This is a genomic window from Actinoplanes sp. NPDC051851 (assembly GCF_040681165.1).
Taxonomy (GTDB): Bacteria; Actinomycetota; Actinomycetes; order Mycobacteriales; family Micromonosporaceae; genus Actinoplanes.
Map to the genome: position 1 here is coordinate 1 of NZ_JBFAYF010000020.1, position 57671 is coordinate 57671.

53 protein-coding genes, 2 tRNA genes and 1 pseudogene (1 of these 56 running past the window's edge) are annotated in these 57671 nt (G+C 70.6%); 41 read left to right on the forward strand and 15 right to left on the reverse strand.

What is annotated here, in order from left to right; all coding sequences use genetic code 11:
• The first annotated feature begins 91 nt into the window (after window positions 1-91).
• Entirely contained in the window at window positions 92-298 is a 207-nt protein-coding gene (locus tag AB0M08_RS20250; protein ID WP_364495559.1) for a hypothetical protein, read from the forward strand.
• A 14-nt stretch (window positions 299-312) separates the two neighbouring features.
• Here the strand turns inward: AB0M08_RS20250 and AB0M08_RS20255 are convergent.
• Together AB0M08_RS20255 and AB0M08_RS20260 are read right to left on the reverse strand one after the other, a co-directional pair.
• Window positions 313-483, reverse strand: a pseudogene (locus tag AB0M08_RS20255) (FmdB family zinc ribbon protein); the annotation flags it as partial.
• A 37-nt stretch (window positions 484-520) separates the two neighbouring features.
• Window positions 521-1177, reverse strand: a complete 657-nt coding sequence (locus AB0M08_RS20260) for a 5-formyltetrahydrofolate cyclo-ligase (protein ID WP_364495196.1) — start codon at window positions 1175-1177, stop codon at window positions 521-523.
• 81 nt (window positions 1178-1258) lie between these two features.
• Between AB0M08_RS20260 and AB0M08_RS20265 the strand changes: the two genes are divergently transcribed.
• The 6 genes from AB0M08_RS20265 to AB0M08_RS20290 all read left to right on the forward strand — a co-directional run bounded on the left by AB0M08_RS20265 (window position 1259) and on the right by AB0M08_RS20290 (window position 7230).
• Window positions 1259-3226, forward strand: a complete 1968-nt coding sequence (locus AB0M08_RS20265) for a diguanylate cyclase (RefSeq protein ID WP_364495198.1) — start codon at window positions 1259-1261, stop codon at window positions 3224-3226.
• A 60-nt stretch (window positions 3227-3286) separates the two neighbouring features.
• Window positions 3287-4195 (forward strand): UTP--glucose-1-phosphate uridylyltransferase, encoded by a 909-nt coding sequence (locus AB0M08_RS20270; RefSeq protein ID WP_364495201.1) that lies wholly within the window; start codon window positions 3287-3289, stop codon window positions 4193-4195.
• Window positions 4192-5502 (forward strand): gephyrin-like molybdotransferase Glp, encoded by a 1311-nt coding sequence (gene glp, locus AB0M08_RS20275; RefSeq protein ID WP_364495204.1) that lies wholly within the window; start codon window positions 4192-4194, stop codon window positions 5500-5502. The genes AB0M08_RS20270 and glp overlap by 4 nt, the downstream gene beginning before the upstream one ends.
• Complete coding sequence (locus AB0M08_RS20280; RefSeq protein WP_364495207.1) at window positions 5503-6135, forward strand: GNAT family protein; 633 nt, start codon at window positions 5503-5505, stop codon at window positions 6133-6135. It abuts the gene before it with no gap.
• Window positions 6136-6241: 106 nt separating this feature from the next.
• Window positions 6242-6988, forward strand: coding sequence for a hypothetical protein (locus tag AB0M08_RS20285; protein ID WP_364495210.1), 747 nt, complete (start codon window positions 6242-6244; stop codon window positions 6986-6988).
• A gap of 165 nt (window positions 6989-7153) precedes the next feature.
• Window positions 7154-7230, forward strand: a tRNA-Ala gene (locus AB0M08_RS20290).
• Window positions 7231-7233: 3 nt separating this feature from the next.
• Here the strand turns inward: AB0M08_RS20290 and AB0M08_RS20295 are convergent.
• Window positions 7234-7731: a GNAT family N-acetyltransferase gene (locus AB0M08_RS20295; RefSeq protein WP_364495213.1), complete on the reverse strand. Its 498-nt coding sequence runs from the start codon at window positions 7729-7731 to the stop codon at window positions 7234-7236.
• A gap of 2 nt (window positions 7732-7733) precedes the next feature.
• The gene (locus tag AB0M08_RS20300) at window positions 7734-8249 is read right to left on the reverse strand and encodes a DUF2199 domain-containing protein (RefSeq protein WP_364495216.1); all 516 of its coding nucleotides are present in this window, start codon (window positions 8247-8249) and stop codon (window positions 7734-7736) included.
• 135 nt (window positions 8250-8384) lie between these two features.
• Here AB0M08_RS20300 and AB0M08_RS20305 point away from each other — a divergent pair, with 135 nt between their 5' ends.
• Window positions 8385-9629, forward strand: coding sequence for a GAF domain-containing sensor histidine kinase (locus AB0M08_RS20305; RefSeq protein WP_364495218.1), 1245 nt, complete (start codon window positions 8385-8387; stop codon window positions 9627-9629).
• Here the strand turns inward: AB0M08_RS20305 and AB0M08_RS20310 are convergent.
• From AB0M08_RS20310 to AB0M08_RS20320, 3 genes are all read right to left on the reverse strand, one after another.
• Window positions 9615-11930 (reverse strand): bifunctional polysaccharide deacetylase/glycosyltransferase family 2 protein, encoded by a 2316-nt coding sequence (locus AB0M08_RS20310; RefSeq protein WP_364495540.1) that lies wholly within the window; start codon window positions 11928-11930, stop codon window positions 9615-9617. The genes AB0M08_RS20305 and AB0M08_RS20310 overlap by 15 nt on opposite strands.
• A gap of 53 nt (window positions 11931-11983) precedes the next feature.
• The gene (locus tag AB0M08_RS20315) at window positions 11984-12730 is read right to left on the reverse strand and encodes a hypothetical protein (protein ID WP_364495221.1); all 747 of its coding nucleotides are present in this window, start codon (window positions 12728-12730) and stop codon (window positions 11984-11986) included.
• Between the two features lie 509 nt (window positions 12731-13239).
• The gene (locus AB0M08_RS20320; protein ID WP_364495223.1) at window positions 13240-14823 is read right to left on the reverse strand and encodes a phospholipid carrier-dependent glycosyltransferase; all 1584 of its coding nucleotides are present in this window, start codon (window positions 14821-14823) and stop codon (window positions 13240-13242) included.
• Between the two features lie 75 nt (window positions 14824-14898).
• Here AB0M08_RS20320 and rsmI point away from each other — a divergent pair, with 75 nt between their 5' ends.
• On the forward strand, window positions 14899-15753 hold the full coding sequence (rsmI, locus tag AB0M08_RS20325; RefSeq protein ID WP_364495225.1) for a 16S rRNA (cytidine(1402)-2'-O)-methyltransferase: 855 nt from the start codon (window positions 14899-14901) through the stop codon (window positions 15751-15753).
• 118 nt (window positions 15754-15871) lie between these two features.
• On the opposite strand, the gene AB0M08_RS20330 is transcribed toward rsmI, so the two are convergent.
• Complete coding sequence (locus AB0M08_RS20330; RefSeq protein WP_364495228.1) at window positions 15872-16894, reverse strand: hypothetical protein; 1023 nt, start codon at window positions 16892-16894, stop codon at window positions 15872-15874.
• Window positions 16895-17025: 131 nt separating this feature from the next.
• Here AB0M08_RS20330 and metG point away from each other — a divergent pair, with 131 nt between their 5' ends.
• Window positions 17026-18828, forward strand: a complete 1803-nt coding sequence (metG, locus tag AB0M08_RS20335; RefSeq protein WP_364495230.1) for a methionine--tRNA ligase — start codon at window positions 17026-17028, stop codon at window positions 18826-18828.
• A 292-nt stretch (window positions 18829-19120) separates the two neighbouring features.
• Window positions 19121-20419, forward strand: a complete 1299-nt coding sequence (locus tag AB0M08_RS20340; RefSeq protein ID WP_364495233.1) for a PKD domain-containing protein — start codon at window positions 19121-19123, stop codon at window positions 20417-20419.
• A gap of 74 nt (window positions 20420-20493) precedes the next feature.
• Here AB0M08_RS20340 and AB0M08_RS20345 read toward each other — a convergent pair whose 3' ends face one another.
• Window positions 20494-21426 carry a hypothetical protein gene (locus AB0M08_RS20345; protein ID WP_364495236.1) on the reverse strand — a complete coding sequence of 311 codons (933 nt, stop codon included), beginning with the start codon at window positions 21424-21426 and terminating at the stop codon, window positions 20494-20496.
• 172 nt (window positions 21427-21598) lie between these two features.
• On the opposite strand from AB0M08_RS20345, the gene AB0M08_RS20350 reads away from it, so the two are divergent.
• The 7 genes from AB0M08_RS20350 to AB0M08_RS20380 all read left to right on the forward strand — a co-directional run bounded on the left by AB0M08_RS20350 (window position 21599) and on the right by AB0M08_RS20380 (window position 27334).
• Window positions 21599-22498 (forward strand): TatD family hydrolase, encoded by a 900-nt coding sequence (locus AB0M08_RS20350; RefSeq protein ID WP_364495239.1) that lies wholly within the window; start codon window positions 21599-21601, stop codon window positions 22496-22498.
• Window positions 22499-22558: 60 nt separating this feature from the next.
• Complete coding sequence (gene rsmA, locus AB0M08_RS20355) at window positions 22559-23446, forward strand: 16S rRNA (adenine(1518)-N(6)/adenine(1519)-N(6))-dimethyltransferase RsmA (RefSeq protein WP_364495242.1); 888 nt, start codon at window positions 22559-22561, stop codon at window positions 23444-23446.
• Complete coding sequence (locus AB0M08_RS20360) at window positions 23443-23595, forward strand: hypothetical protein (protein WP_364495245.1); 153 nt, start codon at window positions 23443-23445, stop codon at window positions 23593-23595. Before rsmA ends, AB0M08_RS20360 begins: the two co-directional genes overlap by 4 nt.
• Window positions 23596-23597: 2 nt before the next feature.
• Window positions 23598-24035 carry a Uma2 family endonuclease gene (locus AB0M08_RS20365; protein WP_364495248.1) on the forward strand — a complete coding sequence of 146 codons (438 nt, stop codon included), beginning with the start codon at window positions 23598-23600 and terminating at the stop codon, window positions 24033-24035.
• Window positions 24032-24979, forward strand: coding sequence for a 4-(cytidine 5'-diphospho)-2-C-methyl-D-erythritol kinase (locus AB0M08_RS20370; RefSeq protein WP_364495251.1), 948 nt, complete (start codon window positions 24032-24034; stop codon window positions 24977-24979). The genes AB0M08_RS20365 and AB0M08_RS20370 overlap by 4 nt, the downstream gene beginning before the upstream one ends.
• Before the next feature lie 8 nt (window positions 24980-24987).
• The gene (locus AB0M08_RS20375; protein ID WP_364495254.1) at window positions 24988-26793 is read left to right on the forward strand and encodes an ABC-F family ATP-binding cassette domain-containing protein; all 1806 of its coding nucleotides are present in this window, start codon (window positions 24988-24990) and stop codon (window positions 26791-26793) included.
• Window positions 26794-26872: 79 nt separating this feature from the next.
• A complete protein-coding gene (locus tag AB0M08_RS20380) occupies window positions 26873-27334 on the forward strand; it encodes a DUF4383 domain-containing protein (RefSeq protein ID WP_364495257.1) in 462 nt (153 codons plus the stop codon).
• Between the two features lie 30 nt (window positions 27335-27364).
• Here AB0M08_RS20380 and AB0M08_RS20385 read toward each other — a convergent pair whose 3' ends face one another.
• Window positions 27365-27967, reverse strand: coding sequence for a TetR/AcrR family transcriptional regulator (locus AB0M08_RS20385; RefSeq protein ID WP_364495542.1), 603 nt, complete (start codon window positions 27965-27967; stop codon window positions 27365-27367).
• Between the two features lie 125 nt (window positions 27968-28092).
• Between AB0M08_RS20385 and AB0M08_RS20390 the strand changes: the two genes are divergently transcribed.
• The 9 genes from AB0M08_RS20390 (at window position 28093) to AB0M08_RS20430 (ending at window position 37485) form a co-directional block, all read left to right on the forward strand.
• A tRNA-Gln gene (locus AB0M08_RS20390) sits at window positions 28093-28164 on the forward strand.
• Window positions 28165-28253: 89 nt separating this feature from the next.
• The gene (gene glmU / locus AB0M08_RS20395) at window positions 28254-29696 is read left to right on the forward strand and encodes a bifunctional UDP-N-acetylglucosamine diphosphorylase/glucosamine-1-phosphate N-acetyltransferase GlmU (protein ID WP_364495259.1); all 1443 of its coding nucleotides are present in this window, start codon (window positions 28254-28256) and stop codon (window positions 29694-29696) included.
• A 111-nt stretch (window positions 29697-29807) separates the two neighbouring features.
• The gene (locus tag AB0M08_RS20400; RefSeq protein WP_364495262.1) at window positions 29808-30788 is read left to right on the forward strand and encodes a ribose-phosphate diphosphokinase; all 981 of its coding nucleotides are present in this window, start codon (window positions 29808-29810) and stop codon (window positions 30786-30788) included.
• A 352-nt stretch (window positions 30789-31140) separates the two neighbouring features.
• A complete protein-coding gene (locus AB0M08_RS20405; RefSeq protein ID WP_364495264.1) occupies window positions 31141-31743 on the forward strand; it encodes a 50S ribosomal protein L25/general stress protein Ctc in 603 nt (200 codons plus the stop codon).
• A gap of 90 nt (window positions 31744-31833) precedes the next feature.
• A complete protein-coding gene (pth, locus tag AB0M08_RS20410; protein WP_364495267.1) occupies window positions 31834-32424 on the forward strand; it encodes an aminoacyl-tRNA hydrolase in 591 nt (196 codons plus the stop codon).
• A 97-nt stretch (window positions 32425-32521) separates the two neighbouring features.
• Window positions 32522-34264: a sugar transferase gene (locus AB0M08_RS20415; protein WP_364495270.1), complete on the forward strand. Its 1743-nt coding sequence runs from the start codon at window positions 32522-32524 to the stop codon at window positions 34262-34264.
• A 27-nt stretch (window positions 34265-34291) separates the two neighbouring features.
• Entirely contained in the window at window positions 34292-35182 is an 891-nt protein-coding gene (locus AB0M08_RS20420; RefSeq protein ID WP_364495544.1) for a 3'(2'),5'-bisphosphate nucleotidase CysQ, read from the forward strand.
• A 93-nt stretch (window positions 35183-35275) separates the two neighbouring features.
• Window positions 35276-36187: a sulfate adenylyltransferase subunit CysD gene (gene cysD / locus AB0M08_RS20425; protein WP_364495272.1), complete on the forward strand. Its 912-nt coding sequence runs from the start codon at window positions 35276-35278 to the stop codon at window positions 36185-36187.
• Window positions 36187-37485: a GTP-binding protein gene (locus AB0M08_RS20430; RefSeq protein WP_364495274.1), complete on the forward strand. Its 1299-nt coding sequence runs from the start codon at window positions 36187-36189 to the stop codon at window positions 37483-37485. Before cysD ends, AB0M08_RS20430 begins: the two co-directional genes overlap by 1 nt.
• A gap of 11 nt (window positions 37486-37496) precedes the next feature.
• Here AB0M08_RS20430 and AB0M08_RS20435 read toward each other — a convergent pair whose 3' ends face one another.
• The 4 genes from AB0M08_RS20435 to AB0M08_RS20450 form a co-directional block, all read right to left on the reverse strand.
• On the reverse strand, window positions 37497-38312 hold the full coding sequence (locus AB0M08_RS20435) for an ATP-binding protein (RefSeq protein WP_364495277.1): 816 nt from the start codon (window positions 38310-38312) through the stop codon (window positions 37497-37499).
• Between the two features lie 105 nt (window positions 38313-38417).
• Window positions 38418-39560, reverse strand: a complete 1143-nt coding sequence (gene galK / locus AB0M08_RS20440; RefSeq protein ID WP_364495280.1) for a galactokinase — start codon at window positions 39558-39560, stop codon at window positions 38418-38420.
• Entirely contained in the window at window positions 39557-40531 is a 975-nt protein-coding gene (galE, locus tag AB0M08_RS20445; RefSeq protein ID WP_364495282.1) for a UDP-glucose 4-epimerase GalE, read from the reverse strand. The genes galK and galE overlap by 4 nt, the downstream gene beginning before the upstream one ends.
• Window positions 40532-40710: 179 nt before the next feature.
• Window positions 40711-41304, reverse strand: coding sequence for a hypothetical protein (locus tag AB0M08_RS20450; protein ID WP_364495285.1), 594 nt, complete (start codon window positions 41302-41304; stop codon window positions 40711-40713).
• Window positions 41305-41480: 176 nt separating this feature from the next.
• On the opposite strand from AB0M08_RS20450, the gene AB0M08_RS20455 reads away from it, so the two are divergent.
• From AB0M08_RS20455 to AB0M08_RS20515, 13 genes are all read left to right on the forward strand, one after another.
• Window positions 41481-41969, forward strand: coding sequence for a hypothetical protein (locus AB0M08_RS20455; RefSeq protein WP_364495288.1), 489 nt, complete (start codon window positions 41481-41483; stop codon window positions 41967-41969).
• Window positions 41970-42013: 44 nt separating this feature from the next.
• A complete protein-coding gene (locus tag AB0M08_RS20460; protein WP_364495290.1) occupies window positions 42014-44959 on the forward strand; it encodes a hypothetical protein in 2946 nt (981 codons plus the stop codon).
• Window positions 44960-45053: 94 nt separating this feature from the next.
• Window positions 45054-46079 carry a tryptophan--tRNA ligase gene (trpS, locus tag AB0M08_RS20465; RefSeq protein ID WP_364495293.1) on the forward strand — a complete coding sequence of 342 codons (1026 nt, stop codon included), beginning with the start codon at window positions 45054-45056 and terminating at the stop codon, window positions 46077-46079.
• Window positions 46080-46084: 5 nt separating this feature from the next.
• Complete coding sequence (locus AB0M08_RS20470; RefSeq protein WP_364495296.1) at window positions 46085-46615, forward strand: 2'-5' RNA ligase family protein; 531 nt, start codon at window positions 46085-46087, stop codon at window positions 46613-46615.
• A gap of 208 nt (window positions 46616-46823) precedes the next feature.
• A complete protein-coding gene (locus AB0M08_RS20475) occupies window positions 46824-47744 on the forward strand; it encodes a YhjD/YihY/BrkB family envelope integrity protein (RefSeq protein WP_364495299.1) in 921 nt (306 codons plus the stop codon).
• Window positions 47745-47777: 33 nt separating this feature from the next.
• The gene (locus AB0M08_RS20480) at window positions 47778-48008 is read left to right on the forward strand and encodes a hypothetical protein (RefSeq protein WP_364495302.1); all 231 of its coding nucleotides are present in this window, start codon (window positions 47778-47780) and stop codon (window positions 48006-48008) included.
• A 193-nt stretch (window positions 48009-48201) separates the two neighbouring features.
• Window positions 48202-49293 (forward strand): BMP family ABC transporter substrate-binding protein, encoded by a 1092-nt coding sequence (locus AB0M08_RS20485; protein WP_364495305.1) that lies wholly within the window; start codon window positions 48202-48204, stop codon window positions 49291-49293.
• Window positions 49294-49459: 166 nt separating this feature from the next.
• Window positions 49460-50941, forward strand: a complete 1482-nt coding sequence (locus AB0M08_RS20490) for an ABC transporter ATP-binding protein (protein ID WP_364495308.1) — start codon at window positions 49460-49462, stop codon at window positions 50939-50941.
• Window positions 50938-52200, forward strand: coding sequence for an ABC transporter permease (locus tag AB0M08_RS20495; RefSeq protein WP_364495311.1), 1263 nt, complete (start codon window positions 50938-50940; stop codon window positions 52198-52200). The genes AB0M08_RS20490 and AB0M08_RS20495 overlap by 4 nt, the downstream gene beginning before the upstream one ends.
• 4 nt (window positions 52201-52204) lie before the next feature.
• Window positions 52205-53476 carry an ABC transporter permease gene (locus AB0M08_RS20500; protein WP_364495314.1) on the forward strand — a complete coding sequence of 424 codons (1272 nt, stop codon included), beginning with the start codon at window positions 52205-52207 and terminating at the stop codon, window positions 53474-53476.
• A gap of 19 nt (window positions 53477-53495) precedes the next feature.
• Entirely contained in the window at window positions 53496-54209 is a 714-nt protein-coding gene (locus AB0M08_RS20505) for a cytidine deaminase (RefSeq protein ID WP_364495317.1), read from the forward strand.
• Window positions 54191-55483 carry a thymidine phosphorylase gene (locus tag AB0M08_RS20510; protein WP_364495320.1) on the forward strand — a complete coding sequence of 431 codons (1293 nt, stop codon included), beginning with the start codon at window positions 54191-54193 and terminating at the stop codon, window positions 55481-55483. Before AB0M08_RS20505 ends, AB0M08_RS20510 begins: the two co-directional genes overlap by 19 nt.
• Window positions 55484-55489: 6 nt before the next feature.
• Window positions 55490-56170: a DUF4272 domain-containing protein gene (locus tag AB0M08_RS20515; RefSeq protein WP_364495323.1), complete on the forward strand. Its 681-nt coding sequence runs from the start codon at window positions 55490-55492 to the stop codon at window positions 56168-56170.
• A 3-nt stretch (window positions 56171-56173) separates the two neighbouring features.
• Here AB0M08_RS20515 and AB0M08_RS20520 read toward each other — a convergent pair whose 3' ends face one another.
• The gene (locus tag AB0M08_RS20520; RefSeq protein ID WP_364495326.1) at window positions 56174-56980 is read right to left on the reverse strand and encodes a putative RNA methyltransferase; all 807 of its coding nucleotides are present in this window, start codon (window positions 56978-56980) and stop codon (window positions 56174-56176) included.
• Window positions 56981-57003: 23 nt separating this feature from the next.
• On the opposite strand from AB0M08_RS20520, the gene AB0M08_RS20525 reads away from it, so the two are divergent.
• Window positions 57004-57671 carry the 5' portion of an adenosine deaminase gene (locus AB0M08_RS20525; protein WP_364495329.1) on the forward strand. Its footprint extends 457 nt past the window's final position, so 668 of the gene's 1125 nt are visible here — the first part of the coding sequence; the start codon lies at window positions 57004-57006; the stop codon falls past the right edge of the window.

Below are 57671 nucleotides of genomic sequence, written 5' to 3' on the forward strand. Positions count from 1 at the left end.
GGGGGCGGGTTCTGGGGGGGGGGGGGTGCGGGTGGGGGGGTAGGCGGGGCGGGCGGGGCCGCATGGGGCCCGGCGCGCGGGGTCGGTGCTGGTGGCGGCTCAGGACGTCGAGGCGGCCTTCGCGGTCGACGACGAGGTCGAGGAGGACGTCGTCGAGGACGAGCTCGAGGTCGACGAGGAGCTGTCGCTGGACGAGGAGGACGACGAACCGGTCGTGCTCTCGCTCTTCTTGGCCGTGGACGCGTCGCTCGCCGACTTCTCGGCGCTCACCGCGCCGGAGCGGGAGTCGTTGCGGTAGAACCCGGAGCCCTTGAAGACGATGCCGACCGAGTTGAACACCTTGCGGAGTTTGCCCTGGCAGTTCGGGCACTCGGTGAGGGCCGGGTCGGAGAAGGACTGCACGGCTTCGAGCTGTTCACCGCACTCGGTGCAGGCGTACTGGTAGGTGGGCACGGTCCCTCCGGATCCTTCGGCTGCTGGCACTCGCCAACTCCGAGTGCCAATGTTGCGGCATCGGAGGTCAGTTCGTCCACTCCGGGCCGGGCCTGAGGGATCGTGCCGCGCCTCCCAGCGGGCGTGGGCTGAATCCGCCAGTGGGCGTGATCACACCGCCGACCGGGCGATCGTGCGGCTCGGCCGGGACCGTCTCGACGGCCTCCCCGTCATGCAGGAGCGCCACCACGAGGGGGTGGTGCGGTGTGGGGCCGGGCGGCACGGGGACGCGGGCGAGGGCGCGGTCGTAGGAGCCGCCGCCGCGGCCCAGGCGGATGCCGGCGCGGTCGACGGCGAGGGCGGGCACCAGGATCAGGCCCGCCTCCCGGAGGCCGTCGACGCCGAGGCGGGGGCCGGTCGGCTCCCGGAGGCCGCGGGCCCCGACGGTCAGCTCGCCGGTGTAGACGCCCCAGTCGAGGTCGTTCTCCGGGAGCAGGATCGGGAGCAGTACGCGGGCGCCGAGGGCGGCGAGCCGGTCCGGCAGCTCGGCGCCACCGGGCTCGGACCCCAGCGGCGCGTAGGCGGCCACGGTGGGTGCCGCGATCGCGCGTACGTGGGAAAGGGTTTGATCTGCCGCGGTCGCCCGGGTGGACGCCGAGAGTGAGCGACGCTCAGTGAGAATGTGAATGCGCAGCGTGATCTTGTTTTGCGGTGATTTTTCCGCAGGATCGGCTAAATCCGACATGCAACACCCCCTTTTGAAAACCGGCAAACGGTGCACACTATGTCAGCATCGCTCCAAAGAGGGCCACTCCCGGGAGGATGTGTGACACTACGTGGCCGGCTGACCAGTGCCTTCCTGGTGGTCGTGCTCGGTCCGGTCCTGCTCGGGTCCGTCTTCGTCGCCCTGACCGTCGCCGTGGTCAGCCGGGACCGTGCGGAGGAGCGCCTCGACCACGCCGCCAGCACCGTCCGGGCCGCCGTCGGCGCCCTCTGCCGTCAACTGCAGGCCGCGGCGGACGCGGTGGCCGTGGTGCCGGGCGAGGAGCGCGAGGCGGTCGCCCACCAACTGGTCACCCGCGACCTGGCCGACGAGATTCGACTGGCCCCGCCCGCCGGAGCGCCGGCCGCGAAGCAGCCGGAGGCGATCCGGGCGCCCGCCGCGGACGCCGGCTGGCAGGACTGCGCCGCGCCGGCCGGGACCCGGGTGACCGCGCTCGCCGCCACCGCGCGCGCCTCCGACGTCACCGTTCTCGCCGCCCAGCAGGTCGACCCCGCGCTGCTGCGGCGCCTCGGCCGGGCCGGCGGCGTCACGATCACCCTGGGCGCCGTCACACCGGCCGAGGAGGGCCTGCCGGTCCGCCGGCTGGACGCCGAGCCCGGCCAGCCCCTGCCGCTCACCCTCACCGCCCCCTCCGGGGAACCCACCGTCCGGTACGCGGTCCTCCCGCTGATCGTCCTGGTCACCGCGGTGGTCGCGGTGCTCGCCGCGCGCTGGCTGGCCCGCTCCACCACGCGCCCGCTCGGCGACCTGGCCTGGGCCGCGGACCGGGTGGCGAACGGGGACCTGGACACCCGGGTGCCGATCCCGCGCCCCGACGAGCTGGGCCGGCTGGCCGGGACGTTCAACCGGATGACCAGGGAGCTGCAGTCCTACGTGCAGGCGCTGACCGCCAGCCGGGACCAGCTCCGCCGGCACCTGGCCATCCTCGGCGACACCCTCTCCAGTACGCATGACCTGGACCGGATCCTGCCGGTGATCCTGCGGACCGCGATGACCGCGACCGGCGCCCGGGCCGGCCTGGTGCTGCTCGCCGATCCGGCCGACGGGACGCTCACCGCGCGCTGCGCCAGCGGGCTGACCGGGGAGTGGGACATGCCGGTCGCCGAGCTGATCCAGCGGCGGGTGCCGGTCGGCCAGGGGGTGCTCGGCGCGGTCGCGGCCACCGGGGTACCCGCGCGGGGCGGCCCGGACGCGGATCCGGCGTGTGAGTCGTATCTCGCTCTGCCGGTCTGCGCCCCACCCGCCGAGAACGACGAGGAGCCACCCGGCATCCTCGGCGTGCTGGCGCTCTACGACCGGCTCGGCGGGCCCGAGTTCGACGACACGGACCTGCGGACGGTACGCACGTTCGCGAGCCAGGCCGGGGTGGCCGTGCACAACGTCCGGGTGCACGAGGAGGCCCAGCGACTGTCGCTGACCGATCCGCTGACCGGGCTCTGGAACTACCGGTACCTCCGCGAGGTGATGCGCCGCGAGGTGGAGCGGGCCAGCCGGTTCGGCCGGATGCTCACCGTGCTGGTGCTCGACATCGATCACTTCAAGGACGTCAACGACACGTACGGCCATCCCGCCGGTGACCTGGTGCTGGGCGAGTTCGCGCGGCGTATCCGGGTCGGCCTGCGCGAGGTGGACGTGGCGTTCCGGCAGGGCGGCGAGGAGTTCGTGGTGCTGCTGCCGGAGACGGACGCGTACGGCGGGGCGATCGTGGCCGAGCGGCTCGGCGCCGCCGTACGGGAATGGCCGGTGGTGGTCGAGTCGCCCCGGCCGGGACTGTCCGACCGGATCCCGATCAGCGTCTCGATCGGTGTCGCGGTCTTCCCGGAGAACGGCGGCACCGCCCAGGACGTGCTGGACGCCGCGGACGAGGCGCTCTACGCGGCGAAGCATGCCGGACGGGACACCTACCGTCTGGCGGAACGGGTTTCGGCGGGTGGAACGGACGGGCAATTCGATCCGGCGGGGGCCGGATCCGGCGGGCCGCGGCAGCCGGGACCTGGCCGCGGCCGATAGTCTCGCGGCATGCTTGCGAGCATTCAGCCGGGCACGAACCAGACAGGGGTGCGGTGACTGATGACAACCAACGCTCAGGGGACCGGCAAGCGTGCGGTGAAAGCAGTGATCCCGGCGGCCGGTCTGGCCACGCGTTTCCTGCCGGCCACCAAGGCCGTGCCCAAGGAGTTGCTGCCGGTGGTCGACCGGCCGGTGCTGCAGTACATCGTCGAGGAGGCGGCCGCCGCCGGGATCACCGACGTGCTGCTGGTGACCGGTCGCGGCAAGACCTCGATGGTGGACCACTTCGACCGGCGCCCGGACGTGGAGCAGCGCCTGGAGGAGAAGGGCGACCTCAAGCGTCTCGAGGCCGTCCGCCGCACGAGTGAACTGGCTGACATCTACACCTGCCGCCAGGGCGAGCCGCTGGGCCTGGGGCACGCCGTCGGGTGCGCCGCGTCGCACGTGGGTGACAACCCGTTCGCCGTGCTCCTGGGCGACGAGTTCGTCGACGTCGAGCAGCCCCTCCTGCCGTCGATGCTCGATCTGCAGGCCTCCACCGGCGGCATCGTGCTGGCGCTGCTGGAGGTCCCCACCGAGGAGACCTCGCGGTACGGCATAGCCTCGGTGGAGAAGACCGCCGAGTCCGACATCGTGAAGGTCACCGGCCTGGTGGAGAAGCCGTCGCCGGCCGAGGCGCCGAGCAACCTCGCCGTCCTCGGGCGCTACGTCCTACCGGGCACGATCTTCGACGCCATCGCCGACACCAAGCCGGGCGCCGGCGGCGAGATCCAGCTGACCGACGCGATGGCCGCGCTGCTGTCCGCGGGCGTCCCGGTGCACGGCATCATCTACCGCGGTCACCGGTACGACACCGGCATGCCCCTCGGCTATCTGCAGGCGGTCGTCCAGCTGGCCGTCAAACGTCCCGACCTGGGCGAGGAGTTCCTGGCCTGGCTGACCGAGTTCGTCGGCGGTCGGCAGGGATGACCGCCACGGCCGATGCCGAGGCGGCCGCCAACGAGCTGATGCCTCTCGCCGAGTACCTGGGCAGTGTGCTGCGCAGGTTGCGGGCGCTGCCTCCGCTCGACCTCGACCTCACCCAGGCGCACGGGAACGTGCTCGCGGCCGAGGTGTTCGCCCCGCACCCGTTCCCGGCGTTCGATCAGGCCGCGATCGACGGGTACGCGGCCCGCTGGGAGGATCTGGCCGGCGCCGGGCGTCTCGGTACGCATCCGGCGTTCGGCCGGGCCGAGGGGAACACCCGCACCGTACGGCTGAACGTGGTCGGCGACCTGGGTGCGGCGAGCTGGCGCCCGGTCCGGCTGACCGCCGGCACCTGCTTCTCGGTGGCGGCCGGTGCGCCGCTGCCGCTCGGCGCCGACGTGGTCGTCCCGGTGCACTGGACCGACCAGGGCATGGCCGCCGTCGAGATCATGCATGCGCCGAAGCGGGGCTCGGGCGTACGCCGGGCCGGCGAGGAACTGGCCGTCGGGCAGGTGCTGGCCCGCGCCGGGTCGTACGTGACCCCGCCGATGGTGGCGACGTTCGCGGCGGCCGGCATCGGGCACGTGCTGGTCCGGCCGAGCCCCCGGGTGGTGGTCGTGGCCACCGGCGACGAACTGGTCGACGTGGGCCGCCCCAGCCAGCCCGGGCAGGTGGTCGACGCCAACTCGCACGCGCTGACCGCCGCGGCGGTGGAGGCGGGGGCGACGGCGTACCGGATCGGCATATGCGACGACGACCCGGAGGGGCTGCGCGGCCTGCTGGAGGACCAGACGCTGCGCGCCGACCTGATCATCACCACCGGAGGCACCGGCACCGGACCCGGCGACATGCTGCGCCGGGTCCTCTCACGTCCGGGCTCCGGCCGGGGCACGGTGACCTTCACCGACGTCGCGCTCTGCCCCGGCACCGCCCTCGGCTTCGGTACGGCCGGCGGCGAGGAGGTCCCGGTGGTCTGCCTGCCCGGCGAGCCCGGCGCCGCGCTGATCGGGTTCGAGGTGCTGGCCCGCCCGGTGATCCAGCTGCTCGCCGGAGCCGAGCCGGTCTTCCGCCCGAGCGTCAAGGCGCACCTGCTGGAGACGGTCTCCTCGCCGGGCGGCCTCCGCGAGTTCCGCCCGGCGCACGTCGCAGAACGACGTGGTGGTGGTTACACTGTGCAGCCGCTCGCCGGTGGGCCGTACACTCTCTCCGGCCTTGCCGACGCCAACGGACTCCTCGTCCTGGGGGAGCGGGTGACCACCGCGGCGGCCGGCTCGACCGTGGACGTGTTGCTGCTCGACCGGAGGCGATGAATGCTCGGGGCCACACCGGGATGGCCAGCCGTGCTGCGGGACGGGCCGGTGCTGTTGCGGCCGTACAAGCGCGGTGACGCCCGGGAGTGGTCCGAGGTGCGGATCGCCAACCAGGCCTGGCTCTCGCCCTGGGAGTCGGCGCCGCCCGGCCCGTGGGCGGAGATGAACTCGACCCGGGCGTACGGGTTCGTCTACCGCGACATGAAGCGTGCCGCCCGCCGCGGCGACAGCATGCCGTTCGCGGTCTGCCTGTTCGAGAACGGGCGGGAGCGCCTGGTCGGGCACGTCAACCTGGGCAACATCGTGCGGCGGGCCTTCGCCTCGGCGTACGCGGGCTACTGGGTGGACTACCGGGTGGCCGGCCGCGGGGTGATCCCGACCGCACTGGCGCTCGCCGTCGACCACGCGTTCGGCCCCGGCGGCCTGCACCGGATCGAGGTCAACATCCGGCCGGAGAACGGGCCGAGCCGTCGTGTGGTGGAGAAGCTGGGGTTCCGCGAGGAGGCGTACCACCAGCGCTACATGCACATCGACGGAGCCTGGCGCGACCACCTGGGCTACGCCATGACCAGCGAGGAGATCCTCGCCGAGGGCGGCCTGCTGACCCGCTGGAAACGGGTCCGCACCCACTGAATGATCTTGGCCGTACGAGGCCCTGTCGGCGCGGCGCGCGAAATATCTCCGCTACCGCCCGTAACCTCGCATTCGTCGTGTCATCTGTCGTGGCTGATTAGGAGGGGTGAGGGTGCCGACCTCGGTGCTCCTCGCCGTCCTCGCCGCGGCCGGGCTGCTCGCCCTCGCCCCGGCGCTGGTTCGCCGGTACGACGCCACCGAGCGCCTCGCCGCGGAGCGGGCGTCGTCGACGGCGCGGGTGCTGCAGCGCCACCGCCGTCGCCGCACCGTGCCCGGACGCCGACCGATCAACCCCGGACGGCAGGTTACGGTTACGCTGCCCACCCCATCGGGTGAATCATCCCCCCGGCGTCGTCTGCGCCTGGTCACCGGCCGTCCCGCCCGCCGGCTGCCACGGCGCCGCGGCACCCCCGCCGTGGTCCGCCGCCGCCGGGTCTTCGCCGCCCTGGTCCTGCTCAACGTGATCGAGTTGGTCGGCGTGCTGGCCGTCGGCCCCGGCTTCTGGATCAGCTTCGCGGTCACCGGCGCGCTCCTCGGCCTCTACCTGGTCCACCTGCGCAACCGGGCCATCGTCGACCGCCGCCGCCGTCGCGTCCAGGCCCGCGAGGCCGCCTGGCTCGCCGCCCGCCAGGCCGAGGTCCGCCGCGAACAGGCCCGCCGCGCCGCCGCCCGCCGCGAGGCCCAGCGCCGCCTGGCCGCCCAGCGCGAGGCCGTCCGCCGCGCCGCCATGGGCCTCGACCGCGAGCCCTCCGACCTCCCGGTCGCCGCCAACGGCGGCTCGGTCTCCTACCGCCGCAAGGGCGGCCTGCGCGGTCGCGCCTACGAGGCCGGCAACCGCCACCACACCGCCTGACCTTCCTTTTGCGGTGCGCCAGGAGCGGGCGCACCGTCCCCGATCCGCTGTCACGGCCTCTTCCCGTGCTTCCCTTGCGTGAGGGGGAGGGGTGGTTCGCGGGGCGGCGGGTGGACCTGTTAGCCTTTCGGAGGTTCCGCGGTGAGCGATCACCAGGGAACCGGAGGGGCTGTGGCGCAGTCTGGTAGCGCACCTCGTTCGCATCGAGGGGGTCTGGGGTTCAAATCCCCACAGCTCCACCAAAGTCAGGGCCGTGTGTCTGCGGAAAGCGCAGACCGCGGCCTTTGGTCATTCTGCTCCGGGGGCCGAGCCCCCGGACGCCCCGCGGTGTCGTGGTCCTGCGGTGTCGTGGTCCTGCGGTGTCGTGGTCCTGCGGGGACTTCCTCTTGCGGCCTCCTGCGCTTAAGGAAATCGGCGGGCAGTGCCGCGGTGGCCAGCTCGGTGCAGACGGCCTCGATGGCGAAACGGCCGTAACCCCGGGACTGGTGGGTGGCGTCGATGTTCAGGCGCCAGATGCCGGAACGTGGGGAAGGTGGGGATGACCAGGGCATGTCGAGGAAGGCCATCACGAAACCGACCGGGGTGTCGCCGTCGAGGATGAGGCGGGGCCAGGCGTTGGCGGGGTACACGTAGGCCTCGGCGAGGGACTTGATGACCGGGGAGACCAGGTCGGACTGGTCCGGGCGTACCGAAAGGGAAAGGGTCTGGTCGAGGTTTTCCGGGGTGATCGGCGCCAAGTGCACGGTCAGACGCCCTCGAGGCGGTGGAGGTGGAAGCTGGCGATCTCCTCGACGCGGGCGCGGGAGATGCCGGCCTGCTGTTCCAGGGAGAGGGGGTGGCTGGTCGGCTCCAGTTCGATGTACGGCAGCCGGCCCACCGCGCGGGTGTGGACGTTGGTCTTGAGGTTCAGGGTCGACGGGAGGTACCCGGCGATCTCGTTGGAGAGCCAGCCGAAGTACGGGGGCTCGGACTCGCGGCCCGGCTGCTCCCAGATGTCGACGGCGCGGGTGAAGTTCGGGCGGCTGAGGGACACCCACATGCTGTACGTGAAGACGTCGTTCATGTCCCAGACCGGCAGCTCGATCAGGCCGCGGATGAAGAACTGCTCGCCGGAGATCACGCAGAGGTCCGAGTCGAGCAGGCAGCCCGCCTCGTCGGCGTAGGAGGGCAGCCAGAAGTCCGGGGCCGGCGCGGCGAAGCTCAGCGGTGGGCCGCTGTGTGTCGAGCCGCAGGTGCCGCACGCGAACTCGTCGGTGTTCATGGGCGGGAAGCATACGACCGTGGGCTGAAGCATGGGTTAGCGCGCCCGGGTCGTTCCACGAGTGAGTTCTGGGTGAAACGCGAGGATAGCTACTTTTGGGTGATATCTCTGAGATCGAGTCTCGGAGGTGACGTCATGAAAGCACCCCTGCCCGACAACGAGATCGAGCGTCTCGCGGCGCTCTACTCGCTCGACATCCTCGACAGCCCGCCGGAGAAGGACTTCGACGACATCGTCGCTCTCGCCGCCGGCGTGTGCGAGGCGCCCGTCTCGATGGTCAGTCTGGTCGACGCCGACCGGCAGTGGGCCAAGGCACGTACCGGCGCCGATCTGGTGGAGACCTCGCGGGATCAGTCGTTCTGCGCGCACGCGATCCTCGGCCGCGAGCTGCTGATCGTCCCGGACGCCCGGGAGGACGTACGGTTCCGCGACAACCCGTCGGTGGCGGCGGCGGACGGCATCCGGTTCTACGCCGGGGCGCCGCTGATGACCACGGACGGGTTCGCGCTCGGCACCCTCTGCGTGATGGACACCGAGCCACGGCGGCTGGACCAGGAACAGCAGCAGGCGCTGCGAGCCCTGGCACGCCAGGTGACGGCCCAGCTGGAGCTCCGGCGGTACGCGTACGCCCTGGCCAACACCACGGCCCGGCTGCAGGAGCTGGAGCGCCGCAAGGACGACCTGGCGAGCCTGGTCGGCGGCGAGCTCCGGTCGTCGCTGCGGCTGATCTCGGCGTACCTGGAGAGGCTCGGTGACACCGGGTTCCACGACGCGGAGATGGCCGACCTGGTGGGCCGGGCCGCCGCCGCGCACTGCCGGGGTTTCCGGGAGCTGGTCGACCACCTGACCACGATGGCGGACGCCGGGCTGGGCGGGGAGAGCCTGCACATGCGGCAGTGCGACCTGAACCGGGTCACCCAGCGGGCGGTCGAGGCGGTCCGGCCGATCGCGGCGAGCAAGCACATCTGGATCCTGAACCACGCCGGCGGTCCGGCCCTGCCGATCATCGCCGACCCGGTACGCCTCGAGCAGGTCCTCACCCACCTGCTCTTCGCCGCGGTGAAGTACACCCCGGAGGGCGGGCGGGTCCGGGTCGGCACCGAGATGGAGTCCGGTCCCGCCGTACGGCTCGACGACATGGACCTGCCGGACGGGATGCGGCCCGAGCTCTTCCCGCACCTGTACTACGGCGCGATCGCGAACCCGGCGGACGTGCCGGGGCCGGACCGCGGGCTGGCCGTGGCGAAGCGGATCCTGGACGCCCATCACGCGACCGTGGCGCTCTCGGACCGGCCCGGCGACGGCACGTCCCTGCACGTGGTGTTCCCGTACGCGGACATGACGCCGGCCGAGCTGATCCGTGACCTAGCGGTGGCCTGACCGGTCCTCGTCCCACGACGAGTCCCGGGAGGGCGCCGAGGCGGCGACGGGCGGCGCGACCGCCCGTCCCGCCGGTGGCTGCTGGCGGGGTACCTGGACGTCCGGCAGGGCCGGCGGCCAGGTGTCCACCGCCGGCGCCACCGCGGTGGAACGCGGGGGCGGGGCCGCCACCTCGGAGCGCAGGGCCAGCCCGGCCCGGTTCAGCTTGTGCCAGCGCAGCCGGCCGCCGGTCATCGCGGTGGTCGCCGACTGGATCAGGACCAGGTACATCAGCTGGCGGTACGCGAACTGCTGCAGCGGCAACCGCCAGAGCGGCGTGATCGATTCACGGTCGAAGCGGAACGCCACGAACGCGGTGAAGAGCTGCAGCGCCAGCATGCCGAGCCAGGCGATCACGGTCTCCTGGAGCTCCCAGAAGACCAGGCCGTAGACGAGCATGATGTCGACGACCGGGGCGAGCATCGGCAGCGCGACACCGAAGAGCGCGAGGAACGGCAGGCCGACCCGGCCGAAGCGCCCGGACGGACCGGAGTCGAAGATCGCCCGGCGGTGCTTCCACATCGCCTGCATCGTCCCGTAGCTCCACCGGTACCGCTGGCGGTAGAGCTGCTCCAGCGTGGTGGGCGCCTCGGTCCAGGCCTTGGCGTGCTCCTCGTAGACGACCCGCCAGCCCTGCCGGCAGAGCGCCATGGTGACGTCGGTGTCCTCGGCCAGCGTCTCGTCGCTCACCCCGCCGACCTGGGCCAGCGCCTCGCGGCGGAACGCGCCGATCGCGCCGGGCACGGTCGGCATGCAGTTCAGCGTCTCGTAGAGGCGGCGGTCCAGGTTGAAGCCGATCACGTACTCGATGTGCTGCCACGTGGCGACCATGCTCTCCCGGTTGCCGACCTTGACGTTGCCGGCCACCGCGCCGACCGTGGGGTCGGCGAACGGCTGCACCAGCCGCCGGATCGAGTCCTCCTCGAAGATGGTGTCGCCGTCGACCGTGACGATCAGGTCGTGCCGGGCCATCGCCACGCCGGTGTTCAGCGCGTTCGGCTTGCCGCCGTTCGGCACCCGGACCACCCGGACGTTCGGCAGCATCATCTGCTCGACCAGGTCGGCGGTGCCGTCGGTGGAGCCGTCGTCGACCACCACCACCTCGATCTCCGGGTAGTCGCCGCCGGCCAGCGAGCGGACCGCGGCCTCGATGCCCTCCTTCTCGTTGTAGGCGGGCACGATCACCGACACCGGATCGGTCACCGGTGGTCCCCAGCTCCAGTCCGGCCTGCGCCGCTGCCGGGTGTGCCGGCCCGCCAAGATCAACATCAATAGGGTACGGGCGATGGTCAGCAGCCCGACCACGAGGAAGAGCCCGGCGATCAGGACGACCATCCCGTCGGCGAGCCGCACGGTCCAGATCAGCGCCGCGCCGCGCCACTCGTCGCGGGCCGCCGCCGCGGGGTTCAGCGGCAGGGTGGGGATCGCCTCGGCACTCTCCGGGCCGCCGGCCTCCGCTTCGGCGGCCTGTTGCTCGATGCCGAGGTTGAGGCCCTCGGTGACGGTGGTGAACCGGTAGCCCCGCGCCTTCATCAGCGGGATGAACCTCCGCAGCGCCTCGACGGTCTGCGCGCGGTCGCCGCCGGCGTCGTGGAACAGGATGACCGCCGAGCTCTCCCCCGCGGGCATCGCGTTACGGATGATCGTGTCGACGCCCGGGCGCTGCCAGTCCTCGCTGTCCGTGTCGTTGACGACGATCAGGTAGCCCTGCCGGCCCGCCTCCTTGACGATCTTCCAGTTGGTCTCGTCGATGGCGGCGTTCTTCGACGAGTACGGGAACCGGGCCAGGTTGGTGTGCACACCGGTGGCCTCGGCGATCGCCGCCTGGTTCTGGGAGAGCTCCAGCTGCCGCCGCCACGGTGCCAGCAGCTGCATGTTCGGGTGCGTGAAGGTGTGCAGGCCGAGCTCGTTGCCGTCGGCGACCACGTCCTTGGCGAGCGCCGGGTGCCGGGCGACCTGGGAGCCGACCACGAAGAAGGTGCCGTGGGCGTCGTTCTCCCGCAGCACCTCGAGGACCTTCGGCGTCCACTCCGGATCGGGGCCGTCGTCGAAGGTGAGCGCGATGGTCCGATCGGGCAGGCGGCTGGTGCTCTCCTGGCCGCCGGTGGTGTTGATGATCGGGCCGCCGCCGCGGATCGAGAGCGGGACCCCGGCCTGGTCACCGACCTCGGTCTCCTTGTGGTCCGCGGTGAACTCGGCGTTGATGTACGCCTGCACCACCAGCACGGCCACGAAGAAGATCAACAACAGTGAGCCGAGCATCACCCGGGGGCGCGGCAGGATCCGGCGCCGGCTCCGCCCCCGGTTGCGGCCGCTCACACCAGACCCTCGGTCTCGGTCGGTTCGGTCTCCGTCGGCTCGGCGGCGGGGATGTCGGTGGGGATGTCGGCGGTGGGGGCGTCGGTGGTGGGGGCGTCGGTGGTGGGAGTGATGATGATGACCAGTGGCGGCAGGGGTTCCGCGATGGCCGTGCTCTCCACGACCTCGCCACCGGCGGTGCCGCTGGTGTCCGGTGCCGAGGAACTCACCGACGGGCTGGGCTTCGTCGTGCCGGTCGACTCCGGCGTGTGCGACGTACTGGCGGACGGGGACGCGCTCTTCGTCGCCGAGGGCTTCGGGGTGGCGGACTTGGTCGCCGCCGGCTTGCTGGTCGCCTTCCCGGTGGGCTTGGCGCTGCCGCTCGGCGCCGTCGTCCGCGGTCGTGCGCCGGCCTGCTTGTTCAGCGACTCGATGATGTACCGCTGCGCGGCCGTGCCGGAGGGCGCCGGGGTCGGGCTCGGGCTCGGCTTGACCTCGGCCGTCTCCTCGGCCTTGTCGTCGTCCAGGCCGGGCAACGGGAGCACGGCGCTGGAGCTCACCGGCCCGCCGGCGAGGCTGACGCTGAGCACGCCGCCGTACGAGACGACGACGATGCCGAAGGCCAGCGCGAGCCGCCGAAGCAGCCGGCCACGCCGCCCGGTGGAGTCGACGAAGACCGGCGCCGGTGTCTCGACCGCGATCACTTGCGTGTCCGGCGCGCGGTTGTCGGCGTTCTGCGGGGGGTTGGGCTCCTGCGAAGTCACGCGGCGAGCTTAGGAACATTTACCGCGATCTTGGCACTCGTCACCTATTCGGGGGATGGCCGACTGATACGGAGAAATGGGACGAAATGGTGATCCCTGCGGCGCGGCCGCCGGTGACCGATCTGTCCCGCGGCTGTCAAGATTCCGCTGAGCTGCGGTGGCGCGGCAGATCTAAAGACGTTACGTCAGGTTCGGCAACTAATTGATGTCACATTCCCGACCTGGTACGCGAGCCGCGTTCATGAGGTGATAAGCGCGGTAAGAGTTATTAGAGCATATTGTCCGAATAGCTGGATTGGTGGGATCGCCGCGACATTATGGTCAAGACACCCGTTGTGCCGTTCTCCCGACGTCGTTAAGCTGCATCTTGCGCGCCCCAATCGCCCGCTTCCCCCGTGGCAGGCGATCGGGGCGCGCCCTATTTTCTGGAGCCGCAGCGCTCATGACAGAACACAGCTCATGACAGAACGGCCCGGGCGTCCGCCCGGGCCGTTCTGCGTGAAGTCCGGCTAGATCCAGCGGCTGCCGAGCCACATGCGGACCGACCAGTCGTCGTACGGCATCAGGGTGCCGACGAAGATCGGGTAGAAGTACGCGAAGCAGAGCGCGACGATCACCACATACGTGCCCGCGACCACCGTGCCGATCAGCTGGCGGTCGGAGCGCCCGGAGCCCTCCACGATGCCGCCCGGTGGTGTCATGATCGCGCCGAGCACGTAGACCACCGCGAGGATCAGGAACGGCAGGCCGGGCATCAGGTAGAAGGAGAACATCGTCCGGCCGTCGGAGACCGCGAAGTAGTACCAGGGCAGCATGCTCGCCATCGCGCCGACGAAGATCGCGTAGGCCCGCCAGTCGCGCCGGGCGATGCCGAACCAGACCAGCGCGAAGAGGGCCGGCAGGAACGACCACCAGAGGATCGGCGTACCCAGCAGCAGGATCTCCGCCGCGCAGCTGGACGCGCCGCAGTTGCCGTTGCTGTTCCAGTAGAACGCGACCGGCCGCCCGATCAGCAGCCACTGCCACGGCCAGGACTGGTACGTGTGCTTCTCGGTCAGTCCGGTGTGGAACTTGAACGCCTCGGAGTGGTAGTGCATCAGGTTGAGCAGGGCACCCAGCACCGGCGGTTCGCTCAGCCCGTTCGCCTCGCGGTAGTGCCGGAAGTAGCCGTCGTCGGTGACGAACCAGCCGATCCAGGTGGCGAGGTAGAAGATGATGCTCAGCACGAAGCTGAGGACCAGGTAGCCGAAGTCGCCGAAGATGCCGGCCACGAACGGGCCACGGACCCCGGCGGAGCGGCGGGCCTGCCAGCGCCAGGCGATCACCAGGCCGGCGAAGAACGGGGCGAAGAAGAGCGAGCTCCACTTCACGCCGCAGGCCAGGCCGAAGAGGATGCCGCTGACCAGCAGCCACCACGGCACGATCCGCGGGATCTTGTGGGTGGCGGTGGAGTCGAAGCCGTTCGCCAGCTCGCGCTCCCAGCGGCGCCGGTAGTGGTCCCGGTCGAGCAGCATGGTGGCGAAGGTCAGCAGGATGAAGAGGCCGACGAAGATGTCGAGCAGCGAGGTCCGGGAGAGGACCATCTGGAACCCGTCCAGGGTCATCAGCAGGCCGGCCATCCCGGCCAGGACGATCGACCGGAACATCCGGTACGCCACCCGGATCAGGATCGCGATCATCAGGGTGCCGGCGATCGCCGGGATGAACCGCCAGCCCAGCTCGTTGTTGCCGAAGAAGTGCTCGCCGATCGCGATCAGCCACTTGCCCAGCGGCGGATGCACCACGTACGCCGGGCCGTTGGTCTTCTCGTCCCACTCCACGCCGTGCTGCAGCATGTCCCAGGCGTCGGTCGGGTAGTACACCTCGTCGAAGATGTAGCCCTTGGGCTGGCTCACGTTGGCGAGGCGCAGGATGCCCGCGGCCACCGTGATGATCGCCGTGACCAACCAGGAGTAGGGATTGAACCGCTCGTCGAGCGTCGACAGGCGACGCCGGACGATGTCGGGCACGCCACGCACGCCGCGGGAAGACTCCGCCTCGGCCGGGGAGTCCGGGGTGGGGAGCTCAGTCTCAGCAGTCGCCGCCGTTGTCACCCCGCGATCGTAGGCTGCCAGCCTAAGAACGGATGCCCGCCGCCGCCCGTTCCTGACATGTGATGGACTTTTCCGGTGTCTTCGCGCGAAAACGTAACGGGCCGAGTTGTTCTGGTAGGCGCTCCGTTGGGAAACATCGGTGACGCCTCGGCCCGGATGCGGGAGGTGCTCGCCACCGCGGACGTGATCGCGGCCGAGGACACCCGGCGTCTCGGCCGGCTCGCCAAGGACCTCGGGATCACGGTCAGCGGCCGGGTCGTCTCCTACTTCGAGGGCAACGACGAGCGGCGTACGCCGGAGCTGATCGAGGCGCTGGACGGCGGCGCGGTGGTCGCGGTGGTCACCGACGGCGGGATGCCGAGCGTCTCCGACCCGGGGTACCGGCTGGTCACGGCGGCGCTCGAGGCGGGGCACCCGGTGACCGCGGCGCCCGGGCCGAGCGCGGTGACCACGGCGCTGGCGCTCTCCGGGCTGCCGAGCGACCGGTTCGTCTTCGAGGGATTCCTGCCGCGGACCGGGTCGCACCGGCGCTCGCGGCTGCGGGAGCTCGCGGGGGAGCCGCGGACGCTGGTCTTCTTCGAGGCGCCGCACCGGATCGTGGACGCGCTCACCGATCTGGCCGGTGCGTTCGGCGGGGACCGGGCCGCGGCGATCTGCCGGGAGCTGACCAAGACGTACGAGGAGATCCGGCGCGGGTCGCTCGCCGATCTCGCCGGACAGGCGTCGGAGGATCCGCCGCGGGGCGAGATCACGCTGGTCGTGGCGGGTGCTCCGGCGGGACCGGCGCCGCGACCCTCCGACGATGAGCTGCGCGCGGCGGTCGCGGAGCGTGAGGCGGCCGGGGTGACGCGGCGGGATGCCATCCAGGCGGTGGCCGACGAGTATGCCCTGAAGAAGCGGGACGTCTACACCATCGTCCACCAGCGGTAGCCCGTCGTCCGCGGGACCGGGAGCGCGTTATCGGCGGGGTGGGAGCCGTGGAGGTCGCGAAGGCCGGGCGGTGGCACCTGTTGAGCGCGGCGGGGGCGCGGACGGCGTACGGGAAAGGTCAGAAAGCCGCGGCCAGGAAGCCGAGAAGGAGTAGCAGCGGGCCGGCGAAGCTGGCGATGAAGGCGCCTCGCCGGGCCGGCAGGGTCGGCAGGCGCCGGGCGCCGGTGGTGTACGCGATGCCGAAGGCGCAGGTCAGGACCGCGAGGAAGCCGAGCATCCAGCGGAGGTTCATCAGCGGACCGGACGGCGCGGTGTACGCCTGGGTGCTGTCGGGACCGACCATGCGGGCGGTGGAGACCGCGCCGGGGGTACGGCCGTGGCCGGAGACGCCGAGCAGGGTGACCCGGGGTGCGGCGAACGTGCCGTCGGTGGTGGTGAAGCGGGCGGTGCAACGCTGGGTGAGGCCACTGCCGTGGCAGCGCGTGGTGGTGGCGTACCCGTGATCGCCGTGGCCGATCGCCAGCCAGAACGGCTCGGCACTGACCCAGGAGAAGAAGGCGGCGACCAGGCTCAGGGCGACCAGGGCGAGCAGACCGCGTGCCGGGTGACGACCGGGGACACGACGGCGGTGCAGGTGCCGTTGCCGCTGGTCACGATGCCGGGCCTCGGTGGCGATCGCCGACTCGTCGGCCTCCCAGAAGGGGTGGTTCTCCAGCCGCTCGAGCCGGGCCTCGGTCGCCGGGGAGACCGGAACCTGGGGCAGGGGCTGCTGCTTCCTCTCGCTCTTCCCCTTCTCCGGTACGGGCTTCTCCGGTACGGGCGCCGGGGCCGCGTCGTCGGGCCGCTCGGGTTCGATGATCATGAGATCGGCGGCGTGGGCGAACCGGTCGGGTTCATCCTTCTCGTCCGGTTCGCCGGTCAGGGACCGGGGCGGCAGCGCCTCGACGAAGGTGCCGGCGCCGGTGAGGTGGGCGGTCAGGTCGGCGGCCCCGGCGGCGTGGCCCGCGGTCGTCTCCGGGTCCGCCGGATCCGGCACGCGATCGGGCGCGCCCCGCCACCAGTCCGGCGAGGGATCGGCGAAGGTCCACGGATTGCCCTCGCTGCGTGGCGTATCCCCTGGCTGCGGCGCATCTCCGGTCATCCGGTCATTGAACGCCGAGGGCCGCCGGTGATCACGTACTGATCGGGTGTGTCGGGACAAATCGGTCGGCAAGAGGACTCGGTGGCAATCCGTTCGCAGGGGGCCGGTGGCGGTCACTACGCTTAGGCGCCATGAGTCACGTTCTCGCCGCGGTCGCCTGGCCCTATGCCAACGGCCCGCGCCACATCGGTCATGTTTCCGGCTTCGGGGTGCCTTCCGACGTTTTCAGCCGGTACATGCGGATGGCCGGCCACGACGTGCTCATGGTCTCGGGCACGGACGAGCACGGCACCCCGATCCAGGTCCAGGCGGACGCCGACGGGGTCACCCCGCGCGAGCTCGCCGACCGGTACAACCGGGTGATCGTGGAGGACCTGCACGGCCTCGGGCTGACCTACGACCTCTTCACCCGGACCACCACGCGCAACCACTACGCCGTGGTGCAGGAGCTCTTCGAGGGCCTGCACCGGAACGGGTACATCGTCGCCCGCACCACGCTCGGCGCGATCTCGCCCTCCACCGGCCGGACGCTGCCGGACCGCTACATCGAGGGCACCTGCCCGATCTGCGGGTACGACGGTGCCCGCGGCGATCAGTGCGACAACTGCGGCAACCAGCTCGACCCGGAGCAGCTGGTCAACCCGCGCTCCCGGATCAACGGCGAGACCCCGCAGTTCGTCGAGACCGAGCACTTCTTCCTCGACCTGCCGGCCTTCGCCGAGGCGATCGGCGGCTGGCTCGACCAGCGGGAGAACTGGCGTCCCAACGTCCTGAAGTTCTCCCGCAACCTCCTCGACGACCTGCAGCCCCGGGCGATCACCCGGGACCTGGAGTGGGGCGTGCCGATCCCGCTGGACGGCTGGCGGGACCGCGCCGACAAGCGCATCTACGTCTGGTTCGACGCGGTGATCGGCTACCTCTCCGCCTCGATCGAGTGGGCCCGGCGCACCGGCGACCCGGAGGCCTGGCGGCAGTGGTGGTCGGCGGACGCGCAGGGCAAGGACGCGTCCGGCTACTACTTCATGGGCAAGGACAACATCGTCTTCCACTCGGTGATCTGGCCGGCGCTGCTGCTGGGCTACTCGGGCGAGGGCGACAAGGGCGGCCAGGCCGGTGAGTACGGCAAGCTGAACCTGCCCACCGAGGTCGTCTCCAGCGAGTACCTGACGATGGAGGGGAAGAAGTTCTCCTCCTCCCGCCGCGTGGTGATCTACGTCCGCGACTTCCTGGAGCGGTACGACGCCGACGCCCTGCGGTACTTCATCGCGGCCGCCGGCCCCGAGTCGAACGACACCGACTTCACCTGGTCCGAGTTCGTCCGGCGCAACAACGACGAGCTGGTGGCCGGCTGGGGCAACCTGGTCAACCGGTCGATCTCGATGGCGGCGAAGAACTTCGGCGTCATCCCGGCCGCGGGCGAGCTCACCCCGGAGGACGAGGCACTGCTCGCGGTCGCGAAGGCGGGATTCGCCACGGTCGGCGACCTGATCGCCAAGCACCGGCAGAAGGCCGCGATCGGCGAGGCGATGCGGGTGGTCGCCGAGGCGAACAAGTACCTCTCCGAGCAGGCGCCGTGGAAGCTCAAGTCCGAGGAGGAGAAGCCGCGCCAGGCGACCGTCCTGCACGTCGCGCTGCAGGTGGTGAGCGACGCGAACACGCTGCTCACCCCGTTCCTGCCGCACTCCGCGCAGAAGGTCTTCGAACTGCTCGGCGGCGTCGGGGTGCACGCGCCGATGCCGGAGATCCGCGAGGTCGAGGACCTGGACGGCGGCCCGGGCTACCCGGTGCTGATGGGTGACTACACGGTCGGCGCGCGCTGGCAGTCGGTGCCGCTGGTCGCGGGCACCCCGCTGAGCGCGCCGAAGCCGGTCTTCCGCAAGCTCGAGCCGTCGGTGGTCGAGGAGGAGCTGGCCCGGCTGGGCGGCGATTCCTGAGTCACCGCCGACCGCGAGTCAGGTCGGCGATCGTGCGCGAGGCCGGGCGTCAGTCCGGCCTCGCTGCGTTTCGCCCGCTGCGGGCATCGATGATCAAATGATCCCTTTTTCGTGGTCCGGCGTTTGCCGGCGTGTTGGGAAATCCACATTGATTGAAGTCGTACCCGACCGCTAGATTGTCTCCGCCACGGGGGAACGTGGGCGTTTCATCGATACGTGAGCGTCTTGACGCGTGCGTATGGCCCTCCCTGCCCTTCATGTGGTTTTCGTACCCTCGAAGGAGCTGAACTTCTTGAAGTCCAACCTGACCCGGCCGCTGCTCGCGGCCATCGTCAGTGGGGCTGTGGTCGCGGGTGGCGCGGTGTACGCGTCCCCGGCCCTGGCCGGCGGCAAGCCGATCTACGCCGCGCCGATCCTCGCTGACGAACCGACGGCCGACGAGACCTCACCGTCCGCCGACCCGACCACCGAGTCCGCCGAGCCGGAGGACACCACCTCCACGTCGGCCTCGGCCGAGCCGTCGGACACCTCGTCCACCTCCGCCTCGGCGGAGCCCTCGGACACCTCGTCCACCTCCGCCTCCGCCGAGCCGTCGGACTCCTCGGCCGCCCCCTCGGAGTCGGCGTCGACCGATCCGGGCGACATCACGCCGCCGACCGGGACGTTCAAGCTGAACGGCACCGCGCTACTGCTGGGCCAGCAGATCACCTTCAGTCAGCTGCTGACCGACTTCTCGGACGAGGACCCGGACGCGTCGATCGTCCGGGTGATCAGCTGGGGCGACGGCACCACGACCACGCTGAAGCCGGGCGACACGGCGTTCTCGCACCGGTACACCAAGACCGGCACCTTCAAGGTCACCGAGACGCTCACCGACACCAGCGGCAACGTGGGTCCGGCGGCGACCACCGCCACCGTCAAGGTCACCACGCCGACGGTGAAGGTCTCCACCAGCAAGACCAGCGTCTGGATCGCCGAGCGGTACGTCTTCAAGGTGAACGGCGTCCCGGCCGGCACCAAGAAGGTCATCATCGACTGGGGTGACGGCTACCGCGACACCTTCGCCTGGAAGGGCAAGGCGCTGTCGTTCAACGCCTACTACCAGTACCTCGCGAACACCGACTACAAGATCGTCACCGGCAAGCGCCAGATGAAGATCGCGTACATCAGCGCCTTCGGTGAGAGCTCGTACGTCAACGCTGTCGCGATCACGGTGAAGAAGGACAGCTGGAAGCCGGTCGCGAAGGCGAAGAAGCCGTCCAGCGCCAACCGGCTCAAATCCTGGAAGACCGTGACCGGCACGGTGACCGACAAGGGCGCCGGCGTCAAGCGCGTCTACGTGTACCTGGAGCAGTACTCCAAGGGCAAGAGCTACTGCCTGAACAAGAACAAGAAGTGGCAGAAGTTCACCGATTCCAGCTTCTCGACGATCTGCTACGACTGGGCGGCCACGGTCAGTGGCGGCAAGTGGAAGTTCAAGGTGCCGTCCGGCACGAAGAAGGGCGACCTCTGGGTCGGCGCCTACGCGATCGACTGGAGCGACAACGTCGGCGGCGTGAAGTACGTGCACGCCAAGATCACCAAGAGCTGACGCTCCGAGGGGAAGGGGCCGGCGAGAGCCGGCCCTTTCTCATATCTGGCCCTTTTTTCATATCTGGCCCTTACTCATATCTGGTACGCCAGGTCCGCGATGTGGTGGTCGGTGAGCTCGTCCACCGGGGCCCAGGCCTCGTAGACGCCCCGTTCGTAGCAGCGCGCGCCGGTGACGCCGAGCGCGTCCATGTCCGGGCGCAGCAGCCGGAGCCGGGCCCAGGTCTCGTCGCGCTGGAGCACCCAGCACGGCACCCCGCGCCAGAGCGCCTGCTCGGCCCGGCGGCTCAGGGTCTGCACCGGGTAGCGGGCGGCGCGGGTCAGGGCGCGGACCCGGAACTCGCCGGGCGGATCGGCGACCGCCTCGTACTCCTTGCCGTCGATGGTGCCGACCAGCTTCGCGGTGCCGGTCGCGGTGCACGGGACGTACTCCCGGTCCGGGCTGACGCCGGGCAGCTCGCCGAGCAGCCCGCGCCACCGGGGGCCGGCCAGCCGCAGCCACCCGTGCTGCTCCGGCTGGTACGTGTAGAGCACCACCTCGTCGCCGCCCGGCATGTGCGCCAGCAGTTGCGCGTTCGCCGGCAGCGGCAGGTCGGCGAAGCCGGTGGTGATGTACTCCGGGATCAGGTCGTCGGTGCTCGGCAGGAAGCCGGTGCCCAGCACCATCGCGCCGATCCGGGAGTGCGCCGGCAGCGCGGCCAGCCCCGGGTGCGCGGTGTCGCCGGGGATCTCGTAGTCGCTCGGGTCGGTGGCCCGCCAGCGCAGCGCGAACGCGACCCGGTCGTCCGCCGCGCCGTCGGTGCGCAGCATGCTCAGCTGGCCCGGCTCGGTCAGGTGGGTCAGGTCACAGGAGCGGTAGCAGAAGCCGTACGGCAGCCAGCCTCCGAGGTGACCGGCGATCTGCGCCGGCGAGAGGATCTTCGTCATCCGGGTGCCGCGCCGGACCGCCGCGGTGTCCCGGATCCACCGCAGAATCGGGTCATCTCGGTGCATCGCGGACTGGCTCATCGATTGCACCTGCTGCCAGGTCAGATCGCGTCGCAGCGGTGCCGTCAGGGGCGGCTCAAGCGGGTCGATCCCTAGCTCACTGCCCTCACCGGTCACGGTCACGCGGCGCAACCTAAGTGACTACGGTAGATATAGGATGAACGGCCGGTTACGCGAAAATGCGACGTGCAGAATGTCTCACATGGTTTCGTCACCCTCCGAGTCCCGCCGCTCGAAAGCCGCCCGCCGCTCCGGTGAGTTCCCGGCCGCCCCGGAGCCGCTCGCCGTCCCGGTCTTCGACAGCCACACCCACCTCGATCTGACCGTTCAGGAGGCGGGCGTCCCGGGTGACGGTTCCGGCGACCCGGTCGAGGCGCTGATCACGGCCGCGGCCAAGAGCGGCGTCGACCGGCTGGTCCAGGTCGGCGTGGACGTCGCCTCGTCGCGCTGGGGAGCGGATCTCGCCGACCGGCACCCGGCGGTGCTCGCCGCGGTGGCCCTGCACCCGAACGACGCCCCGCGGGTGTCCGATCTGGACGAGTCGCTGCGCGAGATCGAGGCGCTCGCCGCCCGGCCCCGGGTCCGTGGGATCGGCGAGACCGGGCTGGACACGTTCCGTACCGGCGAACAGGGGCGGGCCGCCCAGGAGGAGAGCTTCCGGGCGCACATCGCGATCGCCAAGCGGTACGCCAAGGCGCTGATCATCCACGACCGGGAGGCACACGCGGACGTGCTCCGGGTGCTCGACGAGGAGGGCGCGCCGGAGACCGTGGTGCTGCACTGCTTCTCCGGAGACGCGGAGTTCGCCGCCGAGTGTGTCCGGCGGGGGTACTACCTCAGCTTCGCGGGGACGGTGACGTTCGCGAGCGCCGGGAACCTGCGCGAGGCGGCGGCGATCACCCCGCCGGAGCAGATGATGGTGGAGACCGACGCGCCGTACCTCACCCCGGCGCCGTTCCGGGGACGGCCGAACGCGTCCTACCTGATCCCGATCACCCTGCGCGCCCTGGCCGCAGCCCGTGGCGCCGACCCGGACGAGCTCAGCGCGGCGATCTCGGCGACCGGCGAGCGGGTCTTCGGGCCCTGGCAGTGAGGCAGGCCGGGGAAACGGCCCCTGGAACTGATCGGAAGCGGTCGCGCATAGGCTTCTGGAATGGCTGATGGACTTCTCGGCCCGGCGGAGATCCGGGAGCTGGCGGCACGCCTGGGGGTGGCGCCGACCAAGAAGCTCGGCCAGAACTTCCTGCACGACCCGAACACCATCCGGCGGATCGTCACGGCGGCCGGCCTGCGCCCCGAGGACGTCGCGCTGGAGGTCGGTCCCGGTCTCGGCTCGCTGACGCTGGGCCTGGTCGGTGCGGTCCGGCACGTGCACGCGGTGGAGATCGACCCGGTCCTCGCCGCGGCGCTGCCGGAGACGGTCGCCGCCGCGCACCTCACCGTGCACCCGGCCGACGCGCTCCGGGTCCGCGGCGACCTCTTCGGCCCGGCGCCGACCATGCTGGTGGCGAACCTGCCCTACAACGTGGCGGTCCCGGTGGTGCTGCACCTGCTCGCCGAGCTGCCCACCCTCCGCGGCGGCCTGGTGATGGTCCAGAAGGAGGTCGCCGACCGCCTGGTCGCCGGCCCGGGTTCCAAGGTGTACGGCGTCCCCTCGGTCAAGCTCGCGTGGTACGCCGACGCGAGGTCCGCCGGAAAGGTGCCGCCCGCGGTCTTCTGGCCGGTGCCCAACGTGGACTCCGGCCTGGTCGCCTTCACCCGCCGCGAGCCACCCGCCGGCGCCGACCGCGAGGACGTCTTCCGGGTGATCGACGCGGCCTTCGCCCAGCGTCGCAAGACCCTGCGCGCCGCCCTGGCGGGTTGGGCCGGCGGCCCGGTGCAGGCCGAGAAGGTGCTCGTCACGGCCGGCGTCAATCCCCAGGCACGCGGCGAGTCCCTCACCGTCACCGAGTTCACCGCCATCGCGGCGGCAGCGAAACTGTCGCCCCCCGGCGGTAAGCTCAGCCCGTCCGGCACACAGCCCGAGGAGGTGGACTCATGAGCGCGGAACCGATCGACGTTTTCGTCGCTGCCCGCCCCGACCCGTGGTCACCGGATCCGGTGATGCAGAAGTTCGCCCTGCACACCATCGAAGACGTCCTCAACCTCCCCTCCGGCGCCCCCGCGTCGAACTCCGTGACGGAGTCATGATCGTGGTTCCCTCCCCAACCTATGATCACCAAGACATCGCCGCGCTTCTCTGGACCTGGTTGCGGCAGCACGCTCCGCAGCAGTTGCGGGCGAGCCTGGCGACCGGTGTCGTCCTGTCGATGGGCAACACCCTCGAGCCGGACGTCCTCCTCGTGGAGGCGACGATCGCGGGCAGCCGGCACTACGCCATGCCCGATCAGGTGACCCTGGTCGTCGAGGTGGTCTGCCCCGGCACGAAGCGTCGCGACCGGCTGGAGAAGCCCACCGAATACGCTGCCGCCGGGATCCCGCACTACTGGCGGATCGAGCAGGGGCCGGTTCGGATCGCCGCCTATGACCTTGTCAACGGCCGGTATGAGCCGGTCGCCGAGTCGGATACGGAGCTGGTGTTGAGCACGCCGTTCGAGATCAAGCTGCCGATCCGGGACATCACTCCGTGACCGAGGCGTGGGGGCCGGACGACGACGAGCCGCGGCCGCACAGTGGGCCGGTGCGGGTGCGGGTGCCGTCGAAGGTGAATCTTCACCTCGGGGTGGGGCCGCTGCGTGCGGACGGGTACCACGAGCTGAACACGGTCTACCACGCGATCGGGATCTTCGACGAGATCACCGCGCGACACGGAGACACCCTCACGTTGACCATGGAGGGGGAGGGGACCGGCGAGCTCGCGCTCGACGAAACCAACCTGATCATGCGGGCCGCGCGGGCGCTGGCCGCCCGGGCCCGGGTGCCCGCCTACGCCCGGCTGCACCTGCGCAAGTCGATCCCGCTCGCCGGTGGGCTGGCCGGGGGCAGCGCCGACGCGGCCGCCACGCTGGTCGCCTGCGACATGCTCTGGGGGCTCGGCATGTCCCGCGAGGATCTGGCCGAGGTCGGCGCCGAGCTCGGGTCGGACGTGCCGTTCATGCTCTTCGGTGGCACCGCGCTGGGCACCGGGCACGGCGAGACGGTCAGCCCGATCCTGGCCCGGCCGACCACCTGGCACTGGGTGGTGGCGATCGCCGACGGCGGGCTCTCCACCCCGGCGGTCTACCGCGAGCTGGACTCGCTGCGCGCCGGTTCCTGGCCGCCGCCCGCGCTGGGCAGCGCCGACCAGCTGATGGCCGCCCTGCGCCAGCGTGATGCGGAGGTCCTCGGCGCGGTCCTCGGCAACGACCTGCAGCCGGCCGCGCTGACCCTGCGCCCGCAGCTGGGCGAGGTGCTCAAGGCCGGGCACGACGCCGGCGCGATCACCGGGATCGTCTCCGGTTCCGGGCCGACCTGTGTCTTCCTCGCCGCCGACGCCGGGCACGCCCAGCGCGTGGCCGCGGGGCTGGAGGCGGCCGGGGTGTGCCGGGCGGTGGTCACCGCACGCGGGCCGCAGCCGGGGGCGCGGGTAATCTAGAGCGCATCGTGGCCAACAACATCATCAACCTGGACCGGGTCAACAAGGGTTACGGCGCCGCCGGTCAGCTGATCACCGACGTCTCGCTCGGCCTGGACGACGATGCCCGCATCGGCATCGTCGGTCTCAACGGAGCCGGCAAGTCCACCCTGTTGCGGATGATCGCGAAGACCGAGGAGCCGGATTCCGGCCGGGTCACGCATCGCCGCGACCTGAAGGTCGCCGCCCTGCCGCAGAGCCTGGCGCTCGACGGCGAGGCGACCGTGCGCGACGTCGTGCTCGGCACCGCCTGGCTCGCCGAGGGCATGGGCGCCGAGCACGAGTGGGCCGGTGACGCCGGTGTCCGGACCATCCTCGACGGCCTCGGCATGGGCCATCTCGGGCTGGAGACGCCGGTCGGGCCGATGTCCGGTGGCGAGCGCCGCCGGGTCGCACTGGCCGCCCTGCTGGTCCGCGAGAGTGACCTGCTGATCCTCGACGAGCCCACCAACCACCTCGACGTGGCCGGTGTCGACTGGCTCGCCAAGCACCTGCTCACCCGCCGGGGCGCGCTGGCCGTGGTCACCCACGACCGCTGGTTCCTGGACGCGGTCTGCACCATGACCTGGGAGGTCGTGGACGAGCAGGTGCACACGTACGAGGGCGGTTACGCGGCCTGGATCCTGGCCCGCGCCGAGCGGCAGCGGGTCGCCGCCTCGATCGAGGCGCGCCGGCAGAACCTGCTCCGCAAGGAGATCGCCTGGCTGCGCCGGGGCCCGCCGGCTCGTACCTCCAAGCCGAAGTTCAGGATCGACGCGGCGAACGAGCTGATCGCCGACGTGCCGCCGGCGCGTGACACGGTGAGCCTGCAGCGGCTCGCCACCACCCGCCTCGGCAAGCAGGTCTACGACCTGGAGAGCGTCGAGCTCAACGCCGGGCCCAAGCCGATCTTCAAGGACATCACCTGGCAGGTGGGCCCGGGCGACCGGATCGCCATCCTGGGCGCCAACGGGGCCGGTAAGACCACCCTGCTGCGGCTGCTGGCCGGGGTCACCACGCCGGACGGCGGGCGCCTGGTCACCGGCAGCACGGTCCGGCCCGCGTTCCTCTCCCAGGAGCTCCGGGAGCTGCCCGGGCACCTGCGCCTGCTGGAGGCGGTGGAGGAGGTCGCCAAGCGGGTCAAGCTGGGTGACCGGGAGCTCTCGGCCGGCCAGCTCGCCGAGGTGTTCGGCTTCACCGACAAGCGGATCTGGACGCCGGTCAGCGACCTCTCCGGTGGCGAGCGCCGCCGGCTGCAGATGCTGCGCCTGCTCGCCACCGAGCCGAACGTGCTGCTGCTCGACGAGCCGACCAACGACCTGGACACCGACACGCTGGCCTCGCTGGAGGACCTGCTGGACTCGTGGCCGGGCACGATGGTGGTCGCCAGCCACGACCGCTACCTGGTCGAGCGGGTCACCGACGTGGTCTACGGGATGTTCGGCGACGGCCGTCTCGTGCATCTGCCCGGCGGGATCGACGAGTACCTGTCCCGGGTGACCGCCTCTTCCGCGGGGCCGAGCGCGACGGCCGTACCGGAGAAAGCGGCGCCGGAGAGCGTGCCCGGCCTCTCCCAGGGTGAGTTGCGCCTGGCCCGCAAGGAGATGTCGCGCCTGGAGCGGCAGATGGACAAGCTCGGCGAGAAGGAGGCCAAGCTCAACGGGAGCCTGGCCGACCACGGCAGCGACTACGCGAAGATCGTCGAGCTGGAGGCCCAGCTCACGGCGGTCCGTGCGGAGCGCGAGGAGGCCGAGATGGCCTGGCTGGAGCTGGCCGAGAAGGTGCCCGGAAACTGATCCGGGGGGTGTACCTGCGCCGCTTGTCGCGGATACGCGAGAATCGGGTCGACGACACCACACCTTGGAGACGGACAGCATGGCGCATATTCCGGTCAATCACCCCCTTCGGCCGATGTACCGACTGGCCGGTTTTGTCGCCGGCGCGTACCTGGCGGTCTTCGGCGTCATCGGCCTGATCGCTACGGCGAGCGACGGTTTCATCGGCGAGCCCGCCGACCGCGTGCTCGGGCAGGGCGTGAACCTGCTCGGCGCGGTCGTGTCCCTGGTCGCCGGCGGCCTGGTGCTGCTCGCCACCGTGGTGGGCCGCAACGTCGACGTGCAGATCGACAAGCTGCTCGGCTGGGGCCTGCTGGTGGTCGGCAGCTACGCGCTGGCGACGATCCGCACCGACGCCAACTTCTTCGGCTACAGCATCTCGACCGTGGTCGTGACCTACCTGGCCGGTCTGGTCCTGATCACGATCAGCCTGTACAGCAAGGTCGTGCCGCCGTCCAAGGCCGGCGCGCCGCGGCAGGTCCGCGAGGGCCGTACCGCCTGAGAGACGTCCCGGTGACCGCCGGCCCGGCGGTCACCGCGTCTTGCGGGTGATCAGCCCCGGCTTGGCCTCCAGATGCGAGAGGCCGTTCCAGGCCAGGTTCACCAGGTGTGCGGCGACGACCTCCTTCTTGGGCTTGCGCGCCTCCCGCCACCACTGACCGACCAGCGCGACCATCCCGACCAGCGCCTGCGAGTAGAGCTCGGCGAGCTTCGGGTCGAGGTCGCGGCTCTTGAACTCGGCGCCCAGGATGTGTTCGACCTGGTGCGCGACGTCGTTCATCACGCTGGAGAAGGTGCCGCCCGGCGCCAGTGCCGGCGAGTCGCGGGCCAGCACCCGGAAGCCGTGCGGCTCGTCCTCGATGTAGTCGAGGAGCGCGAGCGCCGCCTGTTCCAGCAGCTCCCGCGGGTGTCCCGCGGTCAGCGCCCGGGTGATCCGGTCGAGGAGCGAGCGCACCTCCCGGTCCACCACGACGGCGTAGAGCCCCTCCTTGCCGCCGAAGTGCTCGTAGACCACCGGCTTGGACACCTTGGCACGGGCGGCGACCTCCTCGACGCTGGTGCCGTCGTAGCCGCGCTCGGCGAAGAGCTGGCGCCCGATCACGATCAACTGCTCACGGCGCTGGGCGGCGGACATCCGGACCCGGGACGACGTCTCCCTCTGCTGCTCGGTCACCCGGACATCCTGCCAGGGGGTGACAGCCGCGCATCGTCCCCTTTACTCGCTCGTGACCCGAGGCGCTAGGCTGTCTCCAGCGCTATTCGGCTGTGGTGTAATTGGCAACACTGGAGATTTTGGCTCTCCCATTTCAGGTTCGAGTCCTGACAGCCGAGCAATTCTGTGGTAAAGGCCCATTCGGATGGCCTTGCGGTTGACGTGACACCGCTTACCAGAATGCCACCGCGAACGATGGAGTTGCAGCGTGAGCCAGGCCCCCAGCCGTACTGTCGTCGTCCTCGCCGCCGGTGAGGGCAAGCGGATGAAGTCCGCGACGCCGAAGGTCCTCCAGCCCCTGCTCGGGCGCACCCTGCTGGGCCACGTCCTCGCCGTCGCCCAGGCGATCAAGACGGATCGCACCGTGGTCGTGGTCGGGCACAAGGCCGACCAGGTCGGCGGCTTCCTCGCCGGGGCGGCCCCGGAGGCGACCCCGGTGCTGCAGGCGGAGCAGAACGGCACCGGTCACGCGGTACGCATCGCGCTGGACGCGACGCCCGAGCTGAGCGGCACCGTGGTGGTGCTCAGCGGCGACGTGCCGCTGCTGCGGGCCGAGACGGTCGAGGCGCTGCTGGCGGCGCACGAGCGGGCCGGCGCCGCGGCGACCGTGCTGAGCGCCGAGGTGGACGACCCGACCGGCCTGGGCCGGATCATCCGGGACGCGGACGGCAACCTGTCGCGGATCGTCGAGCAGAAGGACGCGACGCCGGAGCAGCGGGCGATCCGCGAGATCAACTCGGGGATCTACGCGTTCGACGCGGTGCTGCTGCGCGAGGCGCTGGGCAAGCTCTCCACCGACAACGCGCAGGGCGAGGAGTACCTGACCGACGTCTTCGGGATCCTGGGCGGCCAGGGGCACCCGGTGGCGATCGAGGTCGCCGAGTTCGCGTACGAGACGTACGGCTGCAACGACCGTGCCGAGCTCTCCCGGCTGCGGGTGCTGATGCGCGACCGGATCAACGACGCCTGGATGCGCTCCGGCGTGCTGCTGCTCGACCCGGCCACCATCTGGATCGACGCGACCGCGACCCTGGAGCCGGACGCCGTGGTCGACCAGAACTGCCAGATCCGCGGGAACACCACGGTGGCGAGGGACGCGGTGATCGGCCCGGACACCACGCTGATCGACACCACGGTGGGCGAGGGCGCCGCGGTGCTGCGGACCCACTCGATCGGCGCGCAGATCGGCCCGGCGGCGACGGTGGGCCCGTTCTCGTACCTGCGCCCCGGTACCCGCCTGGGCCGCAAGTCCAAGATCGGCGGCTTCGTCGAGGCGAAGAACGCGGAGCTCGGCGAGGGCGCGAAGGTGCCGCATCTGACGTACGTCGGTGACGCCACGATCGGCGCGAAGGCGAACATCGGGGCCGGCACGATCTTCGCGAACTACGACGGGGTGAACAAGCATCACACGACCGTGGGCGAGGCGGCGTTCGTCGGGTCCGACACGGTGCTGATCGCGCCGGTGGAGATCGGCCCGGGGGCGTACGTGGCGGCGGGCAGCGCGATCGCCAAGGGCGTACCCGCGGGCAACCTGGGCGTCACCCGCGCACAGCAGCGGAACATCGAGGGCTGGGTCGCGCGCAAGCGTCCCGGAACCGTCTCCGCCGAGGCCGCCGAGCGCGCCGGAGATAGCACCCCTGACCAGGAGTGATCCAGTGGGGGTGAGTCATCCCACGCAGTGCCCTCGAAACGTGGCGGTTACGTTCCCGCAAGGGATACTTCACTGCGAACCCACCCCCCTATCAACGGGAGCAGCGAGCCGATGGGCAGCATCGTCGCGGAGAACCGTAAGAGTTTGATGCTCTTTACCGGCCGGGGTTTCCCGGAGTTGGCCGAGGAGATCGGGCAGGTGCTCGGCGTCGCGCCGACCCCGTCGGACTCGTACGAGTTCGCCAACGGTGAGATCTTCGTCCGCTTCAAGGAGTCGGTCCGCGGCTCCGACGCCTTCGTGGTCCAGTCGGTCACCGAAGGGGTGAACCGCTGGGTCATGGAGACCCTGATCATGGTCGACGCGCTGAAGCGGGGCTCCGCCAAGCGCATCACCGTGGTCCTGCCGTTCTATCCGTACGCGCGGCAGGACAAGAAGCACCGCGGTCGGGAGCCGATCTCCGCGCGGCTCGTCGCCGACCTGCTGAAGACGGCGGGCGCCAACCGGATCCTCACGGTCGATCTGCACACCGCGCAGATCCAGGGCTTCTTCGACGGCCCGGTGGACCACCTGTTCGCCATGGACACCCTCGCGGAGTACGTGGAGCGCAGATACGCCGGCCGCCCGATGACGGTGGTGGCGCCGGACTCCGGCCGGGTCCGCGTCGCCGAGCGCTGGACCGACCGCCTGGGCGGCTGCCCGCTGGCGTTCATCCACAAGACGCGCGACCCGATGAAGCCGAACCAGGTCGTCGCCAACCGGGTGGTCGGCGAGGTCGAGGGCCGGGTCTGCCTGATCGTGGACGACATGATCGACACCGGTGGCACCATCACCAAGGCCGCCGACATCCTCTTCGAGGAGGGTGCGGCCGACGTGATCGTGGCCTCCACCCACGCGCTGCTCTCCGACCCGGCCACCGAGCGCCTGAAGAACAGCCGGATCAGCGAGCTGGTGGTGACCAACACGCTGCCGCTCGCCCCGGAGAAGCAGCTCGACAAGATCACTGTGCTCTCCATCGCGCCGCTGCTCGCCCGGGCGATCCGCGAGGTGTTCGACGACGGCTCGGTGACCACCCTCTTCGGTGGTCTCAGCTGATTCAGCTCTACAAGAGAGGGCACCCGCGGTGGCGGGTGCCCTCTCTTGTGGCGAAAGTGACTTGATTTTTTCGCGAACCTCGCGATCACGGTGGACCCGCTGAACTTCGGGTGATTCGAGCAGGTAAGCTAGTGCGGTTGCCACGGCGAGGGTGCCTCGTGGTCTGCTGAGGTTCGCAGTCCGCTCGAGGCGCCGTCATCGACGCGGTGCTCCGGGCCTGTGCCCAGCGCGCCCCCTTGCCCGGCAGCGCCGGAGACGGCTTCCGCACCGTCGATGGTTCACCGCAGCACTGCCGGTACCGCAGCCGCAGACTTAGACGCAGCCCGCATCGAAGAGTTTCAGGAGTTTCCCCGTGTCCGAGGTAAAGATCAGCGCCGAGCCCCGCACCGAGTTCGGCAAGGGTGGTGCCCGCCGCACGCGCCGGGCCGGCCTGGTGCCCGCCGTGCTGTACGGGCACGGCGAGAAGCCGCAGCACATCGCGCTGCCCGCCCGTGAGTTCGCCGCCGCCATCCGTCACGGTGGCCTGAACCAGATTTTCACCATCGACATCGCCGGCAACGCGGCCGCCACCCTGGCCCTGCCGAAGGCGATCCAGCGTGACCCGATCAAGGACACGTACGAGCACATCGACCTGCTGATCGTGAAGCGGGGCGAGAAGGTCCAGGTCGACGTCCCGGTGACGCTGACCGGCGAGGCCGCCAAGAACACCCTGATCGTGCACGAGTCGAACACGGTCTCCGTGGTCGCCGAGGCGCTGCACCTCCCGACCGAGGTCGAGGTCTCGATCGACGGCCTGGAGGCCGGCTCGCGCGTCACCGCCGGCGACGTGAAGCTGCCGAAGGGTGTCGAGCTCGCGGTCGACGCCGAGACGGTCCTCGCGGTCATCTCCGCGGCGCAGAGCACCACCTCCACCGAGGACGCCGAGGGTGCCGAGGGCGCCGAGGCCGCGGAGTAAGGTTCTCTGCTGCGCCTGAGCGCGGTAAGGCAGTCATTCAGGGAAAGTGCCGATCGGCACTTTCCCTGATGTGTATCCGGGAGGCGGAAGGTGAGCGACGTCGACGCGCCGTGGCTGGTGGTCGGTCTGGGTAACCCCGGCAAGGAGTACGCCGGCAACCGGCACAACGCGGGCTTCATGGTGGCCGACCTGCTGGCCTCGCGGACCGGGGGGAAGTTCGGCCGGGCCAAGCGGGCGCAGGCCGAGATGGCGGAGGGCCGGCTCGGCTTCGGGGGACCGAAGCTGATCCTGGTCAAGCCGCTCACCTTCATGAACCTGTCCGGCGCGCCGGTCGTGGCGCTCGCCCAGTTCTTCAAAGTGCCCGTGGCCCATGTGATCGCGGTGCATGATGAGCTGGATGTGCCGTTCGGTGAGATCCGGGCGAAACGCGGTGGCGGCGAGGGCGGTCACAACGGTCTCCGCTCGATGTCGAAGTCGCTGGCGAGCAAGGACTACGCGCGGGTGCGCTTCGGTGTCGGACGGCCGCCGGGGCGGCAGGATCCGGCCGACTTCGTGCTCGCCGACTTCTCCGCGGCCGAGCGCAAGGAGCTCGACTTCCTGATCGACCGGGCGGCCGACGTGGTGGAGGCGATCGTGCTGGAGGGCGTCGAGTGGGCGCAGAACAGGTACCACGGAAGCTGATGCTGTAGTCCTCCCGTGACGACCTCAGCGGTCGGTGCGTTGGTCACCAGAGACGTGCGTGATCGCGCGCCGGCCGGCGGGACAGGGGGTTCGGGGGATGTCGCAGGGCGTGTCCGAGGAGCAGGCGGACGCGTTGAGCGAGACCACGGTCGTCCTGCCGATCGTCACCAGGCCCGATGACACCGAACCCGATGACACCGAGCCCGGCAACACCGAACCCGGCAACACCAGGCCTGACAACACCAGGCCTGACAACACCAGGCCTGACAACACCAGGCCTGGCAACACCAAGTCTGACAACGCCCCGCCGCAGAGCGTGCGGGGCGCGCCGGACCCGGCCCGTAATCAGCCCTCCCGGCAGTACTCGGGTGCCCGCAACCGCTCCGCCGCGGCCCGGCCCTTCTCGCGGGCGCGGGGGCGGCATGTGGCCATGTCCCGGCGGCAGCGCTGGGAGAGCCGGTACGTCCGCGCCCTGCTCCTCTGCGACCTGGTGGCCGGCTCCGTCGCGGGTACGGCGGTCTTCGCGCTGCGCTTCGGCGACCGGGTGACCACCTACAACCGTGCGTACATCATGCTCTCGGTGTTGCTCCCCGTGGTCCTCCTGGTGGTCCTGGCGGTCTGCCGGGCGTACGAGCGCCGCTACCTCTTCGTCGGTACCGACGAGTACCAGCGGGTGATCCGCGGCGGCGTCGGGCTGATCGCCGGGGTGGCCCTGGTGTCGTACGCCCTGGACCTGGATCTGGCCCGGTCCTATGTCCTGGCCGCGCTGCCCACCGCGATCGCCGCCGTGCTGGTGCTCCGCTTCGTGCTGCGAAAGCGGCTGCACTGGTCGCGGGCGCGCGGCGAGAATCTTCGAAGAGTGATCGTTGTCGGTCACGAGCTCTCCGTTATCGGAATCACTCGGCAGCTTCGGAGGGAGCGGTACCACGGGCTCGAGGTGATCGGCGCGTGCCTCCCGCCGGACGCCGACGGCATCGGTGTGGTGTCCGATCTGCCGGTGTACGGCACCTTCGACGACGTGGCGAGCGCGGTCGGGCTGGCCGACGCGGACACCGTCGTGGTACTCAGCTGCCCGGAGCTCGACGGGGCCGCGGTACGCCGTCTGGCCTGGCGACTCGAGCGTGATGAGGTGGATCTCGTGGTGGCCAGTGCGCTGGTCGACGTGGCCGGAGCGCGTACCACGATCCGGCCGTTCGACGGCTTGCCGATGCTGCACGTCGAGCATCCCCGGCTACACGGCGGATCGCGTCTCGTGAAGGACCTGGTCGATCGTGTAGGCGCACTCCTGCTACTGATCCTCTTCGGTCCAGTGCTGCTCGGTGTGGCGCTCTGCGTGCGACTCACGTCACGCGGCCCGGTACTCTTTCGCCAGATACGCGTGGGACGCGACGGACATGAGTTCCGGATTTTCAAGTTCCGCAGTATGTACGTCGACGCCGAGGCTCGGTTGGCCGAGCTGAGGCACCTCAACGAGCACGACGGTGTGCTCTTCAAAATCCGCGACGACCCACGCGTCACCCCGGTCGGCCGGTGGTTGCGCCGCTTCTCGCTCGACGAGTTGCCGCAGCTGCTGAACGTTCTCTCGGGGCGGATGTCGCTGGTCGGCCCGCGGCCGCCGTTACCGGCCGAGGTGGCGGCCTACGCCGACGACGTGCGGCGCAGGCTGGCAGTCAAGCCGGGGATGACCGGGCTGTGGCAGGTGTCCGGTCGGGCGGACCTCTCCTGGGAGGAGGCGGTCCGGCTCGACCTGCGCTATGTCGAGAACTGGTCGCTCAGCCTGGATCTGGTGATCCTGCTGAGAACGTTGACCGCGGTGGTGCGGTCATCGGGAGCGTACTGACGGAGCCGGTTGATGAAGGAGCGAGAGATGGGCGAGCAGACGAAGGAGTCGGCCCGCATTGCGGGACCGCGGGAGACCGCCGAGGGTGGTGCACCACCCGTCAACGACTCCGCGTTCGCCCGTTGGCTCGCGGACCGCGCCGGCCAGGTGCTGCTCCAGGTGCGCGACGAGGTCGGGTACGCGGACGGCAAGGCGCTCAAGGCCGCCGGTGACAAGGCCGCCCACGACCTGCTCCGCGCGGAGCTGGCCCGCTGGCGCCCGGCGGACGCGGTGCTGTCCGAGGAGGACGAGCACTCCCGCGAGGCGTGGCGCGAGGGCGAGCACGACAGCGTACGGCCGGACCGGCTGGGCTCCTCCCGGGTCTGGATCGTCGACCCGCTGGACGGCACCCGGGAGTTCTCCGAGGAGGGCCGGGCCGACTGGGCGGTGCACGTGGCGCTCTGGACCGCCGACTCGTCCAACCCGTCCCGCCTGGCCGCGGGTGCGGTCGCGATGCCGGCCCAGCACCGGACGATCGCCACGGACAACGCGCCGGCCTACCCGCCGATGCCGCTGGAGTCCGCGACCGGCGGCGCGATCCGGATCGCCGCGAGCCGGACCCGGCCGCCGGCGTTCGTCACCGCGCTCGCCGAGGACCTCGGCGCCGAGCTGGTGCCGATGGGCTCGGCCGGCTGCAAGATCGCCGCGGTGATCAGCGGCGAGGCGGACGCGTACGTACACGGTGGAGGTCAATTCGAGTGGGATTCCGCAGCACCTGTTGCTGTGGCGTTGGCCACTGGTTTACATGCCTCACGTATTGATGGATCTCTATTAAGCTACAACCAGGCCGATCCCAGGTTGCCCGACCTGGTGGTTTGTCGTAAAGATCTCGCTCCGCGCCTGCTTGCTGCCATCCAGAAGCACCTTCCGTCACAATGACGGATCGGCAAGGACTGAGGAAAATCGCAGGGTGCGCCCTGCTCGGCCGACCCCCGCAAGGGCCGACACCCGAAAGGTCTGGGGACTGAACCCATGAGCCAGACGAAGGACTACCGCGTCTCGCACCTGGATGCGCTCGAAGCCGAGAGCATCTTCGTCATGCGAGAGGTCATGGCCGAGTTCGAGCGCCCGGTGCTGCTCTTCTCCGGCGGTAAGGACTCGATCGTGATGCTGCGCCTCGCCGAGAAGGCGTTCGCCCCGGCGCGCATCCCCTTCCCCGTCATGCACGTCGACACCGGTCACAACTTCCCGGAGGTCCTGGAGTACCGGGATCGCCGGGTCGCCGGTCTCGGCCTGAACCTGGTGATCGCCAGCGTCCAGGAGGCGATCGACACCGGCCTGGTGCGCGAGCTGCCGGACGGTACCCGTAACCGGATCCAGACCCCGGTGCTGTTGAACGCGGTGGAGAAGTACCGCTTCGACGCGCTCTTCGGCGGCGCCCGCCGCGACGAGGAGAAGGCCCGGGCCAAGGAGCGGATGTTCAGCTTCCGCGACGAGTTCGGCCAGTGGGACCCGAAGAACCAGCGCCCCGAGCTCTGGGCGCTCTACAACGGGCGCCACCACCCCGGCGAGTCGATCCGGGTCTTCCCGCTCTCCAACTGGACCGAGCTGGACGTCTGGCACTACATCGCCAAGGAGCAGATCGAGCTCCCGAGCATCTACTACGCGCACGACCGCGAGGTCGTCGAGCGCGACGGGATGTTCTACGCGGTCAACGAGTTCATCCAGCTCCGCGACGGAGAGACCGCCGAGGTGCGCCAGGTCCGGTACCGCACGGTCGGCGACGCCTCGCAGACCGCCGCGGTGCTCTCCGACGCCGACACGGTGGAGAAGGTGATCGACGAGGTCGCCGCGACCCGGATCACCGAGCGCGGTGCCACGCGCGGCGACGACAAGGTCAGCGAGGCCGCGATGGAAGACCGCAAGCGAGAGGGTTACTTCTGATGAGCCAGGCAGTTCTCGAGCCTGATGCCGCCGCGCGCGGGGGCATGGACCTGCTGCGGTTCGCCACCGCCGGCAGCGTCGACGACGGCAAGTCGACCCTGATCGGCCGCCTGCTGTACGACACAAAGACCATCTTCGCCGACCAGCTCGAGGCGGTGGAGGCGGCCAGCGCCTCGCGCGGCGACGAGTACACCAACCTCGCGCTGCTCACCGACGGCCTCCGCGCCGAGCGGGAGCAGGGCATCACCATCGACGTGGCGTACCGGTACTTCGCCACGCCGCGGCGCAAGTTCATCATCGCCGACACCCCGGGGCACATCCAGTACACCCGGAACATGGTCACCGGCGCCTCCACCGCCGACCTGGCGCTGATCCTGGTCGACGCCCGCAAGGGCCTGGTCGAGCAGTCCCGCCGGCACGCGTTCCTGACCAGCCTGCTCCGGGTCCCGCACCTGGTGCTCTGTGTCAACAAGATGGACCTGGTCGACTGGGACAAGGCGGTCTACGACAAGATCGCCGACGAGTTCACCTCGTTCGCCGCGAAGCTGGACATCACCGACCTGACGATCATCCCGGTCTCGGCGCTGGAGGGCGACAACATCGCCACCCGCTCCGAGAAGAGCCCGTGGTACGAGGGCCCCTCGCTGCTGCACCACCTGGAGCACGTGCACATCGCGTCGGACCGCAACCTGGTCGACGTCCGCTTCCCGGTGCAGTACGTGATCCGCCCGCAGTCCACCACGGTCACCGACTACCGCGGCTACGCCGGTCAGGTCGCCTCCGGCGTCCTCAAGCCGGGCGACGACGTGATGGTGCTGCCCTCCGGGATGACCAGCAAGATCGCCGCGATCGACACCGCGGACGGCGAGGTCCTGGAGGCCTTCCCGCCCATGTCGGTGACGGTCCGGCTGGCCGACGAGATCGACATCTCGCGCGGCGACATGCTCTGCCGCCCGCACAACGCCCCGACGCCCGCCCAGGACATCGAGGCGATGATCTGCTGGATGGACGAGAGTGCCCCGCTGCGGATCGGCGGCAAGTACACGATCAAGCACACCACGCGGACCGCGCGTACGGTCATCCGCGGCCTGCAGTACAAGCTCGACGTGAACACGCTGCACCGCGACGAGGACGCGCCGGAGCTGGGGCTGAACGAGATCGGCCGGGTGAAGCTGCGGACCACCGTGCCGCTGCTGGCCGACGAGTACCGCCGCAACCGGACCACCGGTGGCTTCATCCTGATCGACGAGGGCACCAACCGTACGGTCGGCGCCGGCATGATCATCGAAGCCGGCTGAGCCGTCAGGCGTCACGTGTGGGCGATGGTCCGGGGAGCCCGGATCGTCGCCCACACTGTTTTCCCCTCCGATGCCGGCACGGCGCCCCAGAGCTCGGCGATCCCCTGCACCGTCCGCAGGCCCTGCCCGCGGTCGTCGAGCGGGCGGTCCGGCCGGGGCCGGCTGGGCCGGATCAGCCGGGGCATCCGCGGCGAGCCGTCGGTCACCGACAGGTGCAGCCCGTCGCCGCGCCGGGTCACCGCCACCCGGATCTCCGTACCGGCGTGCTCGACGGCGTTCGTCACCAGCTCGGACATCACCACCCGGCTGTGGTGCAGCAGCCGGGTCAGCCCCCAGGCCAGGCAGGCGTCGCTCACCAGGTTGCGGGCGGCCGGGGCGGCCTCCGGACCGGGCGGCAGGGTGGCCGTCATCCGCTCGTTCTCCGGCATCCGGCCGGCCAGCGCCACCCGGGCCTGGCTCACCCGGGCGTAGACCGGCAGGAAGCGCCCCGGGGCCAGCCCCTGCATCCGGTGGGCGAGCGGCAGGCCGGGCGGCACGCAGAGCGCCAAGTGCACCGGCGGCTCCAGGGCGGCCGCGACGTGCCGGGCGGCGGCCCAGGTGGGCACGCTGTCGCTGCGCGGGTCGCGCAGGCCGGAGAGGTCCACGATCAGCCCGGCCGGGCGGTCGGTGAAGCACCGGCGGAGCGAGACCGAGGTGTGATGGCGCAGTTGGTCGTCCCAGGGGCCGCGCACGCTGAGAAGCGAGACGGCCGGGTCGGCGGCGATGTCGATGCGGATCGTGACACCGCGCTCGGCGTCATCACGAAGGTACGGCGGACTGACCCCCATGTCGCACACCATAACCGCGCGGGCGGCCGTCGAACTCGACACTCGCTCCTGCGGGTGATCGGGCGAAAGGCTGAGGAGGCCCCCGAACGAGGGGGCCTCCCGCCGTCAGATCCGGGTCGCTCCGGGACCCGCCACCGCGAGCCAGCTGGTCGGTGCCTCGAAACCCTTCTCCGCGTACGCGCCGGCCACCGCCGCCGCCGTCGCGTCCGCCCGGTCCGCGTCGATCAGGGCGAGGACGCACCCGCCGAACCCGCCGCCGGTCATCCGGGCGCCGTACGCCCCGGCCGCCAGCGCCGACTCCACGGCCACGTCCACCCGCTCGACGGTGATCTCGAAGTCGTCCCGCATCGAGGCGTGCGACGCGGTGAGCAGCGGGCCGATCTCGCGGACGCTGCCCGCGCGCAGCAGCGCCACGGTGTCCAGCACACGCTGGTTCTCGGTGACGATGTGCCGGGTCCGCTTGCGCAGCACCTCGTCGCCGAGCCGGTCCAGCGCCGCGGGCAGCTCGTCCACGCCGACGTCGCGCAGGGCGGTCACCCCGAGGACCGCGGCGGATTCCTCGCAGCTCTTGCGGCGGGCGCCGTACTCGCCGTCCACGTGCTGGTGCGGCGCGTTGCTGTTGATCACCAGGATGGCCAGGCCGGCGGCGGCCAGGTCGAACGGGATCTGCTCGATCGCGTACGACCGGCAGTCCAGGAAGAGCGCCTTCCCGGCCTCGCAGCGGATCGAGGCGGACTGGTCGAGGATGCCGGTGGGCGCCCCGACGTAGAGGTTCTCGGCACGCTGGGCGATCGCCGGGCGCCGCTCCAGCGGGACGTCCAGGCCGCCGAGGTCGATCAGCGCGGTGAGCACCGCCGACTCCAGCGCGGCCGAGGAGGAGAGCCCGGAGCCGAACGGGACGTCGGAGGCGATCGCGATCCGGACGGCCGGCACGGTGTACCCCGCGTCCTGCAGCGCCCAGACCACCCCGGCGACGTACGCGCCCCAGCCGGTGACCTCGCCGGGCTCGGTGGTCCCGAAGGCCACCGGCTCGGCGGCCAGGGTGGAGCAGACCGACCAGGTGCCGTCCGGCGACGGGCCGACGGCGGCGACGGTGCGCTGCGGCAGCGCGAACGGGAGCACGAAGCCGTCGTTGTAGTCGGTGTGCTCGCCGATCAGGTTCACCCGGCCGGGCGCCGCCCAGAGTCCGGCCGGCTCGGTCCCGTACGCGGTGCGGAAGGCCGCGACGGCCTCCTCGGAGATGCTCATGCCACGTGCTTTCGGTAGAAGGTCCATGCATCGCCGATCATGGCCTGCAGGGTGTTCTTCCGCGGCACCCACCCCAGCTCCTCGCGGGCGCGGGAGGAGGAGGCCACCAGGGTCGCCGGGTCGCCGTCGCGCCGGGGCGCCACCTCGACCGGGATCGCCGCGCCGGTGACCTCGCGGGCCGCCTCGACCACCTGCCGGTTGGAGAAGCCGTTGCCGTTGCCCAGGTTGTAGATCCGGTGCTCGCCGGCGACCGTGGCGTCCAGCGCCAGCAGGTGCGCCCGGGCCAGGTCCTCGACGTGGATGTAGTCGCGCACGCAGGTGCCGTCGGGTGTGGGGTAGTCGTCGCCGAAGAGCTGCAGCTTCTCCCGCTTGCCGGCGGCCGCCTGCAGGGTGATCGGGATCAGGTGGGTCTCCGGGTCGTGCCGCTCGCCGATCTCGACGTCGCCGTTGATGTACGCCCCCGCGACGTTGAAGTAGCGCAGCGAGACGGCGGCCAGGTTGTGCGCGAAGGCCTCCGAGGTCAGCGCCAGGTCGAAGGTCAGCTTGGTGGAGCCGTACGTGCTGGTCGGGGCCTTGGCGGCGGTCTCGCTGATCGGCACCTCGACCGGGTTGCCGTAGACCGCGGCGGTGGACGAGAAGATCACCCGCGGCACCCGGGCGGCCCGGATCGCGTCGAGCAGGGCGAGCGACTTGACCACGTTCTCGTGCCAGTAGAGCTCGGGCTTGGCCATCGACTCGCCGGCCGCGATCAGCCCGGCGAAGTGCAGCACGGCGTCGAAGCCGGCCTCCGGGGTGAGGACCCGCGCGGCGTCGGCGATGTCCGCCTCGACGAAGGTCGCGTCCGGGGCGACCGCCTCCCGGAACCCGGTGCGCAGATTGTCCAGCACCACGACCTCGTGGCCGGCGTCGAGCAGGAGCCGGCTGGTGACGCTACCGACGTAGCCGGCACCCCCGGTGACGAGCAGTTTCACGGCGAGCACTCCTCATGTCAGGTGTTGCCGCCAAGCCTAGGCAGCAGTCGGACGCACCATGAGACTCCACCATGTTCACTCACAAGTCAACAGACTCGAACATTTTCTTTCGGCGTACGAATGCAGCACGGCGCCGCACCCGATCATTTCGGGTACGGCGCCGTGACGTGCGGAAAGGCCTACTGCGCGGGCGCGGGGGAGTGGACGCCTTCGAGGATCGGCTGGCTAGTGATCTTGAGGAACAAGCCCTGCGACGGGGCGAACGCCCGGATCATGGTGAACCGGGCGAAGTCCGCGTAGGCGTACTCCGTCGAGTCCTTCTGCTTGTTCAGCCAGGCGACCAGCTCGGCCCGCTCACCGTCGTGGAGGGCCGGCGCCAGGCAGTCGTCGACCAGCCCGATGTACAGCTTCTTGGAGGGCTGTACGGATTCACTTTTCAGCATGCAAGCGACCGAGTAGACGGACTCGGAGGATGCGCTGTCCGACTGCTCGGTGAACATGTCCAGCGTGCCACCGTGATACGGCTGTGCGACCTCGACCTCGTACTGCCCGGAGTTCGGGTGCTTTCGCTCGGCCTTCCACTGCTTCTCCCACGCGGCCAGGATGCTGTCGCTGTCGCCGCTGGGCAGCGGGTCGGCGGAGGTGGGGGCGGGTGACGTCGCGGGACCGCTGTCCACGTCGATCGCGGCCGACGTCGCGCCCTTTTCTGCCGGGGAGGATTCGAGCGGGGAGTCTCCGGAGGCCAGCCACCAGGTCGCGGCGGCTGCGAGCACGACGATTCCGGAGCCGAGGGCGACTAGTGAGTTTCTTCGCATTCCTGTCCCGATGTGCTGATCAGCGCTGACGCGGCGAGCCTAGCATCGACCGTCGTAACGGTATTGCGTCGACAAATGTAGATGTGTGAATCTCGTTACCGAGTGACCGCAATCGGTCACGACGGGGAGGAACATTGCCATCTCTGAAAGCTGCCGCCGCTGCTGCCGCGGCGGCGATGCTGACCTGGGCGGGTCTGGCTTTCGCCGCGACGCCGGCCCGAGCGGACATTGAGCCCTACTGCCCGGACGGCTGTGTCGGGGCCTCGGTCGGCGACACCAACTGCCGTTCGGACGACGTCTTCCTCACGGCCATCACGCTCGACGACCCCGCCACCCAGACGCCGGTCGCCGAGCTGCACTACAGCCGGATGTGCCAGACGTACTGGGGGCAGTACCAGTCCTACTACGACGGCGTGGCCCGTTGGGTGCAGCTCTACAACCATCCGCAGTACGGCGGGATCAACACCAGGATCTATGACGCGTCGGCGTTCAACGCCGGTTACTACGAGACCACGATGGTGAGCTCCGTCTCGGGGTCGGTGAAGTTCTGCCTCAGCGGTGACACCACCGACCCGGACACCTACGACGCCGCGCCCAACTACGACTGCACGGTGTGGATGTGACCGTGCCGTCCCGGTCATCTCGCTCCACCGAACACGGGGGAAAATTGATCTCCATCCGCAGGGGTGTCGCGATCGGGGCGGTCGTCGCCCTGGCCGTGGGCATCGCCGGTCCCGCCGTCGCCGCGCCCAGCCCGGCGGCCACGCCAACGTCCACCCTCGCCAAGCAGGCGCCCCTGGCGAATCCCGACAAGGTGCTCGGCGACGACTGGCGAAAGTCGTCCGACGTCCTCATCACCGGTGCCGGGGACACCGACGGCTATCACCTCTACATCGCCCGGGAGAAGGACGCCTTCGCCTGGAGCACCCTGGCGACGCTCCGGTCGCCCGCGCTGGACGTCGGCCCCTGGGGCGGCTCGGTCTGCCTGACCGGGTCCGGCCGCTACGCGGTCGCCGTGTTCGCCCCGAAGATGGCGGCGAACCGGCCCAGCGCGCTGCAGGCCGGCGCCTTCGCCGCGGTCGTGGACACCACGACCGGCAAGGCGGTGCACGTCGCGACCGGCGTGCAGTACTCGTACTACAACCCGGCCTGCGGCCCGGGTGACCGTGCGCTCCTGGTCCGGGGCATCGGCGGGGATCTCGACGACCCGCGTACCGACCTGTTGACCGTGGACGCGGCGGCGGGCCGGGTGACCGGCACCCGGCGCATCGACGCCCAGGTCAGCAACCCCGCCCCCGGTCCGGACGGCGACTACGGCATCGTCGGCGGCAAGCTCGTCAAGATCGGTGCGAAGGGCGGGCTGACCGAGCTCGCCACGCCGCACGGCCGCCCGTACGGGGTCCGGGCTACCGCCGGCCACGGCATCGACGTGATCTCGGTCAGCGGTGAGACCGCGGTGGCCGAGCGCTACCGGGGCGGTGAGCTGACCACCACCGCGACCGGTCCGAGTGACCGGATGGAGCTCTTCGGCCTGAGCGGTGGCCGCAGCGCGCTCGTCGGTGAGGTCAACCTGAGTGGGGGCGCCCACCCCGGACTCACCGCGATCCCGGCCTCCCGGCGGGTATCCGGGGTGTCGGCCGAGGGGCACCTGGTGGCCGAGGAGGTCTACTCCCAGCAGACCGCCGAATCGGTGAGTGAGCCGTTGGTCGCCGCCGACCCCTCACACGCGGGCCGGGCCTACGTCGCGGTGCGCCCGGTCAAGGCGACCGTCACGACGACGGCGGTCATCACGACCACCGAGGCGACGACGCTCGACGCCGAGGCGACCGAGCAGTCGTCGGCCGAGGTGAGCGTCACTGCGGCCAGCTCGATCACCACGCCCAAGTGCGCGGTGCCCCGCAACGACCCGACGGTCCAGCCGCTCCAGCCGAGCCCCAATCAGGTGGAGTGGGCGGTCGACCTCGCGGTGCACGACGCGCTCTACGTCAGCCGTCCGGCGAACTACCTGAAGACCGGTCTGCCGTCGTACACCCCGCAGAGCATGTTCGAACGCCACGACGTGAGCGGCGGTGGGACAGTGCCGGCCAACCTGGTGCTGGCCATCCTGGCGCAGGAGACGAACCTGTCCCAGGCGTCGTGGCACGGCGTGCCCGGCGACACGGCGAACCCGCTGCTACCGCTCTACTACGGCAGCTACTCCATCGACGAGATCGACTACACCAAGGCCGACTGCGGGTACGGCATCGGGCAGGTCACCACCGGCATGAGCGTCGGCGAGACCACCTACAGCGAGAACCAGCGGAAGGCGATCGCGGTCGACTACGCGGCGAACATCGCGGCGTCGCTGAACATCCTGATCGACAAGTGGAACCAGATGGCCGCCGAGCCGTCGACCGTCCGCAGCCAGGTCAACGACGGTGACGCCCGGAACATCGAGAACTGGTTCCTGGCGGTGTGGGCGTACAACAGCGGCTTCTACACGTACGCGAACCGCTCGGCGAACAACGGCCGCTACGGTGTCGGCTGGCTCAACAACCCGGCGAACTCGACCTACAAGGCCAACCGGGACGGCTTCATGCGGGACACGCTGGCCGACGCGGAGACCCCGAGCCTGTGGAGCTACCCCGAACGGATCATGGGCTGGGTGGAGACACCACAGTGGAAGGGCAGCGAGCAGGCGTACAGCGAGCCGGTCTTCGGCGAGAACGGTCCGACGTTCTACCGTGTCGACTGGCACGACTCCGCGATCTTCTGGCACGACGGGGTCTCCCTGCCGGGGCTCTACACGTTCTGCAGCGTCGAGGTCAACAGTTGTTCGGAGGCGATGAACGGATGCCCGTCGGTCTCCTCCGCGTGCTGGTGGCACGGTTACGCCACGATCGGCGACTGCGAGAACAACGAATGCAGCACGGAGTACCAGAAGTACAACGAGAGCGCTGACGAGCCCGAGCTGATCCGCATCTACGACCGGGCGTGTACGGATTTCGACTCCTCCGCGATCGACGAACGGTCCCTCACGCAGTCCTCGCACATGATCTACACACTGAATGACCCGGGCCAGTACGCCCTGGGCTGCGGCGACATGGGTGACCAGGGTGGCAAGTTCACACTGCGCGGCGGTGACCCGGCCGGTGCCACCGACGACTCCTACTACGCACCCATCGACCTGCATCAGGTCGGTGCGGGGTACAAGGGCCACATCTGGTTCACCCACGGCTACAGCGACACGAGGCTGCTGAAGCACAAGATCGTTGGTACCTGGGCGCCGGAGCTGCGGCTGGAATCCGGGGAGACCGCCCGGTACGACATCCTCGTTCATCTGCCCAGTCACGGCGCCACCTGGGAGAACGCGACGTACTACGTACAGCGCGGGGTGGACGGCGGCACCCCGTTGAGTACCGAGACGTGTGTCCTCGACCAGGACAACAGCCTGGACGACGACGGTGAGGACGAGTGGGCCTGGATCGGCAACTACGAGCTCGGCGTTGGCGCTCGCCTGCAGCTCAACAACGAGGGCGCACCCGAGGACGCCGACGTCGGCTGGGACGCCGCCGTCTTCGTGCCGACGGGTGACCGGGACGACGACGACGCGGACTGCGGCGACCGGTACTGACCCGTAGCACGGCACGCCCCTGGTGTCTCCTCCCCGTGCAGGGGGTGCCAGGGGCGTTGGCCATCCGATCGTCCGGACTGACACAATGGCGCTCATGTCCGACGCCGTCCGCCGCCCGCGAGTGCTCTCCGGCATCCAGCCGACCGCCGACTCCTTCCACCTCGGCAACTACCTGGGCGCGGTGCGCAACTGGGTGGCGATGCAGGAGACGCACGACGCGTTCTACTGCGTGGTCGACCTGCACGCGATCACGATGGGGCACGACCCGATCGCGCTGCGGAACCGTACGCGGCTCTCGGTCGCGCAGCTGCTGGCGCTGGGGCTCGACCCGGAGCGGTGCACGCTCTTCGTTCAGTCGCACGTGCCCGAGCACGCGCAGCTGGGCTGGGTGCTGAGCTGCATCACCGGGTTCGGCGAGGCCGGACGGATGGTCCAGTTCAAGGACAAGTCGGCCAAGGCCGGCCAGGACAGCACCACCGTCGGCCTCTTCACGTACCCGATCCTGCAGGCCGCCGACATCCTGCTCTACCAGGCCGACCAGGTCCCGGTCGGCGAGGACCAGCGGCAGCACCTGGAGCTCACCCGCGACCTGGCGCAGCGGTTCAACGGCCGGTACGGGCAGACCTTCACCATGCCCTCGGCGCACATCGTCAAGGACACCGCGAAGATCACCGACCTGCAGGACCCGACGATCAAGATGTCCAAGTCGGCCTCCTCACCGAACGGCATCATCGAGCTGCTGGAGGACCCGGCCCGCTCGGCCAAGAAGATCAAGTCGGCGGTCACCGACACCGGACGCGAGATCCTCTACGACGAGGAGAACAAGCCCGGCGTCAGCAACCTGCTGACCATCTACGCCGCGCTGACCACGCGGACCATCGACGAGCTCCTGGAGCAGTACGACGGCAAGGGCTACGGCGACCTCAAGAAGGACCTCGCCGAGGTGCTGGTCGAGTTCGTCAAGCCGGTGCAGGCCCGGGCCAAGACCTACCTCGACGACCCGGCCCAGCTCGACAAGATCCTCGCGATCGGTGCGGAGAAGGCACGCGCGGTCTCCGCGACCACCCTGGCCCGGGCGTACCAGAACGTGGGTTTCCTGAGCCCGGTCCGGGAGGCCTGACCGCGGTGACCGACCCCGCACGGACACGCATCGGCGTGGCGATCGACATCCCGGAGCCGTGGGGCGCGGCGCTGACCCGCCGGCGGGCGGAGGCGGGCGACCCGCAGGCCGCCTACACCCCGGCGCACGTCACGCTCCTCGGTCCGACCGAGATCGCCACCGAGGCGCTGCCCGCGGTGGAGAAGCACCTGGAGGCGGTCGCCGCGGGGCAGCCGCCGTTCACCATCCACCTGCGCGGGACCGGCACCTTCCGGCCGGTCACCGAGGTGGTGTTCGTGACGCTCGCGATGGGCATCAGCGAGTGCGAGCTGCTGGCCGAGGCGATCACCCGCTCCGAGGACGTCCGGCGGGACACCCGGTTTCCGTACCATCCGCACGTCACGGTGGCGCAGGACGTGCCCGCCGACGCGCTGGACGCGGTCTTCGACGACCTGGCCGGCTTCTCCTGCCGGTTCGAGGTCCCCTCGTTCACGCTCTTCTCGCACGGCGGCGAGGGACCCTGGCGGCCACGGCGCGACTTCCCGCTCGGCGGCTGACCGCCGCTCCTCCCTACCGTGGGCCCTCCTGCGGGGCGGGGCGACCATCAGCGACACGAGGGCTCCTCGGCGGTAGGCGTCCGATGTGACTCCGGCGGGGACCCGCCCGACCCTATCGGCACGTCGCACCCCGGGATCCGTGCCTTCCCGGCTACCGTGCGGCGAGTGTCGACCGGCCGGGGGCCGGGACTTCCGTTACGGTCGCCCGGTGAATCCGATCGACCGGGCGTACGAGGCGGTCGCCGTCCGTGTCGTCAACGTGCGGTACCGCTCCCGCTACTTCGACCACCTCTGCCGCGCGCTGCTGCGCTACGGCGACGTCCAGGGTGGCCGGCTGGCGGCCGCGAGCGCGTACTACGGGTTCTTCGCGGTCTTCGCGCTGCTGCTGATCGGGTATTCGATCTTCGGCATCCTGATCACCAGCAACACCCAGCTCTTCGACGCGGTCCGCGACTTCCTGGCGCAGAACCTGCCCTTCCTCGACGTGCAGGCGATCCTGGACAGCGGCCGTACGGTCGGCATCGTCGGCATCGTGGGCCTGACGTTCACCGGCATCGGCTGGGTCGAGGCGATCCGCTCCTCGCAGCGGCTGATCTGGCAGCTCCGCGAGCAGCCCGGCTGGTTCCTGATCCGGCAGGGGCTGGACCTGCTGGTGCTGATCGGCATCCTGATCCTGCTGGCGCTCACCCAGCTCGCCGTCTGGGGCCTGGAGAAGCTGCTCGACTGGCTGGCCGACGGCGGCTTCCAGACCACCCTCTCGGTGGTCAGCCTGATCCTGACCCTCGGCGTGAACATGCTGCTCGCCTCGGCGCTGCTGGCCGCGGTGCCCCGGCTGCGGATGACCGCCCGCCGGATGGCCCCGCCGGTGCTCCAGGTCGGTGTCGGGCTGCTGCTGCTCAACACCGTGGGCAAGTCGTTCGTCGGGATGGTCGAGCGGAACCCGGCGTACGGCCTGGTCGGGTCGGCGGTCGGCGCGCTGGTCTACCTCTACGTCTTCCACCAGCTGCTGCTCTTCGGGGCGGCCTGGGCGGCGACCAGCCCGCACGGCCGGGTGGTGGACCTCTCCGCCGATGACAAGACCGCTCCGGTCGGGCAGAACAGCTGGATCCGGGACGCCGTACCGCGGTGAGGGGCCGGTGTGGCCCGCTGGAATACTGAACCGGTGTTGATCACTCGGAAGTGGGCCGCTTTCCTGATCGCGGTGGGCGTCTGGACCTGGGTGATCTGGCCCCGGTTCGGCCTCGCGATCTACAAGGACGACCGCTCCTTCGACGGCGGCAGCCCCACGGCGTTCCTGATCGTGCACGCCGTGCTGATCGCCGCGTCGCTCGCGATCGGCACCACGGTGGGCGTCCTCGGGATCCGCGCGTGGCGCTCGGGTTCGGAAGATTAACGCGTCGTTACGCCGTCAGCGGGCAATTCGCCCCGTTACCCACGAAAGCGGCAGGTCAAAAGCCTGGTGATTGCGGCGGGATAACGGTGCGCCAACAGTCCGTACCGATCACCTGACGCCATGATTGCTCGCGGCTACGCTCCCGACCTGAGACTCACCGAGCGGTGTCGGTGTGCAGTGGAAGGAGGGCGTCTTGCGCCCAGTACGTGGGAACCGGATCCTGGCTGTTCTCGCGGCGGGTGGGCTGACGCTCGCTGCCGCCGCCTGTGGTAGCGCCCCGGAGGAGAGCACCGGAAGCAGCAGCGCCAGCGCCGCCGCGGCCTACAAGGCCTGCATGGTGACCGACACCGGCGGCATCGACGACAAGTCCTTCAACGCGTCCGCCTGGGCCGGCATGCAGGCCGCCCAGTCCGCGGCCAGCAACGTGGACCCGAAGTACGTCGCCTCCACCTCCGAGGCCGACTACGAGCCCAACCTGCAGAGCTTCGTGACCCAGAAGTGCGACTTCATCCTCGCGGTCGGCGGCCTGATGTCCGACTCGACCAAGAAGATCGCCGCGGCGAGCACCACCTCGCAGTTCGGCATCGTGGACAGCGGCAGCACCGGTAGCAACGTCTACCCGATGCAGTTCGCCACCCAGCAGGCCGCGTTCCTCGCCGGCTACCTGGCCGCGGGCTACTCGAAGTCCGGTGTGGTCGGCACCTACGGCGGTCTGAAGATCGCCCCGGTGACCATCTTCATGGACGGCTTCGCCGACGGCGTGGCGTACTACAACGAGAAGAAGGGCAAGAGCGTCAAGGTCCTGGGCTGGGACAAGGCGAAGCAGAACGGCACCTTCGCCGAGAGCTTCACCGACCAGAACAAGGGCAAGACGATCACCCAGACCTTCGTCTCGCAGGGTGCCGACATCATCCTGCCGGTGGCCGGCGGCACCGGCCTGGGCACCGCCCAGGTCGCCAAGGACTCCTCCGGCAAGGTCTCGGTCATCTGGGTCGACTCGGACGGCTGCAAGAGCGCCTCGCAGTACTGCGACGTGTTCCTGAGCACGGTCGTCAAGAACGTCGAGGAGGCCGTCAAGGAGGCCGTCGTCGCCGGTGCCCAGGGCACCGCGCTCGCCCCGAGCCCGGGCTACATCGGCACGCTGGAGAACGACGGCGTCGGCCTGGCCGCCTACAACCAGTTCGACAGCAAGGTCGACGCGACCCTGAAGAGCGAGATCGAGCAGCTCAAGAAGGACATCATCGCCGGCACCGTGAAGGTCGAGTCGGCCAGCGCCCCGGCCTGACCGAACCGGTAGGTAACATTTCGGCCGCCGCCCGGCCGCGGGTCAGAAAGGCTCGCGGGCGAGCGGCGGCTCGCATTCCACCCCCGTCCACCAGGCTCAGTACCGACCTCGGGAGATTCCGCTGAAACTGGAACTGCGCGGCATCACCAAGCGCTTCGGCGACCTGGTGGCCAACGACCACATCGACATCACCGTCGAGCCCGGCGAGGTGCACGCCCTGCTGGGCGAGAACGGCGCGGGCAAGTCGACGCTGATGAACCAGCTCTACGGCCTCCTGCAGCCGGACGAGGGGCAGATCGTCGTCGACGACGAGCCCAAGGTCTTCCGGAGCCCGCGGGACGCCATCGCGGCCGGCATCGGCATGGTGCACCAGCACTTCATGCTCGTCCCGGTCTTCACCGTGGCGGAGAACATCGCGCTCGGCGCCGAGGAGGTGCGCGGCGGCCCGCTGGGCTGGCTGGACCGCCGCCGCGCGCGCCGGGACGTGCTGGAGACGTCGAAGAAGTTCGGCCTGCCGGTCGACCCGGACGCGCTGGTCGAGGACCTGCCGGTCGGCGCCCAGCAGCGGGTGGAGATCGTCAAGGCGCTGACCCGCGACGTCGACCTGCTGATCCTGGACGAGCCGACCGCCGTGCTCACCCCGCAGGAGACCGAGGAGTTGCTCGCGGTGATGCGCTCGCTCACCGAGATGGGCAAGTCGATCGTCTTCATCACGCACAAGCTCAAAGAGGTCAAGGCGATCGCCGACCGGATCACCGTGGTCCGCCGCGGCGCGATCGTCGGTACGGCCAGCCCGGACACCAGCGAGGAGGAGCTCGCCGCCCTGATGGTGGGCCGGGCGGTCAGCCTCGAGGTGGACAAGGCGCCGGCCGAGCCCGGCCGCGACGTCCTGAAGATCTCCGGCCTGGTCGCCGACGACGACCGGGGCGTCCGGGCCGTCGACGGCGTCGACCTGGTGGTCCGGGCCGGTGAGGTGCTCGGCATCGCGGGCGTCCAGGGCAACGGCCAGACCGAGCTGGTCGAGGCGGTGATGGGCCTGCGGGAGGTGCGCGCCGGCACGATCGAGCTGGACGGCGAGAGCCTCGGCGCGATGAACACCAAGCAGATCCTGCGCGCCGGCGTCGGCTACATCCCCGAGGACCGCAGCCACGACGGCGTGGTCAAGGAGTTCAGCGTCGCGGAGAACCTCGTGCTGGACATGTACGACCGGGAGCCGTTCGGCAACGCGTTCCGGCTGAACACCGCGAAGGTGGCGAGCTCCGCCAAGGAGCGGATCGCGCAGTTCGACATCCGCTGCCAGACCCCGGAGACCCCGGTCGGCACGCTCTCCGGCGGCAACCAGCAGAAGGTCGTGGTGGCCCGGGAGATGTCCCGCCCGCTGCGCCTCTTCATCGCCTCGCAGCCGACCCGCGGTGTGGACGTCGGCTCGATCGAGTTCATCCACGGCCAGATCATCCACGAGCGCGACCAGGGCACCGCGGTGCTGGTGGTCTCGAGCGAACTCGACGAGGTGGTCGGCCTGGCGGACCGGGTCGCGGTGATGTACCGCGGCCGGGTCCTGGCCATCGTCTCGCCGGACACCCCGCGCGAGGAGCTGGGCCTGCTGATGGCCGGCATCACCGGCGGCCGGAACGAGGAGAAGAAGTGACCGCGGCAGCGACCACCGAGAAGAAGCCGGACGAGCAGCCGGCCGACCGGGAGACGTTCTTCGGCGTCTTCCTCCGCAACCTCTGGTCGGCGAACAGCGTCACGGTCACCGCCCTGTCGATCGTCCTCGCGGTGATCATCGGCGGACTTCTGATCATCGTCTCCGACGCGGACGTGCTGGCGAAGTTCGCCTACTTCACCGCCCGCCCCAGCGACGCGCTCACCGCGAGCGGGGACCTGGTCGGCTCGGCCTACTCCGACCTGCTCAAGGGCGCGTTCGGTGACCCGGAGGCGTTCAGCGCCTGGTTCAATGGGACCGGCACCTGGCAGGAGGCGTTCGCGCCGATCTCCGAGACGCTCACCTACGCCGCGCCACTGGTCTTCACCGGCCTCTCGGTGGCGCTCGCCTTCCGCGGCGGCCTCTTCAACATCGGCGCGCAGGGCCAGGCGGTGATCGGCTGCATCACGGCCGGCGTGGCCGGCTTCGCGTTCGGCCTGCCGCCGGTGATCGCCCTGCTCGTCGCGCTGCTCTTCGGCGCGCTCGGCGGCGCGCTCTGGGGCTTCTTCCCCGGTTACCTCAAGGCCCGCACCGGTGCCCACGAGGTGATCACCACGATCATGCTGAACTACACCGCCACGCTGCTGCTCTCCTGGCTGGTGCTGCAGAGCGGCGTCCAGGACCCGAACCGGACCGACGCGATCAGCAAGACGGTCCACGAGGCCGCCAAGCTGCCCTCCTTCGGCGGTGTGCTCCGGGTGCACCTGGGCATCGTGTTCGCGGTGGCGGCCACGGCCGGGGTGGCCTGGCTGCTCAACCGCTCGGCGTTCGGCTTCGAGGTCCGCGCGGTCGGCGCCAACCCGCACGCCGCGAAGACCGCGGGCATCGGGGTCGCCAGGACGTACGCGATGCTGATGGCGGTCGCGGGCGCGCTGGCCGGCCTCGGCGGTGCCACCCAGGTGCTCGGTACGGCGTACGCGCTGACCCCCTCGGTGGCCGGCAACATCGGCTTCGACGGCCTGCTCGTCGCGCTGCTCGGCCGGAACAAGCCGTGGGGCACCCTCTTCGCCGCGCTGCTCTTCGGCGCGCTGCGGGCCGGCGGCAACCGGATGCAGTCGTACACCGGCATCTCGCTGGAACTGGTCACCGTGCTGCAGGCCCTGATCGTTATCTTCATCGCCGCACCCGCCCTGGTGAAGGCGATCTTCCGACTCCGTGCCGCCCGCGCCGCGGGGCTGAGCGTCACTCCGGCGAAGGGCTGAGGACATGTCGACCGCGACCGTGGAGGACCTCACCGAGGTCGTCGCGCCGGAGCCGTTCTGGACCCGGAACCGCCGCCTCGGGGTGGCCCTGATCCTGCTCGGCGTGATCGCCGCCGCCGTCTTCGGCTCGCTCGCGCCCGCCGAGACCGCCCGCTTCACCCTCAGCGAGGACGCGCAGGGCGCGGCCCTCTCCATCGACGGGCAGCTGGGCGCGATCCTCTTCGGCGTCCTGACCGTCGTCTTCGGCGGCGCGCTGGTCAGCGGCCTGACCGGCAAACGCTGGTCGAACGCCTCGCTGATCCTGGGCATCCTGACCTTCGTCGTCTCGTTCCTCTGCTGGCAGGTGGCGGGCAAGTTCCTGCCGCTGGTGGACACCACGAGCGGCACGCTGGAGCTGGCGCTCCCGCTGATCCTGGGCGCCCTCGCCGGCGTGCTCGGCGAGCGGTCCGGCGTGGTGAACGTGGCGATCGAGGGCCAGTTCCTGATGGGCGCGTTCGCCGGCGCCCTGGTCGGCACCATGGCCGGCAGCGTCTGGGCCGGCCTGATCAGCGCGGCGGTCGGCGGTGTGATCATCGCGGCGATCCTGGCGGTGCTCTCGATCCGCTACCTGGTCGACCAGACCGTGGTCGGCATGGTGCTGAACCTCTTCGCGCTCGGCATCACCGGCTTCCTCTACGAGCGGCTGATGCAGTCCGACGCGGAGGCGTACAACACCCCGCCGCAGATGCCCACCTGGCGGATCCCCGGCCTCGCCGACATCCCGGTGCTGGGCCCGGTGCTCTTCGACGCGAACCTGCTCCTCTGGCTCGCCCTGGCGCTGGTCGTGGTGATCCATTTCGGTCTCAACCGGACCCGCTGGGGCCTGCGGACCCGGGCCGTCGGCGAGCACCCCACCGCGGCCGACACGGTCGGCATCCGGGTGCGTGGCCTGCGCTACCTGAACGTGCTGCTCGGCGGCGTGGTGGCCGGCCTCGGCGGTGCGTACTTCACGCTGGTGGCGACCGGCAGCTTCACCAAGAACATGACCTCCGGTGCCGGCTTCATCGCGCTCGCCGCGCTGATCTTCGGCCGGTTCACCCCGTTCGGGGCGTTCGCCGCGGCGTGCTTCTTCGGCTTCGCGCAGAAGCTGGCGACGTACCTGAGCGCGGTCGGCAGCCCGGTGCCGAGCCAGTTCCTGAACATGCTGCCCTACCTCGCCACCATCGTGGCGGTCGCCGGACTGGTCGGCCGGGTACGCGCTCCCGCGGCGGACGGCCAGCCGTACGTGAAGAGCTGAGAAGGGCACAATCGAGGGCATGGAGATCGACTGGGCGGCGCTGCGATCGGCCGCCATCGAGGTGATGCGCCGTGCCTACGTACCGGCCTCGGACTTCCCGGTCGGGGTGGCCGGGCTGGTCGACGACGGCCGGGTCGTGGTGGGCTGCAACGTGGAGAACGCGTCCCTCGGCATGACCCTCTGCGCGGAGTGCGGCATGGTCGGCTCGCTGCACGCGACCGGCGGCGGCCGGCTGGTGGCGATGTCCTGCGTCGACGCCACCGGCGCCCCGCTGATGCCGTGCGGGCGCTGCCGGCAGCTGCTCTGGGAGCACGGCGGGCCGGAGATGCTGGTCGAGGCGCTGCCCCGGCCGCTGCGGATGGACGAGTTGTTGCCGCACGCGTTCGGCTGGACGGACATGGAGAAGGTCACCGGCCCGGCCGGTGGCCCCGAGGTCCCCGCCGAGCTGGCCAAGTGGCGTGGCCGGGGCACGGTCTTCGTGCACCCGGACATCGCCGGCGGTGCGACGATCTGGACGGGGTACTGGGAACGTTCCTCGGGCGCCCCGGACGCGCGGGAGGAGAAGGGCATCCTGGAGGAGGCGCCGAACTTCCCGACCGCCTCCGCCGCGGTCGCCTGGGGCCTCGCCCGCAGCCCGCGGATCGTGGTGGTGGACGCCGAGGGGGGTCTCTCCTGGGCTGGTGAGGGTGAGCTGCCGGAGGGTATTCCGCAGCGATGGGAGGAGCAGTCGTGAGCGGGTTCGCCGCAGTGGACGTCATTCGTGCCAAGCGGGACGGGCACGTCCTGTCCGACGCCCAGATCGACTGGGTGGTCGACGCGTACACGAAGGGCGTGGTCGCCGACGAGCAGATGTCGGCGCTGGCCATGGCGATCCTGCTGCGGGGCATGACGCCCGCCGAGATCGCCCGCTGGACCGCCGCGATGATCGCCAGCGGGGAGCGCCTGGACCTCTCCGCGGTCTCCCGGCCGACCGCCGACAAGCACTCCACCGGCGGCGTGGGTGACAAGATCACGCTGCCGCTCACCCCGCTGGTCGCGGCGTGCGGGGTGGCCGTGCCGCAGCTCTCCGGCCGCGGGCTGGGCCACACCGGCGGCACCCTGGACAAGCTGGAGTCGATCGCCGGCTGGCAGGCCCGGATCTCCAACGAGCAGTTCAAGCGCCAGCTCGACGAGATCGGCGCGGTCATCTGCGCGGCCGGCGAGGGGCTGGCCCCGGCGGACCGCAAGCTCTACGCGCTGCGCGACGTCACCGGCACGGTCGAGGCGATCCCGCTGATCGCCAGCTCGATCATGAGCAAGAAGATCGCCGAGGGCACCGGCGCGCTCGTCCTGGACGTCAAGGTCGGCTCCGGCGCGTTCATGAAGGACCTGGAGACCGCCCGGGAACTGGCCCGCACCATGGTCCGGCTCGGCAGGGACAGCGGGGTCACCACGGTCGCGCTGCTCACCGACATGAGCACCCCGCTCGGCCTGGCCGTCGGCAACGCCAACGAGGTCGCCGAGTCGGTCGAGGTGCTGGCCGGCGGGGGCCCGGCCGACGTGGTCGAGCTGACCCTGGCCCTGGCCCGGGAGATGCTGGCCGCCGCCGGGGTGGACGCGGACCCGGAGAAGGTGCTCGCCTCGGGGGCGGCGATGGACACCTGGCGGGCGATGATCCGGGCACAGGGCGGCGACCCGGAGGCCCCGCTGCCCACCCCGAAACACACCGAGGTGCTGCGGGCCGAGTCCGACGGGGTGGTCACCGTGGTGGACGCGTACGGGATCGGTGTCGCGGCCTGGCGCCTCGGCGCCGGGCGGGCCCGCAAGGAGGACCCGGTCAGCTTCGGCGCCGGCATCCAGCTGAAGGTGAAGCCGGGCGACCGGGTCAGGGCCGGTGACGTGCTGCTCGAGCTGCGTGCCGACGATCCGGCGCGGATTCCGGTCGCCACCGCCGACGCGGTCGCGGCGATCTCCGTCGGAACCGAGGAGCCCTCCTCTGTCGAGCTTCTGCTCGACCGCATAGCCTGACGCACCATGACGAAGGCCGCACCCGATCCCCGCGCGGTCCGCGAGGCGAGCCTCGACGAGCTCGCGCGGCTCGGCCTGCCGCTCCCACCGCTCTCCTTCCCGCTGGTCTGGGAGCCGGGGGACACGGTCGAGCTGCGCCCGGTCGCCGAGCTGGAGGCGCGTGCCGCGGTGCTGCACGTGGTGGTCGCCCGCTGTTTCGGGATGCCCACCGAGGCGGCGATGAGCTGGCTGCTCGGCTCGCACCTGGTCGAGCTGGTCACCCCGCCGGAGTGGCAGTTCGTGATCGGTGCCAAGGGCGACCACCGCTCGTTCGTGCTGCACCACGACGCGGTCTTCGCGCTGGCCTGGCTGCTCGGCCTGGGGCGGCACCTGGACCCGACGGTGCCGCCGGACGACCACATGATGGCCCAGATGCCGGATCTGCCCCAGGGTGAGTCCTTCACCAGCTGGCGGTCCCGGTCGCTGGTCGCGGTCCGGGACGCCGTCGAGGCCGCGGTGCTGCTCGATCTCTACTACTGCCTGGACTGGGCGTACCAGGAGGCGGAGCAGAGCGGCCGTCCGCTGCCCGGCGAGATGGACAGCAACGCCATCGGCCAGCGCCGGTGGGCGCTGGAGTGGGCGGTCGTCTTCCACGGGCCGTACCACGACAAGCCCCCGGGGTGGGAAGAAGTCGATCTCTCCGTCTGAGGTCTATCGAGGGCGGTAGACCGCGACGTCGACCGCGGCGGTGACGGTCAGGTCGTGCGCGGGCAGGTCCGCCACCGGCACGTGGCGGGCGCTCGGGGTCATCCCGGCCAGCGTGCGCGCCTCCGCGGCGGTCAGCGTCATCGCGCGCCGGTGGGTCGCGCTCCCGTCGAGCGTGAAGAACCCGTCGAGGGCCCCGCTGACCCGGGCCGCCTTCTCCGGATCGACCTGGATCAGGCCGTACGCGTCGATCAGCTCGCCGAGGTGGTCGGCGGCCGGGGTGACCACCAGGAGCAGACCGTCCGGTCGCAGCACGCGACGGAACTCGGGTCCGTTGCGCGGTGCGAAGACATCCATGATCACAGTCGTGCATCGATCCGCGAGCGGCAGCGGGCGCCACAGGTCGGCCAGCGCGGCCCCGGCGCGGGGGTGCGCCCGGGCGGCCCGGCGCAGCGCCGGCTTGGAGACGTCCAGGCCGAGCCCGGCCGCGTCCGGGGCGGCCTCCAGCACCCGGGCCAGGTAGTCGCCGGTCCCGGTGCCCGCGTCGAGGACCAGCCCGTCGAGGCCGGCGGCCTGCTCGGCGAGCGCCGCCGCGATGAAGTCGTAGTGACCGGCGGCCAGGAAATCGGCGCGATCGGCGATCATCTCGGCGCTGTCCCCGGTGTGCGGCAGCCGTCCGCCGCTCAGGTCCGCGTACCCCTGCTTCGCCATGTCGAAGTTGTGCCCGTTCGAGCATCGCAGCGCCCGGTCGCGCCGTTCGAGTGGTCCTGCGCACACCGGGCAGACCAGGTACGGCAATGCACCATCGATCATTCGGTCTTTCCCTCTACGCTTCTTTGATGGCTCGCATCGCGTACTCGGACATCGTCAAAGCTCCCAAGGTCCTGCTGCACGACCACCTGGACGGTGGGCTGCGGCCGGCCACGATCCTGGAGCTGGCCGCCGGGGTCGGGCATCAGCTGCCGGCGGGCGACCCGGAGGCACTGGGCCGGTGGTTCGCCGAGGCGGCCGACTCCGGCTCGCTGGAACGTTACCTGGAGACCTTCGCGCACACCGTCGCGGTGATGCAGACCGTGGAGGGCCTGCACCGGGTCGCCAAGGAGTGCGCGCTCGACCTGGCCGCCGACGGCGTGGTCTACGCCGAGATCCGGTACGCGCCCGAGCAGCACCTGGAGCGTGGCCTTACCCTCGACCAGGTGGTCGAGGCGGTGCACGCCGGCTTCCGGGACGGCTGTGCCGAGGCGGCGGCCCAGGGCACCCCGATCCGGGTCGGCACCCTGATGACCGCGATGCGGCACGCCGCCCGGTCGCAGGAGATCGCCGAGCTCGCGGTCCGGTTCCGGGATGAGGGCGTGGTCGGCTTCGACATCGCGGGCGCCGAGGCCGGGTTCCCTCCCACCCGGCACCTGGACGCGTTCGAGTACCTGCAGCGGGAGAACTTCCACTTCACCATCCACGCCGGCGAGGCCTTCGGCCTGCCGTCGATCTGGGAGGCCATCCAGTG

Bases quoted from the DNA above. Each gene is read 5' to 3' on its own strand.
- AB0M08_RS20260 (WP_364495196.1), bottom strand. From the start codon at position 1,177: ATGTCGGATTTAGCCGATCCTGCGGAAAAATCACCGCAAAACAAGATC.
- AB0M08_RS20270 (WP_364495201.1), top strand. From the start codon at position 3,287: ATGACAACCAACGCTCAGGGGACCGGCAAGCGTGCGGTGAAAGCAGTG.
- glp (WP_364495204.1), top strand. From the start codon at position 4,192: ATGACCGCCACGGCCGATGCCGAGGCGGCCGCCAACGAGCTGATGCCT.
- AB0M08_RS20280 (WP_364495207.1), top strand. From the start codon at position 5,503: ATGCTCGGGGCCACACCGGGATGGCCAGCCGTGCTGCGGGACGGGCCG.
- AB0M08_RS20300 (WP_364495216.1), bottom strand. From the start codon at position 8,249: ATGAACACCGACGAGTTCGCGTGCGGCACCTGCGGCTCGACACACAGC.
- AB0M08_RS20305 (WP_364495218.1), top strand. From the start codon at position 8,385: ATGAAAGCACCCCTGCCCGACAACGAGATCGAGCGTCTCGCGGCGCTC.
- AB0M08_RS20310 (WP_364495540.1), bottom strand. From the start codon at position 11,930: ATGCTCGGCTCACTGTTGTTGATCTTCTTCGTGGCCGTGCTGGTGGTG.
- AB0M08_RS20330 (WP_364495228.1), bottom strand. From the start codon at position 16,894: ATGACCGGAGATGCGCCGCAGCCAGGGGATACGCCACGCAGCGAGGGC.
- metG (WP_364495230.1), top strand. From the start codon at position 17,026: ATGAGTCACGTTCTCGCCGCGGTCGCCTGGCCCTATGCCAACGGCCCG.
- AB0M08_RS20345 (WP_364495236.1), bottom strand. From the start codon at position 21,426: ATGAGCCAGTCCGCGATGCACCGAGATGACCCGATTCTGCGGTGGATC.
- AB0M08_RS20350 (WP_364495239.1), top strand. From the start codon at position 21,599: ATGTCTCACATGGTTTCGTCACCCTCCGAGTCCCGCCGCTCGAAAGCC.
- rsmA (WP_364495242.1), top strand. From the start codon at position 22,559: ATGGCTGATGGACTTCTCGGCCCGGCGGAGATCCGGGAGCTGGCGGCA.
- AB0M08_RS20360 (WP_364495245.1), top strand. From the start codon at position 23,443: ATGAGCGCGGAACCGATCGACGTTTTCGTCGCTGCCCGCCCCGACCCG.
- AB0M08_RS20380 (WP_364495257.1), top strand. From the start codon at position 26,873: ATGGCGCATATTCCGGTCAATCACCCCCTTCGGCCGATGTACCGACTG.
- AB0M08_RS20385 (WP_364495542.1), bottom strand. From the start codon at position 27,967: ATGTCCGCCGCCCAGCGCCGTGAGCAGTTGATCGTGATCGGGCGCCAG.
- AB0M08_RS20400 (WP_364495262.1), top strand. From the start codon at position 29,808: ATGGGCAGCATCGTCGCGGAGAACCGTAAGAGTTTGATGCTCTTTACC.
- AB0M08_RS20415 (WP_364495270.1), top strand. From the start codon at position 32,522: ATGTCGCAGGGCGTGTCCGAGGAGCAGGCGGACGCGTTGAGCGAGACC.
- AB0M08_RS20420 (WP_364495544.1), top strand. From the start codon at position 34,292: ATGGGCGAGCAGACGAAGGAGTCGGCCCGCATTGCGGGACCGCGGGAG.
- cysD (WP_364495272.1), top strand. From the start codon at position 35,276: ATGAGCCAGACGAAGGACTACCGCGTCTCGCACCTGGATGCGCTCGAA.
- AB0M08_RS20430 (WP_364495274.1), top strand. From the start codon at position 36,187: ATGAGCCAGGCAGTTCTCGAGCCTGATGCCGCCGCGCGCGGGGGCATG.
- AB0M08_RS20435 (WP_364495277.1), bottom strand. From the start codon at position 38,312: ATGGGGGTCAGTCCGCCGTACCTTCGTGATGACGCCGAGCGCGGTGTC.
- galK (WP_364495280.1), bottom strand. From the start codon at position 39,560: ATGAGCATCTCCGAGGAGGCCGTCGCGGCCTTCCGCACCGCGTACGGG.
- trpS (WP_364495293.1), top strand. From the start codon at position 45,054: ATGTCCGACGCCGTCCGCCGCCCGCGAGTGCTCTCCGGCATCCAGCCG.
- AB0M08_RS20500 (WP_364495314.1), top strand. From the start codon at position 52,205: ATGTCGACCGCGACCGTGGAGGACCTCACCGAGGTCGTCGCGCCGGAG.
- AB0M08_RS20505 (WP_364495317.1), top strand. From the start codon at position 53,496: ATGGAGATCGACTGGGCGGCGCTGCGATCGGCCGCCATCGAGGTGATG.
- AB0M08_RS20510 (WP_364495320.1), top strand. From the start codon at position 54,191: ATGGGAGGAGCAGTCGTGAGCGGGTTCGCCGCAGTGGACGTCATTCGT.
- AB0M08_RS20515 (WP_364495323.1), top strand. From the start codon at position 55,490: ATGACGAAGGCCGCACCCGATCCCCGCGCGGTCCGCGAGGCGAGCCTC.
- AB0M08_RS20520 (WP_364495326.1), bottom strand. From the start codon at position 56,980: ATGATCGATGGTGCATTGCCGTACCTGGTCTGCCCGGTGTGCGCAGGA.